Source organism: Rhodohalobacter sulfatireducens (assembly GCF_022012475.1).
In the GTDB taxonomy this organism is placed as follows: domain Bacteria; phylum Bacteroidota; class Rhodothermia; order Balneolales; family Balneolaceae; genus Rhodohalobacter; species Rhodohalobacter sulfatireducens.
On record NZ_JAKLWS010000004.1, the window covers coordinates 173,015 to 230,685 of the forward strand.

Annotated in this window: 53 protein-coding genes (1 of these 53 cut by a window edge); 12 read left to right on the forward strand and 41 right to left on the reverse strand. The window is 41.5% G+C overall.

What is annotated here, in order from left to right; all coding sequences use genetic code 11:
• Positions 1–59 precede the first annotated feature (59 nt).
• A complete protein-coding gene (locus L6773_RS05185) occupies positions 60–1,532 on the forward strand; it encodes an alpha-L-fucosidase (protein ID WP_237852794.1) in 1,473 nt (490 codons plus the stop codon).
• Between the two features lie 17 nt (positions 1,533–1,549).
• Here L6773_RS05185 and L6773_RS05190 read toward each other — a convergent pair whose 3' ends face one another.
• From L6773_RS05190 to L6773_RS05240, 11 genes are all read right to left on the reverse strand, one after another.
• Positions 1,550–2,440, reverse strand: a complete 891-nt coding sequence (locus tag L6773_RS05190) for a glycosyltransferase family 2 protein (RefSeq protein WP_237852795.1) — start codon at positions 2,438–2,440, stop codon at positions 1,550–1,552.
• Positions 2,437–3,660, reverse strand: a complete 1,224-nt coding sequence (locus L6773_RS05195; RefSeq protein ID WP_237852796.1) for a glycosyltransferase — start codon at positions 3,658–3,660, stop codon at positions 2,437–2,439. Before L6773_RS05195 ends, L6773_RS05190 begins: the two co-directional genes overlap by 4 nt.
• 26 nt (positions 3,661–3,686) lie before the next feature.
• Positions 3,687–4,418, reverse strand: a complete 732-nt coding sequence (locus L6773_RS05200; RefSeq protein WP_237852797.1) for a glycosyltransferase family 2 protein — start codon at positions 4,416–4,418, stop codon at positions 3,687–3,689.
• 305 nt (positions 4,419–4,723) lie between these two features.
• A complete protein-coding gene (trmB, locus tag L6773_RS05205; RefSeq protein WP_237852798.1) occupies positions 4,724–5,389 on the reverse strand; it encodes a tRNA (guanosine(46)-N7)-methyltransferase TrmB in 666 nt (221 codons plus the stop codon).
• A gap of 13 nt (positions 5,390–5,402) precedes the next feature.
• The gene (locus tag L6773_RS05210) at positions 5,403–5,981 is read right to left on the reverse strand and encodes a thioredoxin family protein (protein ID WP_237852799.1); all 579 of its coding nucleotides are present in this window, start codon (positions 5,979–5,981) and stop codon (positions 5,403–5,405) included.
• Positions 5,982–6,146: 165 nt separating this feature from the next.
• Positions 6,147–7,193 carry a PA0069 family radical SAM protein gene (locus L6773_RS05215; RefSeq protein ID WP_237852800.1) on the reverse strand — a complete coding sequence of 349 codons (1,047 nt, stop codon included), beginning with the start codon at positions 7,191–7,193 and terminating at the stop codon, positions 6,147–6,149.
• 97 nt (positions 7,194–7,290) lie between these two features.
• The gene (locus L6773_RS05220) at positions 7,291–9,576 is read right to left on the reverse strand and encodes a glycosyltransferase (RefSeq protein WP_237852801.1); all 2,286 of its coding nucleotides are present in this window, start codon (positions 9,574–9,576) and stop codon (positions 7,291–7,293) included.
• A 30-nt stretch (positions 9,577–9,606) separates the two neighbouring features.
• The gene (locus tag L6773_RS05225) at positions 9,607–9,765 is read right to left on the reverse strand and encodes a hypothetical protein (protein WP_237852802.1); all 159 of its coding nucleotides are present in this window, start codon (positions 9,763–9,765) and stop codon (positions 9,607–9,609) included.
• Positions 9,766–9,824: 59 nt separating this feature from the next.
• Positions 9,825–11,015, reverse strand: coding sequence for an aspartate aminotransferase family protein (locus tag L6773_RS05230; RefSeq protein WP_237852803.1), 1,191 nt, complete (start codon positions 11,013–11,015; stop codon positions 9,825–9,827).
• Between the two features lie 6 nt (positions 11,016–11,021).
• Positions 11,022–11,651, reverse strand: a complete 630-nt coding sequence (locus tag L6773_RS05235; RefSeq protein ID WP_237852804.1) for a thioredoxin family protein — start codon at positions 11,649–11,651, stop codon at positions 11,022–11,024.
• Positions 11,652–11,669: 18 nt separating this feature from the next.
• Positions 11,670–12,560 (reverse strand): UbiA family prenyltransferase, encoded by an 891-nt coding sequence (locus tag L6773_RS05240; protein ID WP_237852805.1) that lies wholly within the window; start codon positions 12,558–12,560, stop codon positions 11,670–11,672.
• Positions 12,561–12,740: 180 nt separating this feature from the next.
• Between L6773_RS05240 and L6773_RS05245 the strand changes: the two genes are divergently transcribed.
• Positions 12,741–13,640, forward strand: coding sequence for a 3-methyladenine DNA glycosylase (locus L6773_RS05245; RefSeq protein WP_237852806.1), 900 nt, complete (start codon positions 12,741–12,743; stop codon positions 13,638–13,640).
• 63 nt (positions 13,641–13,703) lie between these two features.
• Here L6773_RS05245 and L6773_RS05250 read toward each other — a convergent pair whose 3' ends face one another.
• Genes L6773_RS05250 through L6773_RS05260 form a run of 3 tightly spaced genes read right to left on the reverse strand, consistent with a single transcriptional unit; the run spans position 13,704 to position 15,410 of the window.
• Positions 13,704–13,940: a DUF2442 domain-containing protein gene (locus L6773_RS05250; RefSeq protein WP_237852807.1), complete on the reverse strand. Its 237-nt coding sequence runs from the start codon at positions 13,938–13,940 to the stop codon at positions 13,704–13,706.
• A complete protein-coding gene (locus L6773_RS05255; protein WP_237852808.1) occupies positions 13,918–14,157 on the reverse strand; it encodes a DUF4160 domain-containing protein in 240 nt (79 codons plus the stop codon). Before L6773_RS05255 ends, L6773_RS05250 begins: the two co-directional genes overlap by 23 nt.
• A gap of 47 nt (positions 14,158–14,204) precedes the next feature.
• Positions 14,205–15,410, reverse strand: coding sequence for an anhydro-N-acetylmuramic acid kinase (locus L6773_RS05260; protein ID WP_237852809.1), 1,206 nt, complete (start codon positions 15,408–15,410; stop codon positions 14,205–14,207).
• Positions 15,411–15,452: 42 nt separating this feature from the next.
• On the opposite strand from L6773_RS05260, the gene L6773_RS05265 reads away from it, so the two are divergent.
• Both L6773_RS05265 and L6773_RS05270 read left to right on the forward strand, forming a co-directional pair.
• Positions 15,453–15,704: a hypothetical protein gene (locus L6773_RS05265; RefSeq protein ID WP_237852810.1), complete on the forward strand. Its 252-nt coding sequence runs from the start codon at positions 15,453–15,455 to the stop codon at positions 15,702–15,704.
• A 111-nt stretch (positions 15,705–15,815) separates the two neighbouring features.
• Entirely contained in the window at positions 15,816–16,244 is a 429-nt protein-coding gene (locus L6773_RS05270; RefSeq protein ID WP_237852811.1) for a BP74-related protein, read from the forward strand.
• 40 nt (positions 16,245–16,284) lie between these two features.
• Here L6773_RS05270 and L6773_RS05275 read toward each other — a convergent pair whose 3' ends face one another.
• Complete coding sequence (locus L6773_RS05275) at positions 16,285–18,378, reverse strand: APC family permease (RefSeq protein WP_237852812.1); 2,094 nt, start codon at positions 18,376–18,378, stop codon at positions 16,285–16,287.
• A 120-nt stretch (positions 18,379–18,498) separates the two neighbouring features.
• Between L6773_RS05275 and L6773_RS05280 the strand changes: the two genes are divergently transcribed.
• The 7 genes from L6773_RS05280 to L6773_RS05310 all read left to right on the forward strand — a co-directional run bounded on the left by L6773_RS05280 (position 18,499) and on the right by L6773_RS05310 (position 22,949).
• On the forward strand, positions 18,499–19,335 hold the full coding sequence (locus tag L6773_RS05280; RefSeq protein WP_237852813.1) for an ABC transporter ATP-binding protein: 837 nt from the start codon (positions 18,499–18,501) through the stop codon (positions 19,333–19,335).
• Between the two features lie 7 nt (positions 19,336–19,342).
• Positions 19,343–20,116: a hypothetical protein gene (locus L6773_RS05285; protein ID WP_237852814.1), complete on the forward strand. Its 774-nt coding sequence runs from the start codon at positions 19,343–19,345 to the stop codon at positions 20,114–20,116.
• Positions 20,116–20,469 (forward strand): GntR family transcriptional regulator, encoded by a 354-nt coding sequence (locus L6773_RS05290; RefSeq protein WP_237852815.1) that lies wholly within the window; start codon positions 20,116–20,118, stop codon positions 20,467–20,469. Before L6773_RS05285 ends, L6773_RS05290 begins: the two co-directional genes overlap by 1 nt.
• An 87-nt stretch (positions 20,470–20,556) precedes the next feature.
• Positions 20,557–21,180 (forward strand): ABC transporter ATP-binding protein, encoded by a 624-nt coding sequence (locus L6773_RS05295; RefSeq protein WP_237852816.1) that lies wholly within the window; start codon positions 20,557–20,559, stop codon positions 21,178–21,180.
• Between the two features lies 1 nt (position 21,181).
• Positions 21,182–21,973, forward strand: a complete 792-nt coding sequence (locus tag L6773_RS05300; protein WP_237852817.1) for an ABC transporter permease — start codon at positions 21,182–21,184, stop codon at positions 21,971–21,973.
• Between the two features lie 85 nt (positions 21,974–22,058).
• Complete coding sequence (locus tag L6773_RS05305) at positions 22,059–22,505, forward strand: Xre family toxin-antitoxin system antitoxin (RefSeq protein ID WP_237852818.1); 447 nt, start codon at positions 22,059–22,061, stop codon at positions 22,503–22,505.
• A complete protein-coding gene (locus tag L6773_RS05310) occupies positions 22,506–22,949 on the forward strand; it encodes an RES family NAD+ phosphorylase (protein WP_237852819.1) in 444 nt (147 codons plus the stop codon).
• Between the two features lie 8 nt (positions 22,950–22,957).
• Here the strand turns inward: L6773_RS05310 and L6773_RS05315 are convergent, their stop codons facing one another.
• The 19 genes from L6773_RS05315 to L6773_RS05405 form a co-directional block, all read right to left on the reverse strand.
• On the reverse strand, positions 22,958–24,736 hold the full coding sequence (locus L6773_RS05315) for an SLC13 family permease (protein ID WP_237852820.1): 1,779 nt from the start codon (positions 24,734–24,736) through the stop codon (positions 22,958–22,960).
• A gap of 107 nt (positions 24,737–24,843) precedes the next feature.
• The gene (locus L6773_RS05320; protein ID WP_237852821.1) at positions 24,844–25,929 is read right to left on the reverse strand and encodes a hypothetical protein; all 1,086 of its coding nucleotides are present in this window, start codon (positions 25,927–25,929) and stop codon (positions 24,844–24,846) included.
• Positions 25,930–26,150: 221 nt separating this feature from the next.
• Positions 26,151–29,318 (reverse strand): S41 family peptidase, encoded by a 3,168-nt coding sequence (locus tag L6773_RS05325; protein ID WP_237852822.1) that lies wholly within the window; start codon positions 29,316–29,318, stop codon positions 26,151–26,153.
• 402 nt (positions 29,319–29,720) lie between these two features.
• On the reverse strand, positions 29,721–29,990 hold the full coding sequence (locus L6773_RS05330; RefSeq protein ID WP_237852823.1) for a hypothetical protein: 270 nt from the start codon (positions 29,988–29,990) through the stop codon (positions 29,721–29,723).
• Between the two features lie 153 nt (positions 29,991–30,143).
• Positions 30,144–33,002: a sensor histidine kinase gene (locus L6773_RS05335; protein ID WP_237852824.1), complete on the reverse strand. Its 2,859-nt coding sequence runs from the start codon at positions 33,000–33,002 to the stop codon at positions 30,144–30,146.
• Positions 33,003–33,014: 12 nt separating this feature from the next.
• The gene (locus L6773_RS05340; protein ID WP_237852825.1) at positions 33,015–33,278 is read right to left on the reverse strand and encodes a hypothetical protein; all 264 of its coding nucleotides are present in this window, start codon (positions 33,276–33,278) and stop codon (positions 33,015–33,017) included.
• A gap of 108 nt (positions 33,279–33,386) precedes the next feature.
• A complete protein-coding gene (locus L6773_RS05345) occupies positions 33,387–34,058 on the reverse strand; it encodes a response regulator transcription factor (protein ID WP_237852826.1) in 672 nt (223 codons plus the stop codon).
• A 309-nt stretch (positions 34,059–34,367) separates the two neighbouring features.
• On the reverse strand, positions 34,368–35,891 hold the full coding sequence (locus L6773_RS05350) for an InlB B-repeat-containing protein (RefSeq protein WP_237852827.1): 1,524 nt from the start codon (positions 35,889–35,891) through the stop codon (positions 34,368–34,370).
• Positions 35,892–35,906: 15 nt separating this feature from the next.
• Positions 35,907–36,893 (reverse strand): FISUMP domain-containing protein, encoded by a 987-nt coding sequence (locus L6773_RS05355; RefSeq protein WP_237852828.1) that lies wholly within the window; start codon positions 36,891–36,893, stop codon positions 35,907–35,909.
• A gap of 17 nt (positions 36,894–36,910) precedes the next feature.
• Complete coding sequence (locus L6773_RS05360; RefSeq protein ID WP_237852829.1) at positions 36,911–38,656, reverse strand: InlB B-repeat-containing protein; 1,746 nt, start codon at positions 38,654–38,656, stop codon at positions 36,911–36,913.
• A 248-nt stretch (positions 38,657–38,904) separates the two neighbouring features.
• Positions 38,905–41,769, reverse strand: a complete 2,865-nt coding sequence (locus L6773_RS05365) for a sensor histidine kinase (protein WP_237852830.1) — start codon at positions 41,767–41,769, stop codon at positions 38,905–38,907.
• A gap of 21 nt (positions 41,770–41,790) precedes the next feature.
• The gene (locus tag L6773_RS05370; protein ID WP_237852831.1) at positions 41,791–42,273 is read right to left on the reverse strand and encodes a hypothetical protein; all 483 of its coding nucleotides are present in this window, start codon (positions 42,271–42,273) and stop codon (positions 41,791–41,793) included.
• Between the two features lie 26 nt (positions 42,274–42,299).
• A complete protein-coding gene (locus L6773_RS05375; protein ID WP_237852832.1) occupies positions 42,300–42,956 on the reverse strand; it encodes a response regulator transcription factor in 657 nt (218 codons plus the stop codon).
• 237 nt (positions 42,957–43,193) lie between these two features.
• Positions 43,194–44,009 (reverse strand): heme ABC transporter ATP-binding protein, encoded by an 816-nt coding sequence (locus L6773_RS05380; protein ID WP_237852833.1) that lies wholly within the window; start codon positions 44,007–44,009, stop codon positions 43,194–43,196.
• Positions 44,010–44,086: 77 nt separating this feature from the next.
• On the reverse strand, positions 44,087–45,181 hold the full coding sequence (locus tag L6773_RS05385; protein ID WP_237852834.1) for a FecCD family ABC transporter permease: 1,095 nt from the start codon (positions 45,179–45,181) through the stop codon (positions 44,087–44,089).
• Between the two features lie 293 nt (positions 45,182–45,474).
• The gene (locus tag L6773_RS05390; RefSeq protein ID WP_237852835.1) at positions 45,475–46,449 is read right to left on the reverse strand and encodes a heme/hemin ABC transporter substrate-binding protein; all 975 of its coding nucleotides are present in this window, start codon (positions 46,447–46,449) and stop codon (positions 45,475–45,477) included.
• Between the two features lie 59 nt (positions 46,450–46,508).
• On the reverse strand, positions 46,509–47,582 hold the full coding sequence (locus L6773_RS05395) for a hemin-degrading factor (protein ID WP_237852836.1): 1,074 nt from the start codon (positions 47,580–47,582) through the stop codon (positions 46,509–46,511).
• A gap of 95 nt (positions 47,583–47,677) precedes the next feature.
• The gene (locus tag L6773_RS05400; protein ID WP_237852837.1) at positions 47,678–48,328 is read right to left on the reverse strand and encodes an HmuY family protein; all 651 of its coding nucleotides are present in this window, start codon (positions 48,326–48,328) and stop codon (positions 47,678–47,680) included.
• Positions 48,329–48,385: 57 nt separating this feature from the next.
• Positions 48,386–50,668 carry a TonB-dependent receptor gene (locus tag L6773_RS05405; RefSeq protein ID WP_237852838.1) on the reverse strand — a complete coding sequence of 761 codons (2,283 nt, stop codon included), beginning with the start codon at positions 50,666–50,668 and terminating at the stop codon, positions 48,386–48,388.
• Positions 50,669–50,849: 181 nt separating this feature from the next.
• On the opposite strand from L6773_RS05405, the gene L6773_RS05410 reads away from it, so the two are divergent.
• Positions 50,850–51,464 carry an IS1595 family transposase gene (locus tag L6773_RS05410; RefSeq protein WP_237852839.1) on the forward strand — a complete coding sequence of 205 codons (615 nt, stop codon included), beginning with the start codon at positions 50,850–50,852 and terminating at the stop codon, positions 51,462–51,464.
• A gap of 95 nt (positions 51,465–51,559) precedes the next feature.
• Here L6773_RS05410 and L6773_RS05415 read toward each other — a convergent pair whose 3' ends face one another.
• The 7 genes from L6773_RS05415 to L6773_RS05445 all read right to left on the reverse strand — a co-directional run.
• Complete coding sequence (locus L6773_RS05415; RefSeq protein WP_237852840.1) at positions 51,560–51,889, reverse strand: hypothetical protein; 330 nt, start codon at positions 51,887–51,889, stop codon at positions 51,560–51,562.
• Positions 51,876–52,325 (reverse strand): MerC domain-containing protein, encoded by a 450-nt coding sequence (locus L6773_RS05420; protein ID WP_237852841.1) that lies wholly within the window; start codon positions 52,323–52,325, stop codon positions 51,876–51,878. The genes L6773_RS05415 and L6773_RS05420 overlap by 14 nt, the downstream gene beginning before the upstream one ends.
• Positions 52,326–52,674: 349 nt before the next feature.
• Entirely contained in the window at positions 52,675–53,046 is a 372-nt protein-coding gene (locus L6773_RS05425) for a hypothetical protein (protein ID WP_237852842.1), read from the reverse strand.
• Between the two features lie 44 nt (positions 53,047–53,090).
• Positions 53,091–53,816 carry an SMC-Scp complex subunit ScpB gene (gene scpB, locus L6773_RS05430; RefSeq protein WP_237852843.1) on the reverse strand — a complete coding sequence of 242 codons (726 nt, stop codon included), beginning with the start codon at positions 53,814–53,816 and terminating at the stop codon, positions 53,091–53,093.
• Between the two features lie 79 nt (positions 53,817–53,895).
• Positions 53,896–55,047 carry a M14 family metallopeptidase gene (locus L6773_RS05435; RefSeq protein ID WP_237852844.1) on the reverse strand — a complete coding sequence of 384 codons (1,152 nt, stop codon included), beginning with the start codon at positions 55,045–55,047 and terminating at the stop codon, positions 53,896–53,898.
• Complete coding sequence (locus tag L6773_RS05440) at positions 55,034–56,935, reverse strand: CBS domain-containing protein (RefSeq protein WP_237852845.1); 1,902 nt, start codon at positions 56,933–56,935, stop codon at positions 55,034–55,036. The genes L6773_RS05435 and L6773_RS05440 overlap by 14 nt, the downstream gene beginning before the upstream one ends.
• Positions 56,936–56,949: 14 nt before the next feature.
• A protein-coding gene (locus tag L6773_RS05445; RefSeq protein WP_237852846.1) for a CBS domain-containing protein crosses the window boundary here: on the reverse strand, positions 56,950–57,671 show its 3' end. Its footprint extends 1,234 nt past the window's final position; 722 of the gene's 1,956 nt are visible here — the last part of the coding sequence; the start codon falls outside the window, past its right edge — the gene reads right to left on this strand; its stop codon occupies positions 56,950–56,952.

The window sequence follows — 57,671 nt, forward strand, 5'->3', positions numbered from 1 at the left end:
TTATACTATATCAATCCTAAATCTTTTATGTTTCAGCAGCTAAAAAACTCAACCATTTTATGATGATGAAGAAACCCCTTTTATCCACACTCTTTATTGCACTTCTCCTTGTTATCAACTCCTGTAGTTCGAATGTGAGTGAAGTTGCACCACCTGAACCTGTTCTTCCGGTTCCATCTGAAGCACAGATGGAATGGCACGAAATGGAATTACTGGCATTTGTGCATTTTACGACCAATACTTTTACAAATATGGAGTGGGGATATGGCGATGAAAGCCCATCTATTTTCAATCCAACCGAGATGGATGTTGACCAATGGATGACCACCCTGAGCGATGCGGGATTTGAAGGGGTGATTTTGACGGCTAAGCATCACGACGGATTTTGCCTGTGGCCAAGTGATTATACAGAGCACGATGTAGCAAACAGTCCGTATAAAGATGGCGAGGGTGATGTAGTCAAAGAAGTATCCGAATCCGCAAGAGAGCATGGGATGAAATTTGGAGTCTATCTTTCGCCCTGGGATCGAAACCGGGCTGATTACGCTGAGGCGTCTTATATCGATTATTACAGGAATCAGATTGAGGAAATTTTTACGAACTACGGCCCAATTTTTGAGATGTGGTTTGATGGTGCTAATGGTGGTGACGGCTATTATGGAGGCGCTGATGAAACCCGAACGATCGACCGGCAAACGTATTACGACTGGCCAACCACAATTGATTTTGTTCGCGACCTCCAACCTGAGCCACAGGTTCTTTTCTTCAGCGATGCCGGACCGGATATCCGATGGGTGGGAAATGAACATGGTTACGTCAATGAGACGAACTGGAATACAATCAACAACGATACCCTTTATGCCGGCAAATCTGGTATTAACGACCTGCTTGGCACCGGTTCAGAAGACGGCCAAAAATGGATCCCGGCCGAAGTAGATGTATCTATTCGTCCCGGCTGGTTTTATCATCCCGAAGAAGATTCACTCGTAAAAACTCCGGAAGATCTGTTCGATATCTATATGACGTCCGTTGGCCGTGGTTCCAACCTTTTACTGAATGTGCCTCCGGACAGGCGCGGACTGATTCATGAAAATGATGTAGAGTCACTTAGAGAGTGGAGACAGATGCTGGATGAGGCTTTCAGCACAAACCTGGCTGAAGGTGCAGAGGTCACTGCCGATTCGTACCGAGGCAGTCATGAAGATTATGCACCTTTCAATCTTACAGATGATGACAGTGAAACATATTGGGCTACAGATGATAACGTAGATACCGGCGAGCTTGAAATCACATTAGATGAACCCGCTGAAATCAAATATGTGGTTTTGCAGGAATATATTCGTTTGGGTCAGCGTGTTCGATCTTTCTCCGTTGATGTTTGGGAAGAGGGAGAATGGCAACCGGCAGCAGAGGGAACCACCGTCGGGTATAAACGCATCTTAGAGATCGATCCGGTTACAACTGATCGAATCCGCATTCAAATTGAGGATTCTCAGGCAAGCCCGGTTATCTCAAATGTTGAGCTTTATTAAAGGCAACAAATAATCAATCAGCTTGCCATTCCCAATTTATTCTTGATATAATTCTTAACGGCTTTTTTCTTTCTGCTATTAATAACCTCAACCCGGCCTTTGTCGAGATGGATATTCCATTTTTCCTCGAACCGTTTGATCGTTGTAATTGTCCCCTGCTTGTCCCATCGGAAGAAATGGAATCGAAAATCAGTTAATTTAAGCGGATATGGATATACGTAATGAATTACTGATTTTGGCTCAAGATAGATTGGTAATCCCGCCTCTTTAGCAATCAGGCAAATATCTACATGCTCACGAGTTGTAAGCAGTTCATCATCTAAAGGGCCATACTTGTCCAAGAAAGATTTACGAACCAAAACAGCATGAAATTCAATATTGTCTGTTTGAAATCTTTCAAGAGGTTCTTCAAGTTCAGAAACTTTCTTCATATGGTGATGCATATCGATAGAGAGTCTTTTTATTCCATCGGACTCGTCTACAACCATTTTTCCACCCGCCATATGAATTCTCTCTTCACCAACATCTCCTTCAAGGTAGAGCGGGCCAACTAATGCAGCAGAGGTTTCTTCGGCACATTTCACAAGTTCAGTTAACCAGTTTTTACGTACCAGAACGTCATTATCTAAAAATATCACGTACTCAGTATCTTCCGAAACTGCTTTAAAACCAACATTTCGAGCTTGATTAGGATGCAAGTAGTGATTGGTTCTGATATGTTTAAATCCCTTTTCTTTTGAATATCTCTCCAAAAATCTGTTTAGATACCCCGGTGATTTCCCGTCAACATATATTAAATCGAAATCATATGATGTGATATCATAGATGTTTTTCAGAGACTCGATTGAAAAGCTAAATCGTTCCCTGGGAACTACAACTATCGTTACTTTTGGATTATTCTTTTTCATCTTTCTGAATATTTTTGTGCCAACTTGATATACTCTCTTGAGATTATATCATTCCGTGATTCAATTTCATAATTATTTTCTACAAATTTACGACCCTTTTCTCCCATCTCAGCTCTTTGTGAAGGTGAGTTCACAAGTTGATCTAAAGCTTCTTTCATAGCTTTAATGTTTTTCTCAGGAATTAATAACCCGTTTTCCTTATGCTGCACCAATTCGGGAATACCTCCGTGACGGCTTGCAATTACCGGAAGCTCGCATGCCATAGCCTCTTTAAGAACATTGGGAACTGTATCTTCATCACCATTCTCTGCAACCACACTTGGACAGATCAAAATATCACTGGCCTGCACTTCAGAAACGATCTTTTCTTGGTTCACTGAAGCCTTTATTTTAATTTTGCTTATCAAATTATATGCTCTGACTTTATTCAAAAGCTCATTCTTTAAACTGCCTTCACCAATAATTGTATATGTTATCTCCTTATCAGGATTTTCATTGATGTACTCTGCCACCGCCTCAATACTATAGATAAATCCCTTCTTTTCTACCAGGCGACCTATACTTATAATACTAACTTTTGTTGATGATCGATTTTTATCAGTCGGAACAAACTGTTTTACATCAATTGCACTTGGGTGAACCAATATTTTTTCTACGGGACAGCCGAGTCGAATAAGTCTTTTTTTATAATACTCACAGACGGGCAGGAACAGGTCTCCTTTTTGAAACAGTTCACCATAGATAGAAGGATTTTCTTTTATCTCGCTGCTTAAATCTATGCCGTGAAAAGAAATTGCAATCGGTCCGTCAAGTATACCTAATTTCCTGGCCTGAACTGCTAAATTGCCATTCATCCCAAAAAAAGCATGAATCAGATCGTATTTTTTCCCTTCTTTGAATCTTGTAAGATTACGAATCTTCTTTTTACCGGGATAATTTTTCAAAAATCGAAATACGCCCGAATATTTGATGATCGAAAGCGGCGCTTGCAATCTTCGATAGATCTCTAACAAAGGAGTTGAAGCAGGTTTTGTTTCGTAGGATGTTTTATCATGTAGATTATAATCCAATACAGTCTGATGAACATATTCATCAGTCTCCCTCGGTTGACTCGCATAAATATCAACTGAATGACCTCTGTCAATTAACCCGGTAATCCTGTTCAATATAAACGTCTCAGAAAGGGCCGGAAAAGGGGTTACGATTGCCGCTATTTTCAATTGTTTTTTCAAATTCGATTCATGAGTTAACCGGTAAACATCAACCGAAATTTGGTGAATATTTTTCGGGCTAATACCTTGAGTTGTATGAGCGGATATCTATCCACTGGAAGTCCGGATTCAATCCAGCGGATCTGATCTTTCTTATATAATTCCCGGGGTACCTTCTTGCCAGTTTCTGCCTCCCATCTCTTAATTTTTTTCAAAAGCACCTTCGTATTTTCATAGAGGCTTATTTGATTATCTTTCCGATATTTTGAAAAAGTTTCCGAATAACTGTGATCAATATGATGAGCCATCCCTTCCGGCAGAATTTTGTAAGATACATCGTTGAAATAAAGCCGTAATCGCATCTCAGATGCATTTGTACCATACCCGGTTATAGCCTCATCGTATCCACCTACTTTCAGAAAATCTTTCTTTGATACTATAAGCAATCCCCCCAACCCTTTCACCTTGTTGTAAATATTATATCCTGTTATAAATGTACTTTCCTCCAACAACTTCTGGATCTTTTCTACAAAATTATCTGAAACAATTGTATCAGCATCCACAAAGCATAACCATTCGCAATCAAGCTTTTTTATTTCGGGGATGGCTGCATTTCGAGCTTTCGTTAAACAGAAATATTTTTCACCGGGAACCTCCACTACACTGCACTCGGGATAATTTTCTTTAACCCAGTCACCGGTTTTATCGGGACAGGAATAGTCAACAACAACTGTTTTGCTGGAGGGCTGTGATAGTATAACAGGCAAACTCTTTTTTATGTGAGCCAATCTGCCCATACTCGATGTAACGAAACAGACATTTTCAAGTAGCATTTCCCTTAAATCTAAAGCAACTATTAATCTATGACCGATAATTAACCAGACATTACAAAAAATGTGAATAACAAAATAATGTGATGTCTCAAATTTTGAATGTCGCAGTTTCTAAAGGAAAGCTAATTAAACTTCAATCATCTTAAATTTTTTTGCAAGTGGATTGAATGAAACCAGAAATTTCGGCTGTCTGAAAGCCCCATTTCCCAAGACCATAGGAATAAGAGATTATGCAATTCTCAGTTTAATCGAAATGCTACGTAATGAATTGTCTTACCGGCTTTCAAGTGCTTCTTTTCATAGAATGTTTTATGGGTAAGGAGTTTATCATCAGGTTCTTCTTTATAGATATCGTCTACTTTTTTACCAATCTGACAATCCTCCTCCTCAATCGTTTCAAGCGTAAAATTATACAGGAGGTCAGAATCTGTTTTCAGATGGATCAGCCCACCCGGTTTCAGCACATTCCGATAGATTTCAAGAAATTTCGTTGATGTGAGTCTCTGCTTGGATCGCGACCCCCTTGGATGTGGGTCAGGAAAAGTAATCCAGATTTCATCCACTTCCCCCGGCTCAAAATAATCCTCCAAGTGATCGATCAGCATACGAATAAACCGAACATTTCTTACTTGGTTATTTAAAGCATACGTGGCACCCTTCCAAATCCGGTTTCCCTTCAAATCAATGCCAATACAGTTCTTCCCGGGATTCTTTTCAGCAAGATAAATGGTGTACTCACCTTTTCCACAGGCCAATTCAAGAACAATGGGATTGTTGTTCCCAAAAATCTCCTTCTTCCATTTTCCTTTGGGCGGCGGCTCGTTCCCCTCAAAATCGGTGTACTCAAACACATTTTGATAGCGAGCGATATCTTTAAATCTCCGGAGCTTATTTTTATTGCCCATGAACTACAGAAGCTTAGCCATACCAGGCCGGTTCATTTCCTTTCTTCCATTTGATATTGCATCCCATACTCGGAATCTGTTTTTCGGGTGCAGGCTCCCCGGCCAAAAGACGATCGGTAGCATCTCTCAAATCTTCACCGGTTGGTTCGATATCGTTTTTAGGCCTCGCACTGTCGAATTGTCCGCGATAGTAGAGTTCCTGGTTTTCATCAAAGAGGAAAAGGTCGGGCGTGCAGGCTGCTTTGTAGGCATGAGCCGCTTCCTGTTCCTTATCAAAGAGGTAAGGAAATGGGTATCCAAATTCTTCCGCATCCTCTTTCATCTTATCAGGTGCGTCTTCCGGATAATTCTCAATATCATTTGAACTGATAGCTACAATTCCGACTCCTTTCGGCATGTAATCAGAAGCATACTCGACAAGATCTTCTTTGATCAGTTTTACATATGGGCAATGATTACAAATAAACATCACCAAAAAAGCTTTGTTTCTCTCAAAGGCTTCAGGAGTATAGGTTCTGCCCGACACTACATCGTGAAGTGTAAAGTCCGGGGCTTTTGTTCCAAGTTCCAGCATTGTTGATTCAACTGCCATAGTCTTATCTGTTATTTAAATTTTACGTTTGATATGATTAACAAAGTGCACACATATCTCATTCAAATCATGTAAAAATAAGAATTTTTCGGTGTGATGTAAGGTATACTCTGTTGCCGCAGAGGAACCGAAGTTAACCAATCCTTTTCTGTACTTCTGTGGGAATTAAAATAATCGCAATTGATCCGTTTCGGGCCTTCTGAAATGCTTTGTTTCTAACGGGCTGATATTCTTATTCAGGCCCAGCCGTTTTGCATGTATTTTCAAGAGTTGGCGAATCTGATCTCCAAACGGACCCTCAACCTGAAATCTCTCTCCCCATTCCGAGCGATTCAATTTTCCATCCTTCATATTTTTGATTCGATTGATCACTTTCTTTTTGCGGTCGGGTTGATGATCTTCGAGCCATTTCACAAACAGATCCTTCACAGCATAGGGCAAGCGTAACGGAACAACCGCCACAGAACCGGCTCCGGCTTCTGCAGATGCTTCCATGATAGGAACAAGCTCTTCATCTGTTAACCCGGGAATCAGGGGCGCAATATTCACATGAACCGGAATTCCGGCTTCAGTCAATTCCCGAACAGCCTTTAGTCTTCGATTGGGCCTCGATGTTCTTGGCTCCATCGTATCCGTAAGGCTTTTATCAAGCGATGTGATCGACAATACCACTTTTACCGCATTCTTTTCAGCAAGAGATAAGAGCAGATCAATATCACGCGTAACCTGGTAATTCTTCGTAATAATCACCAACGGATGATTACACTCAGCCAGCACTTCAATACATCCACGGGTAATGCGCAGCTTTTTTTCGATGGGTTGGTACGGATCAGTTACACCACTCATAATCAGTGTTTGTGGTTTCCAGCACTCCTGTGCCAATTTTTCGCGTAATAGCTTTGGAGCATCATACTTCACAACAATTTTGGATTCGAAATCCAGCCCGGGACTCATTCCAAGGTATTCGTGTGTGGGGCGAGCATAACAATAAACACATCCATGTTCGCATCCACGATAGGGATTCAAGCTTACATCAAAAGAGATATCCGGACTTTGATTTGTAGAGATGATTTCAGAAGTATGATCCGTCAGAAGTTGGGTGTCAGGTTTCTTGAACTTGCCGGTTTCCTCGTTTATATCATACTCCAGGTGAGTATCCTTGAATCTGTTTTTGGGGTTGTGTGCGCTCCCCCTGCCTTTGATTGGTTTCATATACTACACATGTTTTGTACATAATGTAATATCTGTTTATATCACTTTCAAATCCCTCTAATAAACCAACTCACCAATTACCGGACAGATATGAAATTTATGGTCCATAGTTCATTATTTTTTTCCGGGCGGCCAGAAATTGATCTATCACCTTTGACCATTTGAACTCTTCAGTCACATAATTATAACCCGATTCAGCCATTCTTGAAACCTCTACCCTTTTATGAAGTAGTATATCCAATGCACTGTTAAATTCTGACTGGGATCTTACAGCAAATCCTCCTTCTGAATTATTTACATGGTACTTTGTCACAGAGCAGTCTGCATGGACAATGACAGGTGTTTTTAGCGCCCAGGCTTCCATTATCACCAATGAAAAACTTTCAAACAGACTTGGTTGAACGAGGGCCAAAGAATCCCTGATTAGTTCTATCTTCATGTCTTCCTCTACCCAGCCAGCATATTCTACATAGGGAGAGGAAGTTAACTTTTCTATTTCAGGTTCATGACCTTCTCCCACAAAAAGAAGGGATACTTTATCGGAAGTAGTGTCATTGAATCCAGTAATCCAGCTTATTAAAGCACTAATATTTTTTTCTTGAACTATGCGGCCTATATATATCAATTGATTCTTTTGTTTTCTTGTGTGGGAAATCTGATTGTATTCCTTTTCTGCTAAGGAAACACCGACACCAATGGGAAAATATAAATCCGGAAGCATTCCCTGGAATGACTTTATACCAACTTCAATTTCTGGTGCAGAATTAATAATTGCACCTCTGGCACAAGAAAACATCCAACTCATGGCTTTATGATAGGCTGCCGGCTCGTTGTGAATAAAGGGATGAAGGATGGTTTTTTCAGGGGCGATAGATGCAAGTCTATGAGAAGAACCAGAGAAATAGTGGCATAAATGAATCGTAGAGTACTTTTTAGCATTTTCTCTAAGGGATTTCTCCATACCCTTTCCAGACAAAGCTGATTTTTTCCAGAGCCATCCCGTTAATAAACTGCCTTTGTTTTTCGCGACTTGTCTATGCATGATATTAAAAATAGGTTCCATTCGCTTGTTTGATGGGAATCTGACGATTTCAAACGGAGTTCCTTGGTCTTGTTGACCATCCAGATAGTGATTGTTACGATTAACAAGCGTCGAACTAGCAGTGGCCCAAACTTCAACGTTTATTCCTCTCTCACATAATTTCTCGGCTATAGTAAAGATTACTTTTTCAGCACCTGCCTGTATATTCTTAAAAAACCAGGGCATCACAAACAAGATTGGTTTCTTAGATAAATATTCAACATTTTCGGAAGAGTTGTAGTTTGCTGAGTGCTCTGGAAGAGTAGATTTTTTTTCGAATTTCTTCAGAAGTCGCATTAATCCTTCTGAATTTTCATACTGTAAAACCTCATTATCTCCCTGGAACTGATACCCGAGATTTGTTTTTCCATTAACGATGAGCGGCCTTCCTAATAATCGAGTTCGTGCTCCCACACCAGAACTTGATATTTTAAGATAAGGCAAAATCACACAGTCAGACGCAACAATCCAAGCATCAAATGCATCATCATCTACAAACTCTTCTATCAAATAAACACCTTCTGTTCTATGAGCTTGCGCGTAAAGCTCGTCGCGATATTTGGAGTATTTTGGATTAGTGGTCCTTAAGCTACCTACAATGTATAGTTCTGCATTTTTTTTACATTTTGCTTTTTCAAAAGCTTCTATTGCCAAATGAAATCCTTTGTGTTGCTGAAAAAATCCAATACAGAGAAAAATTTTCTTGCTTTGGTCCAACCCAAACATATTGCGTGCATCTCTCTGGCTACCTGTAAATCTGGATTGCATATACCGCTCATGAGGCAATACAGTTGCCCTCGTTCCCCAAAAACTCCCGAGTTTCTCTATAATTTTTTTCCTTTCAGGCTCGGTATGAAATATCATTTGATGAAATAAATGAAAAGGAATTGTCAGAAGAGATTCTGAAAGTTTAGATTTTCCGGTAAACAAACCTGTTTCATGAAAAATTATTCCACCCTCATTTCGCCCTTTCCATCCCAGAAAGTAAAATAAAAGAATTTGGCAGATGCGGGTGAAATATTTTCTCGGTAAGCTTCCTTGAGTGTTTGAATAGATAAATGTGGAAGTATAATGAACAAAAACAGCATCGAGTTTAAGCCAGAGAATATTCCAAATGGCCATCAGGATACTTTTATAATTGTTAAGATTTATTTTAATAGCTGCTGACGAAGTTTCATCTGGACTACACTGCAAGACAATGTTCCCCTTTGATTTTTCATACTTCACTTGTTCTGCAGCATATCTTCCAATGCCACACCGTGTAGGTGGAAATGATGAATAAATCAGTATTCTTTTTGCCATTTCTTATTCTTGTGGAAATCAAACCACCATTCATACTTCAACATCAGATCTTTTAAGCCGTTTCACAGCCTGCTTTACCGCATAGGGTATGATACAAGCGGATGCCACATTATACCGACGGGCTACATCACACCCCTCTTTCAACATCTGATTATTCATGATTGGGTGAAGAAGCGAATGATCGATCATTTTAGCGAACTATTCAACTTCGTTCAGGTTGTGGTTATTTGTTTGAATATGTTTAGTTGCTAGCTGAAATCTGCTATAGCTCGGATTATACTGTTTAGTGAGCTACGCAATAGATTTTCATCGATAATTAATGGCGGAGCGATTCGAATCAATGAGTTTGAGTGTAGGGTCCATCCCAAAATCAGCCCGTTTTCAAAACATCTGTTCACTACCTTTTCAGTGAGTACAGAGTCTCTTAATTGAAGTCCTAACATAGCTCCCCGTCCCCGAACTTCAACAATACCATCTCCCTTCAGGATCGATCGCACAATCTTTTCAATCTTCATTCCTTTCTCTGCAAAGTCATCACTTAGAAGAGTTTTCAAACTGGCATGAGCGGCTGCACAACTGACAGGATGCCCCCCAAATGTTGTAACGTGATTCAGCGGGGGGTCTTTCTTGAAAACCTCAAAGATTTCGGAGGATGAGACAAAAGCCCCCATCGGCATGCCGCCGGCCATCGCTTTTGCCAGGCAGATGATATCAGGAACGACATCATAATATTTAAAAGCGAACAGGCTTCCGGTTCGATAGAATCCGGTTTGGATTTCGTCGAAGATCAGAAGTGCCCCGGTTTCATCGCATCTTCTTCTGACTTTCTGAAGCCATTTTTTCTCCGCTGGAATGATACCTCCTTCTCCCTGGATCGGTTCCATAATAACGGCAGCGGTCTCCTCGTCAATCAGATCAAAAACTGCATCAGAGTTAAAATCAGAAAAATAGACATTGGGCAGAAGCGGTTGATAAGGATCTCGGTACACGTTTCGACCGGTCACACTCAGTGAACCATGCGTATCCCCGTGATAGCTGTTATGAAAAGCTACAAACTTACTGCGGCCGGTAAACTTTTTTGCAAGCTTCAGGGCTCCCTCAACGGACTCAGTTCCACTGTTTACAAAATAGACGCGATCCAGATTTGTAGGAAGTTGTTCACACAAAAGGTGTGCAAACTTACTTTGCGGGGACTGTATAAATTCACCATACACCATTACGTGCAGATGCTTTTCTAACTGTCCCTTGATGGCCTTAAGCACATTCGGATGTCGGTGCCCCAGGCTGCTGACTGCGATGCCTGAAATCAGGTCTGTGTATCTTTTTCCATCCGTTGTGTATATAAATGACCCCTCAGCCCTGTCAATCTCGAGCCCTATCGGTTCATCGCTTGTTTGTGCGACGTGTTTGTAAAACGATTGGCTCGATTCAGACATCATAAAAGATCATATCTTGTTTGCCCACTTTTCGATTAAGGGGATAAATTCATCCTGCACAGATTCAGATTTGTCATCTGCGTACCACTTGTGCAACTTTTCAGCTCTTTCTTGCGAGGTATATTCATGATTGTCCTTCATCTTCTTGAACAGGTATTGGGCCTCGTCGGGTCTTGGCCCCCATTCACCGAGAATTTCAAGCGTTTTGGAATCGAGGCAGATCAGTTTAGGTATTGACCTTGCTCTTCCATCCGTTAAAAACTGATCCATAATATCAAGATGTTCATCCCTTAAAATGTATCGAGTTTGGATCATTTTTGTTTGATCGGCCATTTTTTGGATTACCGGAATGACCTGAGCCGCATCTCCGCACCAACCTTCCGTTAAAATCAACCATGTTAGCGACCGATCCAGGCTTTCTAACTTATGAATCAGCTCCTCTTTCAGATCAATTTGTTTATCTAGTCTCCTCATTCTGTGCACATTCATCTTGGTGTAGTGCAGCATCGAGTCAGAATGATTTTCACCTGTGGTTTTATCCTGCTTGAGAAGTTTGTCGATCAAATCACGATATTCATCGTACGTAAAGGCATTCTCAATCGTGCCCCTGGTGATAATAGCTGTTTTTATGTCTGTCATGTTACTTCTTTATATTGCTTAAAAATAGTTTGATAATAAAGTTTCTCCTATCCACTCGTACCTGATGATATTCGCTGTCAACAGGAAAATTACGAATGAAAGTGAAGCAAAAAATTTAATATTCATCACTTTTTTATATTCCTTCTGATTTCCCTCTAATCCGGCTACAAAACTGTTTATGATAGCAAACGAAAGTAAACCTACAATGAAGAGTACGATCGCAGGTGTACTGTAGATTCTGAAAAAACCTATACACATCAGCACCAATCCAATAACGTATGCAGCCATAAAAAATCGTTGTACACCACTAAGGCCGAATTTCACAAAAAAAGTGATGTCACCTCTCTTCGAATCTTCATCCGCCTGGTATATTTGCGAAACAGGATACAAACTCAGCAGAATGAGTGATGCACCTATTCCACTAAACAAAATTGATGTTGAAAAAGCTCCACCCGCAGCCCAAAATCCGAGAAAGACAGAGTTCAAACCAGTACTTATTCCAATAGCGATGAGGCTTAAAATGGGTTCTCCTTTCCAGCGTGCATGTGGTGTTGAATAGAGCCAAAAAAGTAACAGACTGATTCCGTAAACAGTAAAATATACCCAACTAACAGTTATAGCCCATATCCATCCGGCAAGCATCAAAAACAAAGAAACCTTGTGCATCCAGGGAGTCATTTTTGGAGGATGTTTGAGTCCGCCGATGGGACCTTCATCTTTATCCCAAAAAGAATTAAATGCCGTTGCGCCCCCATAGAGAAGAACATGAACATTTAGAAACTGTAACCAAAACTGTGAGAATTGCATCTGATCTGCCAGCAATCCTCCCAAAAGATATCCCCCGGAAAGGATAAAAAACTGGTAATGCAAACGGAGATGGAGGATAAAATTTTTGATTTCCTGGATCATTGGCTCTATTTAAAAACCTGTCAGAGTCCTTCGGATCTGTCTGAGTTCGTATTACTTTTTTTAGGCTAATCAAACCATCGCAACTCTGGCAGTAGCTTGCGCACTCTTACAGGTTGCTTATGTTCACGAATCTTCAAAATTACATTTACATCCCAAACATAAGAATCATATTTTTAACAGATGCTAAAAGTTTTAGATAACATAACAACAAAGCGATCTGTTCTGGATGAACCTGATTGGACGGCAATGGCCTCCCGTCATGAAGAAAAATTATCTGCCGTCCTGGATCCTTATCTCGAAAAGCGTTCCCGCCAGCAGAAAGACCCTGTACTCGATTTCCTCTTTGAGTATTATGCATTTCGGCCCTCCCATCTAACGCGATGGTCTCCCGGAATTGGAATAACTCTGAAATACAGCGATAAATCTAAACTGCCTGAAATTTCTGAATTGAACGGTTCGGACGGTTTCGCTAAACTCAACCCGGCATTCTTCCCTCAAAAAAGAATTCGTTCGGCCAAGTGGACTCTCGAGCTACTCGAAAATAGTGCCGAACGAAAACCGATGTTTGGTTGCTTTGGCATGCATGAATGGGCAATGGTGTATCGGGCGGAGAACGTACGTCATCAACAGATCCCGCTACGGCTCTCGGATGATGAAATTGCCGAGTTTGTAGAATCGCGTCCTCTGGTATGCACCCATTTTGATGCGTTCCGATTTTTCACGAAGAAAGCTCGCCCGATGAACAAGCATGAACTGAGCCGGGAAACATTCCAGGATACAGAACAGCCCGGCTGCGTTCACACAAACATGGACCTCTATAAATGGGCGTTTAAACTTTATCCATGGATTTCGAGTGAGATTATCCGCGAAGCGTTTTTCAACGCATTAAAAACCCGGAAAGTGGATATGCAGGCGAGTCCCTATGATGCAACAGAGTTTGGACTGAAGCCGATCAAAATTGAGACTGAACCCGGAAGAAAAGAATATGTTGAACGCCAGATGGAGATTTATCAAAACTCACAACCGATTCGGCATAGACTGATTAAAGCGTATAAAGAAGTGATTCAAAGAGTGAGTTGATATTTAGACATGGAGACACGGAAACTCAAAGAAATATTTTTTGGCGAATCTCTTTGACGTTAATTAAGATAGAAGACCTTTTACTGAAATATCTTCATCCAATGACTCCCAGTGAATTCCGACTCCATTGCCAATCAAACGCCAATTTTTCTTTTCCTCTATTGAAGCGTCTCGCAGTTTTGGGAACCATTCAATCGGCACCGTTATCTCACGGCCATCTTCAAGAAATACTCTCATTGAATCTTCCGTAAACTCAAGATCTGTTGCCTTCACCAACTTATTTTTCACTAAAGTGCTCATTCCAACCTGATTCTATTTTTTGTTTATTTGCTTCAACTAATTTACTGATTTTATTCAATTCAGATGAATTATAACCAGTTGAATATGCAAGAGCTGTAGGATTCAACCAAAATTTACAATATCCATCACCACTTTCAACGTGTATATGAACAGGTTCATTTCCCTCATTACTGAAGAAAAAAAAGCGATAACCATCAATTCTTAGTACAGTTGGCATACAACAAACATGTAAAATTCTTATTAGCTCTGTTACTGTCAAATAACCTAATCAGGAAAGGAAACTTTCCCAAAATTCACTTTTTTACTCTCTTCATCTGATTCAAATTCAAATCCATTTCCGGCCAGCATCTCATTCGCTAAAACAGCAAAAATCACTGCCTCTTTCGAATCTGCTGAGATCCCTAAATCTTCAATCTCCCTTATATCCACTCGAGGCAACAGCTCTCCAATCCGATTCATGACATAGGGGTTGTGTGCTCCGCCACCACTTACATAAAGAGTAGCATTACGCTCTTTATCAATATACTTCTGAATATTCTCAGCGATTGTTATAGCAGATAACTCTGAAACAGTACGAACCAAATCTTCAGGCGGAACTTCATCGATTGAGAATTTTAAATTATCTGCCTTTTTGTGAAGCCATTCAAGATTAAAATATTCCGGACCTGTTGTTTTGGCCTTGCTCTCATCTAGCCAGGAATCTCTAAGCATTTCATCCAGAAGTTTTTCAATTATTCTTCCAGAAATGGCGATTTCACCATCTTTGTCATACGGTTTTTGGAAATAATGGAGTGTTAGCGCATCAATTAAAGTATTTCCCGGGCCCGTATCGGTTGTGAAAGATTTTTTGGTTGATTTGTTCGGCGGCAGAAAAGTGAAATTTCCAATACCTCCAATGTTCAACAATATTCGGGTCTCCGTTGGATGACTGAATAACATTTGATCCACCAATCCAGCCATCGGTGCACCTTCGCCACCGTGGGCTACATGTTTCTGCCGAAAATCGCTTATGGTCAGTATTTCTGTTCTAGTAGCAATTTGATCGCCATCTCCAATTTGAAGAGTGTTATTAACCTTATCTTTCCTCTCCTTCTGATCTCTTGCCGGGGAGTGGTAGATCGTTTGCCCATGGCTTGCGATACAGTCTACCTCGTTTGACTTTACGTTCCAATCGTCCAAGGCCTTCAAAATCATACTGCCATGCAGATGAGCCAATTTAGTATGCCAATAACTGACTTCTTTTAATTTTACATTCTCAACGGATGTGATCTTTTTCAGTTCATGGCGAATTTCCTCTGAGTATGGAATCGTCGTAAACTCAAGTAGATCGACTGAAGTACCTTCTCCACTTCCTGAAACTTTACATAGTGCGATATCGAGACCATCCAGTGAGGTGCCAGACATCAACCCGATAATTTTTCGGGACTTTTTTTCTGCCAGATCGGCTAATTTTTTTATCGATGGATTCATATTTTAACGCTTCATTGAAATCATATCTGAATCATACCAAAGATGCCTGAAGAAACCGAATCGGATTTCCAAGAATGGATTAAAGATGTTGAATATCTCGTTGAAACATTGCAGAAAAGCTTTAATTCGACCGATGCCAGCTATAATATCGACGAAATGAACGATACGCTTTATGTAGAGCTGGAAGGATTGGATGATTATACGGATGAGGAAATTGTTGAAATTGCCAGTCCGATTTTCGATATCATCGATCTTAATTTTGAGGATATCATTTTGCTCCCCTTAAATAATTAATTGATTTGCGGACTGTATTTATGACACTTTTGGCATTCAGGTGATAGAATATCAGCTATTGGCAACCGTTCAAAACTCTAAAATGAATGTCAATGCCAATGATCAATCAAGATGATTTCAACTCAAAATATATTCTATCTAACGGCAGTTTCACTCGTTCTAATTTTAACTGCGTGCGGTACTGAAAATGACAACAGCAGTCGGTTTTATCAATTCACACACGAGCACGAAGATGTGAACTATACATTTGTCGCAAAAACATCTGACTCTGAAGTGATAGTAAAATTGGAAGAGGAGCTTCAAAAACCGTTCAATGAACGAAATATGCATATCAACGGACCGATCGACCGCGGGACTGTAGATTACAACCCCAACTGGAGCTGGCATTTTGCAGAAAATGAATGGGACCTCGTTGAAATTTCAGCAGAGGTTTGCGACGGACGCCCCTCTTTTGTTGAGGAAGAACTCGATTACTGGGTGAACGATGTTGGGCGTTATTGTCCGTGGAGCTCAAGAGTTGAAAAAGAGGTGAGGCAATAATTCGCTTGTGAACCTAATTGCATACTAACATCACCGAATCTTATGACGACTTTTCATCTTTTAACACTACCAGGATCGGGCAATCCAGTTCTTCTTGAATTCCTTGGTGAATGGTTTTGAAGAAACTATCCCTTTCCAGATCATCCGGCTCACCTAATGCTACAACATCATCTTCACTTGCAAGTTCTGAAACAGCTTCGGCGATATCATCAACATCTACATCTTGGCTTCGAATAAGTTGTTCTGAAATTCCTGCATGTTTCAATTCAGTTACCATCTCTTGTTTTAACCGGGTTATGTCTTTTTCCTCCTCCGAACCTGATTCCCGGCTTGTCATCATGACCAACGATATTGGCAAGTCACTCGATTGAGCCAATGCTTTTAAGACGGATGCCAGGCGCCTGCTAATTTGATTTAATGAATAAATCGGAACCAAGAGACGGTTTACGGATTCAATAGGCCGCGCTGTTAATACAGCATGGCTGTGGTACTCATCTGAATACTGGTTGATTGTTTTTGCGAGATTTGGGGTAAAAACAAGTTCACTCTGCAGATCAATATCAAGATCTTTGAGATCCTGTAAAACGTTATCCAAATTTTCCTCTGCTTCATCTTCAAACTGTTCTCTTGACTGTTCCGGGCTTGTCTGTTCGGGAACCAACCTGTAACCCAAGACAAGTAATTTCAGGTTTTGAAAAGCCTTCAGAAGTGCTTTGGGAATGGCATTTGGATTCTCAACATCGACTGCTACGATAATTCTCGGTTGTTCAATTTGATAGGCTCTTCGAGCTGTTTCCGGAAGTGAAAATTCAATCTCATGCACAAAAAGTAAGTACCAAAGAATGGAGACCGCAAGAACACCAAATCCCAGGTAGATGGATAACGATTCCATAAATGCTATCAGACCAAAACTAAATATTGCTCCAAGTACCGGAACCACCCATTTTCCCATGGTTTCAAAATCGGCTTGATACCACCAGGGGCGATCATATTTTATCCGAATCAGCGTCACACAGATCATACCATAAACAATAAGATGTAGAAATGAAGCGACCTCGGCTAATATTTCAATTTTGCCCATCAATGTTAATCCTGTCATGGGAATTCCAACAACGATTAAAGCGATGTGAGGTGTTCCAAACCGGTCGTTAACATTACTAATCGGTCTCGGAATCATTTTATCTTTACTGAGTGCGTAAACTGCTCTTGATGAACTTAAAATTGAAGCGTTCGCACTCGACAATGTTGCCAGTAAGCCAGCGGTTAGAATTGCGAGAGCACCAATATTTCCCGTTAACTCTCTTGCCACACCTACCATAGCTGTCTCACCCATTTCGGCAAGTTCTTCATTTGGCAATGCACTTGTGCTCACGAATAATGCTGCTATATAAAGTAACATCACCACAATAACACTGCCTATCATTGCTCGAGGCAGGTTTTGGGTAGGGTTCTTTATCTCTCCTGCAACATTCGCAATTTGAACAAATCCCAGGTAGGAGGTAAAAATTAAAGCTGTAGTTGTTAGCACCGGCCAGTATCCTTTTGGAGCAAAGGTATCAGGCAGTGATGCTTCTCCAATCAAACCGGTCGCATCGAGTATGCCATATCCAAAAAGTAATACAAGTATGGCTGCTAATGATATGACAACCTGGTTTTGTAGCTTTCCGGCTCCCTCTGTCCCTAAAATATTAATGAATGTTAGTACAATTCCGATAGCGAAAGCGATGAGAACCATAGTGTCACCAAGATTCACGCCCATCTCCTGTAAAAGTTCAATCATGTATTGGGAAAATCCAGTCAGGTAAAAAGCACTAGCAAATACAAGCCCGATCCATTGCCCTATACCAACAACAAAACCTGCATTGGGTCCAAATATCCTTGACACATAATAATATGCTCCTCCATTTTCAGGCATGGCTGTTGCCAACTCGGAACTTGAAAAAGCTACAAGAAGTGCTATTCCTCCACCAATAAGAAATGAGAGAGTTGCCGCAGTTCCAGCCTGACCCGCAGCTAACCCTGGAAAAACAAATATACCGGCCCCGACCATCGTACCAATACCAATAGTTAATGCTTCACCTAATCCCAGGGTGCGTTCAAGTTTTCTATGCTTTTTCTCTGAACTGTCAGGCATATATAATCAAAACAAGATAAATCCAGATATCATTGAAACAATTTATTCATCTGGCCGTGTTGTAATCACACCTGTGTATTAGTATACTAATACTTTAAGATAACAATCACATATAGATCTATGGTTACTGTTGAAAAATTAACGTTTGCTTTTCAAAAAAATGAGCCCCTCTTCACAGGTTTGGATATGAGGCTTGAAGCAGGTAACACGTATGGGCTATTCGGCTTGAACGGCGCCGGAAAAACCACACTTCTCAATCAGCTTTCGGGAATGCTCTTCCCCCACAAAGGTTCCTGTACTGTACTTGGTGAAAATGTTAAAAAACGGCTTCCCAAGACCATGAGTGAAATTTATATCCTGCCTGAACAGTTTGATCTGCCCAAAATAGATGCAGAAATCTATGCAGAATTGCATGCACCTTTTTATCCTCGGTTCGATCACACCTATCTGTCGGAGATATTGAATGAATTCCAGGTTGACAGACAGAAAAACCTTACCGAACTATCATATGGTCAACGGAAAAAATTCCTGATCGCCTTTGCACTCTCCACTAATTCCAAATTAGTGCTGATGGATGAACCGACAAATGGGCTGGACATTCCATCCAAAAGCCAGTTTCGTAAAATTATGGCCGCTTCAGATCAATCAAATCGATGCTTTTTAATATCCACACACCAGGTTCGGGATCTCGACAGCATTATCGATCATGTTATTGTGCTGAATAATGGCAAAATCATTTTTCAGCAAAGTGTGATGGATATTTCAACAACTCTGAGTTTCGAGAAACTATCCGATGATAGTGACAAGATCGCCCTCTACAGCGAAGATGTTTTTGGAGGAAAAGCAGCAATTATATCTAAAAATAAAAGCTCAAAAGAGACCCAGATTGATCTTGAACTTCTATTCAACGGAATTATCCAGAAACAAGAACTTATCAATAACCAGTTTAAATCTTAATTGAATTATGAGTGCAACAAACGTAAATAATCAATTTTCATTTACCAGGTTTAAGTTCGTTTTAAAAAGGTATGTGGCCCTGAATCAAAGAACCTGGCTAATCGGTTTTCTCTGTGTTGCAGGATTTCTTTTAGCGATAGCCGTTCTACCTACGATATCAAATATGTTTAGTGTAGACAGGCCTGGATTTACTGCCGTTCGGGGCATTACACTTTCTCTTTATACATTGGGTGGTTTAATTCTGACGAGCATGATTTTCAACGAAGTTCACTCTTCAACGAAAGCATTCCAGTTTTTAACGCTACCCTCTACTACGTTTGAAAAATTGTCAGCTGCATGGTTCTCAGGAACCATTGTTTATACATTCGTATCCATTATCTCAGTTGTGGTTTTGAGTGTTGTAATTGAACTCGTTAAAGGAATAAATACCGGGCACTGGACACCTTTCAATGTGTTTAACCCATTCTCAGCAGATGTTTTATCGACCGTTCTCGGATTCTTTTTTTACCAGAGCATTTTCCTACTGGGGGCTGTCTATTTCAAAAAGAATAATTTCATCAAAACACTATTGGTTATCATTTTATTTGTGCTGGGAACACTCTTTTTCCTGAATATTGGTTTGTTGATTTTTGGACTTTCCCAGAACCAGGATTTTTTCGTCAATATTCAATTGGATGCTCAACAATGGATTACACCTCTGAAGTATATTATTGGTATCGGTCTAACCCTGTTCTTTTTATGGCTCAGCTACTTAAAACTTAAAAACAAACAGGTGGCCTGATGGATTTCACAGACAAAGAACCGATTTACAAACAGATATCAGACTATTTCTGTCAACAGATCCTCGAGAAAAAGTGGGCTCCTGATGACCGGGTTCCATCTGTCCGGGAGATCGCCGTCCAGATGGAGGTCAACCCCAACACTGCAATGCGTGCATTTCAGCTTCTGCAGGATGAAGATATATTGGTGAATAAACGTGGCATTGGCCATTTCATCGCAGAGGGAGCCTATCAAAAAACACTGGATCTCCAGCGCAGGGAATTTATCGAGAATGATCTTCCATATTTTTTCCAAAAAATGAATTTACTTGGTTTTAGCTGTAATGAGCTCGAAAAAATTTACAAAGAGTCATAAGTCTCTTTGAATCGTAGAATCAGATCAAAGATCTTTTTTGCCAATCACAAAAGCTTCTCTACCTTATTGGCAAAATAAAATGACTTTATGCTTCTCGAAGGCAAAAATATTGATTTTAAATACGGAAACGAGATTATTTTTAAGGATTTCTCCTTTGAATTAAATGAGGGTGAAAAGCTTGTTCTGAAAGGAGAATCCGGCAGTGGTAAGTCAACTCTTTTTCGCCTCATTTTAGGATTTGAACACCCCAATAATGGAGAATTCCTGTACAACGGCTCCATTCTCAAAAATGACACCTTGAAATCATTTCGGAAAGAAACTGCCTGGCTTCCTCAAGATCTAAATATCGGGAACGGATCTGTAAAAGAAGTAATAGAGTACCCATTTCAATTCAAGAGCAGTTCAGTGGAGAAACCGGACCCAGCTACAATTAAAAATCTTTTGATTGATTTGAGATTAGAGTCGAGCATTCTTGAGAAATCTTTTTCTGATCTGTCCACCGGTCAGCGGCAACGGATTGGAATTTTGATCTGCATCCTGATGAACAAACCTCTTATGCTTTTAGATGAACCAACCTCAGCTTTGGATCGGGAATCGAAAGTGAAACTTGCTGATTTGTTACTCAATTCAGACCGAACCATTTTATCAACTTCGCATGATCCGTTTTGGGTGGAACGGTGTGATCGAATTATTGAAATTCAACCAAATTGATATGGAAATTATTGAACTTAGTTGGTTTCAGCTTGCAATTGGTTTCCTCAGCCTATTGATTCCAGGTGCCATTTTGTGGTGGTTTAAGACAGGATTGAACCGAAAGATGGTTATAGCTACCATACGAATGACACTCCAGCTTTTGTTTGTTGGATATTATCTCGAATACATTTTTGAATACGATAATCCCTGGCTCAATCTTGCCTGGATTCTTGTAATGGTTGTCGTTGCCGATTTTGCGACCATTGACCGAAGTGATTTACGGCAAAAAGTCTCTTTAATCGTTCCTATTTTTGGTGCAACTTTCCTCGGTATTGTGATGATCGACTTCTTTTTCCTTGAAGTGGTTATCCAGCTTCGAACCATTTTAGAGGCCCAGTATGCGATACCAATTACAGGGATGGTTTTGGGAAATTGTCTTCGAAGTAACGTAATCGGTATCAACGATTTTTATTATAACCTGAAGGAAAACCAAGAGCGATACCAATTTTACCTCGCTTCCGGGGCTACACGTTCAGAAGCACTTTACCCTTTTTTCCAGCGTGCACTTCAAAAATCAGCCAATCCGACGTTGGCGTCTATGGCAACAATCGGACTTGTATCTCTGCCGGGAATGATGACCGGCCAGATATTGAGCGGAAGTTCACCAATGACAGCCATCCAGTATCAAATCATGATTATGCTGGCGATCTTTACCGGAACCATTCTCTCCGTATTCCTGGCCATCATTTTTAGTAATCGCTTTGTTTTCTTTGAGAATGATATGCCCGATCCATCTATTTACAAAGGCTAAATGAATTAGGGTATAGGGCATATATTGAATGTCTTTGAAAAATGTCTTATAATTACGGACAAATTTCTAATCATTTTACAATAAGATGGAAAACCAAGAGAATAACAACGAACAAGGTTTTGTCAGAGAGGTTGCCCTTAAATATGAAGTAAACGAAGAGAATCAGTTTAGTTTAGTTAATAAAGCGCAACTTGGTTTGCCGGCATCTGCTTTCTTTGATCTCCAGGAACTTACAGAGTTTTCCAACCAAGAACTTTCCGGTCTGCTTAATGTATCCTTCAAAACTATCCAACGCTACGAAAAAGAGGGGAAAAACTTAAGTGCGCAAAACAGTGAACAGTTACTAAAAATTATCGCGCTTTATCAAAAAGCAGAACATGTTTTTGGCTCACTCGAATCATTCAACCGTTGGCTTCGAAAACCTGCACCCGGGCTTGGTGGTCACACACCATTTTCACTTATGCATACCTCCGGAGGTATCGATTTGGTGCGAGAGGAGGTTATCCGCATTGAATTTGGCTCATTGGCATAGATGTTGGTTTTTCGAATTACCACAAAACGCTGGGCGGGGGTTTTAACTGCCTCGGGATATCCCGCCAGATGGAACTCCAAAGGTACACGCGTCATCTATACGGCATCTACTCGTGCACTTGCATGTCTCGAAAATCTTGTTCACCGATCCGGGGAAGGGCTCAATCAGCAGTTTAGAATCACAGAAATTTATATTCCTGATCATTTATCAATAGAACAGGTGAATCATAAGGATTTGCCTGTTGGATGGCATCAAATGGAGAGTTATCATCACTGTCAAAATATTGGAGATGGATGGGTTGATAATGCCGAATCACTACTTTTAGAAGTGCCGTCATCCATTATCAGAGATGAATCAAATATACTCATCAACCCACATCATCCTGAATTTTCAACCATAGAAGTGCAAAATATTACACCATTCTCATTTGATGAAAGATTATAGCAAACAGTCTAAAACGGCCAAATAATGGGAATGAATATAGTTGCCAAAATCCAAAAAATGACGTTAAGTGGAATCCCAATTTTTAAAAAATCTTTGATTGTGTAGTGACCCGGCCCATAGATCATGGTATTTGTTTGATACCCAAACGGGGTAATCAAACTAAGTGATGCTGCAAATGTAACGGCGTAGAGAAATGCTTCGGGATTCACATCGATGGTATTTGCAGCCTCAATTGCAATGGGTGCTAAAAGTGCAGCAGATGCATTGTTTGACATGACGGCGGTGATTAGTATCGTCAACAAAAAAAAGCCGGACATTAAAATTGTTGGACCAAAAGCGGCGAGCGAATCTACCATGCCTGAAGCCATGAGCTCTGCAGCGCCGGTTTTATCCATTGCAGTCCCTAATGGCAATACACCGGCAAGTAGCATAATTACCTTCCAGTTAATCGCTTCATAGGCTTCTTCCGTTCGAAGGCATCCCGTAACGATCATCAGAATTACACCAATCACTGCACTTACAACTATCGAGGTAAAACCCACAGCAGCCGTAAAAACCACACCGGCTAAAATTCCCAAAGCCCAAAATGTCTTCTCTTGGCGATACAGGATGGTTTGGATCTTTGAAACCAGTACAAAGGCAGGTTCATCTTCAAGTTCTGCAGTTCTCTCGGAGTTCATGCTCAGTAAGATTGAATCACCCCCCGAAAGTTCAATATCAGCTAAATCGTCGTGTTTTACCTCTCCCCTTTGCCGAATTGCCAGCGGAACGGCCCCGATATTTTCGTAAAAAGGGAAATCACCAAGCTTTGTTTTTACAAGTGATGATTCCGGTGCAATGACGGCCTCAACAATAGCATCCCGGCCGTGTTCAAGATCTTTATCCATCCATTCTCTTGATGGCAAAAGTGAAACATCTTCACTTTTCATCAATTTTTTCATCTCCTCCACATTTCCGCGAATCCTCAAAATATCTCCACCTTCAATCTTTATTTGATTTCTTTGTGCTGATGAATCTTCTTTCTGCTTAAATACACGAATTACATCCAAATCCATGTTTTTTGTTAAGTCTTCTTCATCCAGGTAGGTGCCGACAAGTGAGGAACCTTCGTTGATTCTAATATCCGTTAGATAATGCTGCATTTCGTACTGTTTAGTCAGCTCATCTTCTTTCCTTCGTTCCGGAATTATTTTAATGCCGATAGTGAAAAGAAACAGAAAACCGGACGCAATAAAAATGAGTCCCATCGGAGTCAGCTCAAACATACTGATGGCACTCATTCCTCTCTCCACAGCAATGGAACTCACAAGAATATTGGTTGATGTGCCAATAAGTGTTGTTGTTCCGCCAATCATACCGGCAAAAGAGAGCGGCATTAACATTCTCGAAGGACTCACTCCCACTTTTGATGCGATTCCCATAATTACGGGAATAAAGATGGCCACGGCTGCCGTATTATTGATGAAAGCTGAAATGATACAGATGAATAGAAGAAGGACGAAGAACCAATATTTAAAGCTTTCCTGCATCTTCTCTGAGAAAAAGTCACCGGCTGTGTTTAGAATACCGGTTCTCCTCATTCCTTCACTTAACACAAACATAGCTGCAACCGTAACGGTAGCCGGATTGCTGAACCCGGAGAGGCCCTGAGCGGGCGTTAGGATGCCTGACCCCAGCAGACACGCCATGATAATAATCGCGGTGACGTCGAATGTCACATAGTCTGTTACAAAGAGAAAAACAGCAACGATTAGTAGCAGAAAAACGAAAATAATTTCGAAGGTCATGCGGGTAAAAATTCGTAGAGTTCAAAATCAACTTCTACAAAAACAGAATTTAACTGCCTTTTATCAATAGATAATCTTCAGCGAAATTTGACACCAATGCACAGAGTTCAAATCTTTCCAAAAATCCACCAGCATGGAATAAATTGACCCGGTGATCCATGGCCTAATCTCTTCTGTTTATCTATTTTTAGATACTCATAATATCCTTTCTCTGCTTTCATTGAGTCAATAAAGGATGATATGTCTTGATATCTCTCCGTAGAAGTATAGACTTTAGTATTCATTACACGATCAAATGTTTTCATTGCTAAAGCAACACCACAACTATTCCTAAGGTGAGCTTCCGTTGTTACAATTCCACGAACGCCGTCGTGATGGCCGTAAGCCCCCGGGTAACCTTCAATTTTAAATACAGAGCTACTCATCAATTGGTCAAGTCGAGGTTTAATCTCTTGATTTATATATACTGGATCTACTAATAATTTTTCTGAAAGCTGCATGAGTGTAGTCATATGATTCGCATTCATCAGCGGATATGCTGTTTCGTCATATGATTCAAACGTATTTTTCACAAAGCCGATCAATTTTGGAAGCAGTTTATCAACATCTTCAGTCTGAAATTGACGATATTCTGCAAGTGCAAGCAGAAAATATAGATGATAGCTGTTTGGGTTTGATCGTAATTTTAACAGCATACTATCACTATCTTCCCAAAAAGAGCCTTTTTCAGGATCCCAAATTTCATTAAGATGCTCAAAAGTTCCCTTTGCTATTTCATCATATTTACCATCTCCCACAATACTTTCGTAAAGAGAAACTGTTCTTAACAATGACGCAGTTACAGGCGGATCTTCATAAAGGGCTGTATCCTCTCTTACTTCATCAGAAACCTGGAACTCCTGGCCATTCTCTCCAAGTGACATGGCCCAACCGCCCGAATTTAATTCTGTCCTTTTAAAGTGTTCAATCAGGTTAATTGCCGTATTCAGATAGGATTTCTTACCTGTTAAAGAATATGCATCAAGAATGACCCATGCAGATAACCCCCGGTACAATCTCCCCTCCGGCCCCCAGGGATTTTCTACTTCATATTCTCCGTCAGAGTTGTGATGATCCACTAAATAATCAACGGCATCGAGCGCATCTTCAAATCTATCTATATCAACACGGTTGGGTAGTGCTTCTACTTTCATAACTAGTTGGTTTTAAATTTTTTATTCATCTTCGTCGCAAAAGGCTGAGTCAATTTTACGATCAGAATATTTACAGCCGTAGCAATCTCCAATTTTTTGACTACAATAATGCAATCTATCATCTGAATACCTTTTTGATAGATACGATGATTGACATGGGAATTCAAACCTATTTAAACCTCGATTGTAAGGGTATCCCAGCCTAAAATTCAAAGGCAATCTTACTCATTCAACTCTTGTATAATATGTTCAAGAGCTCTTTGCAGCTGCGGATCTTCACCTGAAAGACGATCTTTGAAGGTATTTTTTACGTAGATATCGGGACTCACCCCCGTTTTTTCAAGGTTTTCGCCCTCAAACGTATAAACACCCCAGGATGGCAGGCGATAGAATGATCCGTCAACCAACCCCTTACCCGAGGTAAAAATGATCCATCGATAGGTTTCTGTACCGATTATTGTCCCCAAACCGAGTTCCTTAAATCCCTGTGCAGTAAGTTCGGCATCACTGAGAGACTGTTCATTCACGAGCAGTACAATCGGTTTTGCAGCCGGTGTAAAGTTAGATTGGGTCGTCAACTCCCCCTCGCGATACCCCCATTGCAGATAGGGGCATTGTGACAAAAACCGAAGAACCTCATCATGAACATTCCCACCGGTATTATAACGCAGGTCCAGTATTAGGGCATCGCGCTGTTCTCCTTCAGAAACCATTTCTTGTTTGAAATCCTGGAGTTCGCCACCACCCATATTTCTCATATGGACATAGGCAATTCGTTTGTCAGACTGTTCATCTACAATTTGTTGTCGCTGGTCAATCCACTCCTCGTAAATATCACTCCGAACTGAAGCATAGGAGGTCGGTTTTAATTTAACCTCAAATTCATCAGACCCCCGAAGAAATGTCAGAACTAATTCCTCATCCATCGATGGATTTGCAAAATAGGATTCACGGTTTTGAGATGGATCAACCTCGAGACCATTTACACCTATCAATTCATCTCCGGGCTGAATCTCTCCATCTGTTTGCCAAGCCGGTGATTGATCGACAATTCGTTCTACACTGTATGGATTTTCATCCTCAAACAGAATGCCGGTAGCCAGGGTTGAACTTCCATAATAAACATCTTCTTCATCCCCGGTTGAATAGAAACCAAGATGTGATGAGTTCAGCTCACCGACCATGTCGTTTAACAGCTCCCTTAAGTTGCTTCTTGTACGGACTTCCGGCAAAAACCGCTGATAGTACTGCCGAATAGATTCCCAGTTTTCCCCGTGAAAATCGCTGCTGTAAAAGTTTTCTTCCAGGTTTGCCCACATTTCATCAAACATTTGGTTGAATTCATCACGTAAATTTCGTTGAAATGTGTGATTAATTTCTACTTTTTCAACACTCCCGGATTCAATGTTCATGGTATGGATATCGCCGTTCAGGAGTAGCCAGTACGAATCATCCACATTCAATATTCCGCTTGAGCCCATCTGAGTTCCATCAATTTTTTCTGTCTTCGGCGATTCAAATGGTTCAAACACTGTTTTCCACCAACTGATTTCTCCCTCGTCGTGATTAGACCTGAAGAGTAGAAATGTTTTCTCATCTTTTTTAAAAACTTGTGGTGATGTTTGTGAACCAAACTGAGTGCCTACCTGCTCCCATCTGTCATTCAAGCCCTCTTCGCGGATGATTATCTCAATCGATTCTTCTTCCGATTCTTCGCCATTCTCATTATTGCTGTCAGCTTCATCTTCCTCAGTTTCTTCAAAAAGCTTGTCCACTTGCTCGGATCGAAAATCAGGTTCAATCAAATCCAGGGCAATTCGGTAGATATCGGGATTCTGCTGTCCGTAGGGATAACTTGGCTGAGTTCTGTTGGTCTGAAAGTATATATACTTTCCGTCGGGACTCCACACCGGGCTTGTCTCAGATACAAAAGTGTCTGTTATAGAAATTGTTGATTCATTCTCAATATCATAGATATACACATTTTGTTCGAAATTTCTGAACGCAGTATATACGATATAGTTATCATCCGGCGAGAATTGTGGATCTGATGAAAAAATATCCCAAATTTCGTCCTCAACAACAGTTTCACTCTCGTAGGAATCAAGATCCATTAACCGTACTTCACCCCTGCCGCTCAGATACACCGCTTGGGTCCGATCGCTGTTGAGAGAGATGGATCGATTATTTTGCATCTCATCTGTAAGCTGATTTTCACCCGTTGAACCATCGGCTGAAATAGTGTACAAATTTTGGTACCCGTCTTTGGTTTGATTGAACAAGATCGTTTTGTTGTCGCTCATCCAAAGTACTTCAAGTACACGTCCATTAACACTCGTTGGAAGTCGGCGTATGAACTTTCCTTCCGCATCCGAAATAAACAGCTCGCCCCTTGATGAAAATGCCAGTTTCTTTTTATCTGGCGAGACATCAAACGAAGTAATATTTCCTGATACCCGGAAATCCTGTTCTTTAGTCAGTGTTGAATTTCCGTAGACTGATATCGGAACTTTGTTTGATTCATCGTATTCCACATCATAGATCCATACCTGGTAATCCCTCTCAAAAACTACCTTTTCTCCGTTGGCACTAACATTTGGAAATTTGATGGATGAGGAAAATTCAGTCAATGCCTCTTTTACACCCATGTTGAATCGATAAAGATTATACTCTCCATTCAGTTCATCCGATACGAAATAAACGGTGCCGTTCTCATCAATGGTTGGCCACATATCTTTTCCGTCATACTCGGTAAGCAGATCATATTGTTCATTTGACGGATCAAAAACCTCTATTTGAGGTGCAAAAGCCCCGCGATAACGTTTCCTGTGATCCTGGTTTTTACTCTCCCAGGATGTATTAAAGTAGAAGGATCCGTTCGGATGGATGGCCAGGTTGTGGTCAGTATTGTGATAATGGTCAAATATTCTTGCCGGAGTTCCTCCCTCTATTGAGATTTTCCAGCTGCTAAATCTGTTTTCGCGGTTTGATGTAAAATAGATCGTTTCAGAATCCCATGACCAACCTTCTACTTCATCCGTTGATTGATGGAACGTCAGCTGTGTCACCTCCCCACCGTCAATCGGCATTACATACAGATCATAATTTCCGTATTGGTTAGAGGAAAAAGCAATCCAGCGTCCATCCGGAGAAACCGATGGCCGAGTCTCTATGCCATCCATAGCTGTTAATCTTGTTGCTGTTCCGCCATCCGCCGGCACTTTCCATAAATCAGTTTCATAGCTAAAAATTATGGTATCCGCATCAGGTGTTAACGATGGATGATGTGTGAAATGCGGTTCATTCTGAAAAGCCAATACTGCCGTAGAAAAGACAGTTAGGACAAAAGTTATGATTATCTGAAAATTCCGTCGGTTCGTGAAGAGCATAAATTAAAACAATTAGTTACGAATATTTAAGACTAGTAATTTACGAAATTACAAAAAGATAGGTTACCCGTACTAACTTAAAAAAAGAACGGCAGGCCTGCGCTCAATCAGGCCCGCCGTTTTGTCTCTCCGTGATCATATATGATCAACTAATTGAGTAAAAGTAGTTTTATTGGGTACTTTCAATTTTGCACCCAAAAAAAACCAACGTAGGAACTCAATCGAGAATATCTAACTCAACCTTCACTTTACAGGCACCTCCATGCCCGCTACACAACTTTGCCAGTTATGTAACAAAAAAGATTGAGTTTAGAAATATCCTCTGCGTTAAGCATACCTTTAATCCTCTCCAATCTCACTACATAGTCATGTAGTTTTCAATCAAAAAATGAACTCTTCTATTCATGGCAGCACCTTTGATGTTGAATCCCAGCTTATAGCCCGACCTACAGCCACCGATTCATCTGAATCAGGTTTATATTCGGCAGACTGATTCGCTATCAACCGACATGAATTTTTAACAATTTTGGATGTACTGTCTTGAAGATTAAACGACTGATTATTTTCCGTGGGCAAATTTGAAGAAGCTGTAATAGCCATAACCCCAAAGAATAGTGAAAGTAATATTTTAGCTGTTATGGGCTGAATTTTCTGCTTCAACAAATGCTTCATCCTTGTAGATTACCTGGTACTGACGATTTGAGTGTTCAACCTCTTTGCTCTTTATCAAAGATACTTTCACTTACTCTACCAATCACTACATAGATATGCAGTTTCTCATTGCTGCTTATAGTAAAATGGATTTATTTGATGAGCTATAATTAATCAGGCAATCGGAATATATATTTCCCAACGGGTACCCTTTCCGGTCTTTGTTTTAAGTGAATACTCTCCATTTAGTTGTTCAACCCTCTCCTTGATATTTTGCACACCATAACCGTCACTCCGAATCTCAGACGGTTCAAAACCTTTCCCATCATCTTCTATTCGGATATGAAGTTTCCCCGATTTCATACGAAAACAGATATCTACTTGATCGGCCTTGGAATGTCGGGCAATATTGGTGAGAATTTCCCGAAAAATCAGCCATATATTTTTTCGTTCCGTTATTGCGGGACGCCCTGAAAGTGTATCCCGAACTGAAAATTCATACTTGATATTTTGTGCATCCAGCATATCAGCCGCAAATCGTTTACATCTCAGGAATAGATTTTCCCAGTCATCATTTTCAGAATGAATAACCCATACAATATCACTGACTTTCTCTTTTGCCTCTCGGGATGATTTAGTAATCAGCGACAGGAATCGATTGTTCTCTTTCTCATCCAGTTTCTGAGAATTAATCGCATCCGCAAAAAAGTTTATACTGCTAAGTGTAGAGCTTAATTCATCATGAAGGTCCCTGGCAATCCCATCTCGAATCCGTTGCTCTCTCAGTATAGTGTTCAATCGAATTCGATAACCGCCATAAATAATACCACCTGTGATTAAAAGATACCCAATATATGCCCAGATGGTTCGATACCAGGGCGGCAGAACGGTAAATGTAAATGAGTCGATAGCGCCCGCCTGTTCATATACATTACGTCCCTGAACCTGGAAAGTATAGGTTCCCTCAGGAATAAAAGTGTAGTCTTTTTGAGTTTCATCCGACCAGTCACTCCACTCCTCTTCATAACCTTTTAAGCGTACGCGGTACGTATTTTCTTCCGGTTCGATATAGCTGGCAGCAGCGTAATTAAATCGCAATTCATTATTCTCAAAGGAGAACACAGGAGTTTCAGACAACTCACCGTATCCACCATAAACCAACGAATCATTCGGCATGGAAACGGCCGTAATATTGGTGTTAAAATCGTGTTTGTATGTCCAATTGGGATCGGATAGATGAAACAACCCCTCGCCCCCAAACCAGGCAGTTCCGTCAGGGTTGCAATGGATATTTTCGATCGAGTTATCAGCACCAATCAACCGATACGGAATCTCTGTAATTTCCCAGGAATTTTCCTTCCGAACCGCTCTTTTCGTTAGGAAGTTGTTTCGAAACCAAATTTCATCCGGTGAACACTGTTCGAATTGAAAGACCTGCGTCGAGTTCAACCCGGGGTCATTGAATGAAGAATCAGGCTGAAAAGAATCGGACTTTGGGTCGTACACAAACAAACCACTGTCTGTTCCCAACCTTATCTTATTGTCAATCAGTGCTACATGCCGTATCGGGAGTTCTTCGTTTTCAAAATCAGGAATGTATGTCTCTAATGTATTGCTGTTCAATGATTTTCGAATCACTTCATTTTGATAGGTAACAGCCCAGATCTCATCTCCATCCACATAAAAATCCCGAAATTCCGATGATTCACTTCTAAGAACTTCATCGATCTCTGCCGAATCTCCTTGTATTACTATTTTGTCTATGGAGTGTGATTGTGAGCCAAAAAATGCATCCTCAAAAGCAGCAGACGGCTCGAGTTTCGAATAGTTTCCATCGCTGTAGAGGTTTACAAGTTCATTGTCCCCTAACCTCAAAAGACCCGGTGGATAAGATACAAACAGAGATCCATTCAGGTTGATAGCATCATAAACAGTCTGATCGATACCCGGATATTTTTGAATTTCATTTCCGGGTTCAAAGAAAAATAATCCGTTTTGAGAACCAACATAGATCGTGTCTCCCAGCGATTCAATAAATGATACGATCCCGTTAAACCCATTTTGCTCGGGAATCACAGAGACAGGATTATTAACCAACACCTTTATCATTCCATCAACAGAGGTAGCCCAGAGTGTCCCTTCCCGGTCTACATAAATTTCGTAAATCACATTTGTTGGCAGGCCGGTATCCTCGATTATGGTTTTCTTAAGTGATCCATCTGTTCCAACAATCAAAATTCCGCCATTTAAAAATGCCAAAGCTATTTCATTTTCATTGATAAATGTTGCCCTATATAAAGAATGTTCCCTCAAATAGTCATCCACTTCTGATGGTTGATCCGTAAACGTTTCCCCATCGTACTTCACGAATCCCCGATTTCGAAAAATCAACAGTTGATTGCCGGCATAAGGCAGAATCGACACCAGGCGATCCTCAATAAACGCTTCAGTGCCGGGAATATCTTCCCACCGGTTACTTTCAATACGCTGAATTCCGCTATTTTCCCTCTGTACCCAAATTTTGTTACCCACTGTAAATATGCCTCTGAGCCGATCCTGGCTCTCCAAAACCCGAATGGTATCCTCTTCTAAAATATAGATGGCATCGGAAGTGCGGTGATATAACCTGTTTTGAAATTCCACCATCTGCCATACATCGCCAAATGAGTGTTTCGTTGAATCGATCTGATCTTTAAGCGAATGCAGTGTAAAAGAGTGAAGTGAATCGCTCACAAAATGTCCGAAATCACCAACACCGCCCCAGTGGATGTTGGAATTAAAAGAATACAACGAGCGAATAGCACCTGTTCCCGGCACTCTGTCCCATCTCCAGTTGACTCCATCAAACTGATCTGTTCCCTCTCCCTGGCTTCCAAAATAAAGATATCCCGAGCTGTCTTGAGCAATGGACCAGTGCTGGGGATGTGAATCGATCGTTTCTGCATCGTAATGGTGGATTAAAGGCATACTCTGTCCCCAAACCAATAAAGGCAGAGATGCATAAAGAAATACTGAACTTATCCACTTAGCCATGAAGAAAAGGTTTTACAAATCCTCTTCTTCCTCTTCTGCTTCGCCAACCTCTACTTCAACCCTTTCCTCTCCATTTCCACCATCATCAACAACTGATTGAACTCGAATATAGACAGGCTTATTCGTTTTCGATATAAATGTCATATCGAGCAAATTCTCGTTTGTGAGCTTTTTTATAGAGTGTGGAGAAACAGATTCAGGTTTTTTCTTTGTTTTATCTTTGATGATGAGTTTGGAATCTGTCTTATTTGCTACAGCCTCAACCGTTGGATTCATAATGTGAACTTACTTTTTTATTAGATAGTCTTCATTCCCGAATAGTACTCTTGTTCAAGGGTACCATTTTTTTGGTACTTCAAAAAAAATAATTGCAGAGCATTACAATTATGACTCAGCCATCTTAATAAGCCCGTTCGCCAGGCCTTTGGCTACTGCTTCCGCTTTACTGTTGACCTGCAGCTTGCGGTAAATATTACGAATGTGGTACCCAACACCATCCACGGAGAGGTAAATCTCCTCTGCGATAGCTGAATAGGAGTTACCTTCTGCTAACAATCGCAATACCTCTTGCTCTCGGTCGGTCAAATCCAGTTTTTCTTTTTTCTTAGGCTGAGTTTGCATAGAAGCAATTACTTTTCGGGCAATGATTGGCGACATTGGAGAACCACCCTCATAAGCATCTTTCACTGCCTGGATCAGTTCATCCGGACCCACTTTTTTGATGAGGTACCCTATCGCCCCGTTTTGCAGAGCCTCAAAGATGTGCTGGGAATCTTCCATCACAGAGATCATGATAATGGATAAGCTCGGATTGATCTCTAAAAACTTCTCAACGCCTTCCGTACCCATAATGCCGGGAAGCTGAATGTCTAACAGGATGATATCACACCATTCAATGTCATCGGACTCGAGTGCTGATTCACAATCCCGAAACACACTTTTCACAACAATTTGAGAATCACTGTCGAGGATCGTCTCCCACCCCTCACGGATATATTGATTATCCTCTACAATGACGACGCGTATGAGTTCCGATTCCTGTCCGTTTTCTTCCATCCGCTTTTTTATTTAAAAATGGCTATGATTCAGAAGCCAATCACTACATGGTTATGTAGTTTTTTGTAGATCATTCAACCGTGAATAGATTTCAATTTAAAAGACTTTCGAAGACTTTCTAAGCTTCTTCAGGACTCGATTCGCACAAATTGATCAAACGCTATAGTAGTATCACAGACTTCGGAAGTCTCATGATGGGTAGTTTTAGTTAACCGAAAATGGGGTAGGATGCAAATTGCAGATAGATTTTGGTAAAAAAATTTAACTCTCGACGATATTTTTTCACAACTCACCTAATTTCGTAATTCTTTATCTCGGTAAGTATCTAAGAAATTCACCATACACACCCACCGCATATACCGTTTGACTGTCAATGATTTGAATTTGTGCTGTGATTACAGAATCGTCGCCATTTATTACATTTTGGCGACTCCATGAAGCTCCACCATTTGTGGTCATAAATATTCCCTGGTTAGCTCCAATCCACCCTAGGCTTGAGTTGATAAATTGCATATCAAAACTCCCACCAAACTGTGATAAATCCGTTTGTAAACTCCAGTTTTTGCCACCATCATTGGTTTTATACATTCCATTCCTATTAAAACCCCATCCAGTTGAACTGTTTACAAAGTCAACGAGATAATAGCTTTCTGAAGCTTGCTTCCAATTAATCCCTGCATTCTCAGATCTAAAAGTTTGAGGTGCACCAGGAACCCATAACGTACTCGGTCCTGACTCTTCAACTTCACCCAGTGTAACCCAGCCATCTGGGTGATTTTCACCAAACAATTCTATCTCTTCCCAGTTTTGTCCGCCATTGATTGATCTCAATAAAAGTCCATCATTTTCTGTTTCTTTCAGATCCTCATCATCATAACCCGATACGAATATTTTGTTTTGGTTCAATGCAGTTATATAACAAGCACACGAACGATCAACCGTGTATTGTTCTCTCCAGGTTTGACCTCCATTGTCTGTATAAAAAATAACTCCACTATTAAAATGATCTGTGTCAGCATTTCCGCCTCCAACAGCCCAGCCAATATTCTTATCAACAAACATTATATCTGTAAATTGCCATTCTTTATTTGTAAACTGATGATTCCAGCCATAACCTCCATTATCGGTGTGATAAATTGAATATTCATTCTCTCCGGCATCGGGATTAATTGTCGTTATCCAGCCTTCATTTTTATTTAGGAAAAATGATGACGTTACATGTTCAGTTACTGAATTTTCGATAACCCACTTACCACTTCCTGAGACAAACACAGCATCCGCATTCACCTCATCCTCAAACGATACCTCCACCGGATTTTCCGTGCCATTAACATCTCCTTCCCAGCTTACAAATTGCCAGCCATCCTCAGGTGTGGCTGTGAGTCGGACCCGGCGATCCGCGTGTTTCATTTTTCCATTCTCATCCAGTATTTCTACATCCACATCTCCTTCTCCCTCAATTTCCACTTTAACATCCTCGTGCTGAAAAATAGCTGTGACTGATATATTATTTGAAATTGAGATACTTTTTGGATTATCAGCTCCCTCGACACCCCCTTCCCAACGTATAAACTCCCACTGCTCGGCAGGAACGGCCATCAGTTCTACCATAGAACCTTCTGCATATTCGGTTAATTTTGAACTCAATTGGGATTCTTTGACTTCACCCTGACCTTTGATCTCTACGGAAAGTGAATGGGTTTCCTCTTCCGAAACAGATGAAGAGGAATCGGGTGAACAGGAGAGAATCAAACATGCAAGAATACACACAAGTACGATACAAGTTGCATTTTTCTGTAGAAGATGATTTGATCTGTTTTTCAATTGACTCATCTGCCCTCCTTGATCTTAATCCCTGACACATCTGACCGACATACCTGTAGCTTTTGATAAACCCTCTTCGGTATTCCACACACTGCGCCAAAACCAATTATAAATATATAAACTGGCTCGGTACATAGGATTTATATCCACATCTTCCGTGTAAGGATCGTCAATCTCATCCTGTAACCAAATCCAAGAAGTTTCGCCAAATGTTACGAACCCATTCAAATCACGTAAACCTGATGGAAGAGCAGAAAATCCAGTTTCGTTTGTGGCTCCTTCATTGGGCTGATGCCATATGTTAATAGCTTTAATTTTTCCACCAACATTCTCATCTTCTCCCCGAAATCCCTGAAAGCTGTATGCTTCTTCTTCCGGCATCCCCAGGAACATCTCCATCTCGATCCAGTCCTTATCGGTAGAGACGTGCCATCCATCGGGGCAGATATTTCGGGGATCATCCACGGCGTACCAGTTATAAAGCTTGCCGTGGAGGTTATTATGGATCTCATCGTTATCATAATAGCTCCAGGCACCGGTGGTCAGGTTATCCCACTCTTGTTGATTGGTGACGTTGGGAATTTCATCTCCGTTAGCATACCGGCTGGTTCGCAGGTTCTGCGCCATCCACTCCTGATCCCCAATGATCACTGTTTCATAGCCGTTCCCATCGATGTCGGTAACACCTTCCTCAAAGTTTGCCACCAGGTTTTTATCACTGTCCATAATCACCAGCGTTTCCGGAAGCGAACCGGATTGGTCGCCCGACCATTTTGAAAATACCCAGTCCTTATTGTTTTTTGCGACCACTTCCACTCGCTCACCCTCCTCAAATTGACCTTCTGCAGGTGTTACACTTCCCGCTTCTTCAGGAACTACGGAAATGGTAAGTGTATACATTTCAGGTGTAGATGAGGAAGTATCAGAGGAACATGAAAAACCCCAAATACCCATGGCTGTAATAACTATGAGTACCATACAGAGTTCACTATATTTCAATGGTTGTCCCATATTTCTTTATTTAAATATTATTCCTGTGAATAACGTAGTATTGAGCCGCCTACCGAAACCCAACCCGTTTGACTGTCAACAAAGTTGAATGAGCCAACGCCATCCGAAACGCTCACTGGATTGCCATTATCGTATACCTGCTGCTCATTCCAGGTCTCTCCACCATCTGTAGTTTGTTGAATTGTTCCGTTGTCAGTACCCATCCATCCGAGTTCAGAATTAACAAAATAGATGTATGCAAAACCTGATATTGACCTCTGCTCACTCCAACTTTGACCACCATTCGTTGTTTTAAATATCTGACTTCTCACATCCGGATGGTTCGAAAAATCAAATTTTACTCCCCAACCGATGCTACCGTTTACAAAGTTAATCCTACTGAAAGAATGATCTGAGACAATACTCCAGCTGTTACCGCCATTGCCGGTTTTATACAGTCCATTCATTCCCGTCATCCAGCCGTTGTCATCTCCAGAAAAATCCACATCCAAATGCATTTCAGGATCATCCGAAACAGATTGTTGTGTCCAGGAACTGCCTCCGTTGTTTGAACTGATGATCACTCCGTGTTCTCCCAATTCAGGTTTATTAATATCCACTTCGCCAACCACAATAATGGTATTCGAATTTACAAGCTCTAAAGAGTATGCAATCGCGTCTTCAAAATAGTATTGTTCACTCCAACTTTGTCCGCCATTGCTTGTGTGCAAAATTTTTCCATACCAATTAACTTCTTCACCGAACGGATAAGCCCCTATTAAAGCCCAGCCATTATTTTCATCTGCAAATTCAAGATCATAAAAGAACTCTCTGACATTCCCGGCTTTATACTGCTCCGACCAGGTTTGCCCGCCATCGTTTGTATGAAATATTGATCCGGATTCTTCAAACGGTATATCAGACGTGGATAACCATCCAGTATTCTGATTCGTAAAATGTACTGAGCTTATTGGCCTGTTGGTCACTCTGCCCTGCAGAATCCATCTTCCCTCATCCGAAACAAATACCGCATCTACGGTCATCTCTTCGTCGAAGGTGGTTTCGATGGGGTTTTCTGAACCGGTCAGGTCACCCTCCCAGCTTACAAATTTCCAGCCTTCTTGAGGTGTAGCGGTAAGCCGAACACGCCTTGATGCTGATTTTCGTTTCCCGGTTTCTTCATCAATGTACTCCACTTGTACATCCCCTTCACCCTCAACAATTACGTTCACCACCTTTTCAAACATTGCAGTAACACTTACCGGTGAATTGATCGTAACTGTCTCCGGATTTTCCTGACCTGAAAGAGACTCATCCCAACCGGTAAATTCCCAACCGCCTGCGGGTACGGCTGTCAACTCCACAACAGACTCCGCCGGGTAATCGGTAGATTTTGCATTCACCAACCGCTCTTCAACTGTTCCCTCTCCTTCGATGTTTACAGTCAGTGCATACTCTTTTTTCTCGAACAGGGCGCTCAAGGATTTATCATCATCCATCATAATGGTGGCGGGATTGGTTGATCCCGAATAGTCACCGCCCCAGCCGGTAAATACCCAATGCTCATTAGCTGAAGCACTAACCTGTACTTCCGTGCCTTTATCATATTCACCCTGGTCCGGGGAAACTGAACCCGCCTCTGCCGGTGATACGTTTGTGGTTAAGGTATAAACGGGGGTGTTTTCAGTGGAGCAGGAGCTCACAGCAATAAGCGAGGCCCCAAGAATAAATAACCATGCAGGCAATTTTATTACAGTCGATATTCTGTTCTTTCTCCTTTTCATAATCGTGTGGTTTTGTTATCAGCCAACTTTCGTACTGAAGTGTAATTTTGTGGAACTACACTTGCACTACATGAATGTGTACCAGAGAGAAGAGGAGAATTATAGAATCTTCTTTGCAATAGTTTTTTGTCAACCGAACTATTCATTGGCAATCACTTAAATGAAAAGAAGTGGCTTATAAGAACTATAATGCAAAAGTACCACCATATGAACGCTTCACGAAGCTGCGCACACTTGAAGGTTCTTACTTACCCAACCGGCAGATCAATCATCCAGCGCGTTCCCTCTCCGGGCATACTTTCAAGGGTGCACTTGGCTTTTAACTGCTGAGCTCTCTCTTTGATATTTTGAACACCGTACCCATCCTCACGGGTATTTTCAGGGTCAAAGCCTTTGCCGTTGTCTTCGATATGGATGTGCAGTTTCTCGAATTCCATCGTGAAGCGAATATCTACCTGATTGGGCTCAGCGTGACGGGCAATATTGGTGAGAATCTCCCTGAAAATCAGCCAGATATTTTTCTTTTGATTGATGCTGGGTTTTCCCGTAAATAATCCCTTGATATCAAATGAATGTTGAATATTCCTTGCATCCAGGATATCCGAAGCGAACCGTTTACATCTCATCAGAAGGTTGTCCCAGTCGTCATTTTCAGTATGGATCACCCAGACGATATCACTGATTTTCTCTTTCGCCTCGAGGGATGATTTTTTGATCAGAGAGAGATACCGGTTCTCTTTTTGAGTTTCCGTTTTCGGGGAATCCATCGCATTGGCAAAGAAACTGATACTGCTTAGAGTTGAGCTCAGTTCATCGTGGAGATCGCGTGCGATTCCATCGCGGATTCGCTGCTCTTTCAGGATGGAGTTGAGCCGGATTTTGTGGCCTGTATAGACCACTCCACCTGCAAGACACAAATAAGCAAGATAGGCCCAAATCGTACGATACCAGGGAGGAAGAACGGTAAACGTATATGAATCGATGCTGCCCGTTTTGTAATAGACATTTCGTCCCTGTACTTCAAACGTATAAGTCCCTTCCGGGATGAAGGTGAAATCTTTCTGCGGCTCATCCGACCAACTGCTCCACTCATCCTCATACCCTCGCAGGCGGGTTCTGTACTGGTTCGCCTCCGGTTCGATATAACTGGCGGCCGCGTAGGTAAATCGAAGTTCATTCTCCCCAAAATCCAACTCCTTTATTTCTGACGGATCGCCATATCCACCATAGATCAGAGAATCATTTCTGACCAGTACGCCCGTGATATTGGTATTAAAATCGTATTCGTAGGACCATTCCGGATCTGTTAAATGGTAGAGTTTCGTTGAACTCCCAAACCATACCGAACCTTCATCATCACAAAAAATAGTTTCAACTCCCTCATCCAAACCTCTCGCTATGGTCCTGTAAGGATTTGTAAGAGTTCGCCAATTTCCATTCTCTCGCACTGCTCTCTTTATTTTCCGGTGATTACGAAACCAAACATCATTTTCGGAACACTGCCGGAACCGGAATACCTCTTCATTTTGGATTTCAGGATCGTTGAAGGTGCTATCAGAAACAAATTCATCACTTGATTCATCGTACAAAAAGAGTCCCTCGTCTGTACCCATCCGAATTTTACCCGCAATCCGACCGATCCTGTTCAGTCTAGATTCCTCTGAAATGGAAACTCTGTAGCTCGATAATTGAATTCCATCTAAATTGAACAGGTGAACCGTATTATCGGCAGCCAATATCCATAACCTCTGACGATCTTTAACGGCGTGGATTATCTCTGAATTTATTTCAAGAAGTGGCTCACTGCTTATGGAATTATTATTAACATTCAGTTTGTCAATCTTACGTTCAGATACCCCCAAAATAAGATCCGACTGCCAAGAATCGGTTATGAACGTTCTGTAACTACTTCCCGATAGTTTTAACGCCTCGCCGGCAGTGTGACTGTAAACTCCGGAGCCGGTTGTTAGAATGAATGTATCATCGAGAATGATTCCGTCATATACCCTGCCATTAATAGACTCATTTTGAATTAAATTACCGGATTCGCCAAAAGTAAGCAGTCCTTCGGTTGTACCGAAAGCAGTCTGTTCGTTAAATGAAGTGATAAAAAGCGGAATACCGGTTAAGCCTCTACTCTCATCCCAAACTTTCAGAGGATTATTTACCAGAACTTTAGCGATCCCGTTACCTGAGGTCGCCCAAAGTGTCTCTTCACGGTCCAGGTAGACGTTATAAACCATGTTTGTAGGCAGACCATCCTCTTCACGAAATATTTGAACAAGTTCACCCTGTTGATTGATAACAACAACTCCACCATCGAGGGTCGTTACGGCTATTTCAGTTTCATTGATTTGAGCTGCCCTGAACACCCGATTCGCAATAATGTATTCTGATGATTCTGTTTCAATGGGTTCAAATGCTTCTCCATTAAAGCGAACAATCCCCTTCTTTCTTGAAAAAAACAGGTGACCAATTTGAGTGGATATGACATCATATATCGCATCATCATTAAAAAAATTATGATCAGGAAGCGGCCTTAGATGATCACCCTCGAGATAATACAGTTCCCCATTTTCTTTCTGAACCAGTACCTGGTCCTCAAATTCAAATATTCCCATAAACTGTTCCTCGGGAAACAGGACCTCTATGGTATCCCCTCTTGATATATAAATGCCATTCGAATTCCTGTGATAGATCTCTCCATCCACTTCAATCATTTGCCACAGGTACGAAAAATTCTGGTATGCACTGTCAATCCGCGAGCGATGGCTAAGAGGCGTAAATTGGTTCAGGCTATCACTCTTGATAATCCCTAAATCCCCGTTTCCTCCCCAATAAATGTTATTTTGATGCTCTGCAAACATCAGAACGGCACTTCCTTTCGGAGCATGCTTTACCGGGTGCCACTTCTCGCCATCAAAACTCAACAACCCCGTACTGTTCCCAAAAAAAAGAATGCCGGAACTGTCCTGCATGGCCGACCAGTTCTGGCGAAAGTAGTTATGGGTTTCGGGGTCATATGACTCAACTTGTGCCATACCCTTCTCAAATATTCCAAAGAATAAACAAAGAGAAAAGAGCAGGGTTAGGTTTGAGCGGTGCCTGGACATTTTTAACGGTTCAGTTATAAATCAGCCATTGCCACCGGGATCATCAGGATGAATGATAGTTGGATCTTTATGGATTTCTTGAATATCAGGACAGTGAGGACGATCATCATATAAATGATAATGAATCACGACCCTGTATTTATAACCATCTAATCGATTATTTCTAAGCTTATTAACTTCTACATGATGCAGTTCGCGACATTTGCCATTAAGATCACTCAGCTTTCGATATTTCCCAGGATGTACCTTAATTCCCTCTACTCCATTTAGTTCAGGCACTTTCTTTGTGTAAATGTAGACTTTAAATTCCGTTGCACTTAAATCGCAAGGCTCAATTTTAATTTCCTTTTTTCCTGATCTTCCATTTTGTCGCTTGCTTACAACTGTACCTGGTAAACCCTCATCACTAGGTTTATCTATTGATCTGAATGTTAGCCACTTATCATCAATCTTAAATGCGATTAAAGCTTCTACATCTATATTTAATTCACTAGTTATTTCCATCTTCTGAAATTTTTAAAAGTTAAGCTTCAAGTTATATTTATCAATCCATTCTTAATCCCCTTCGCCACGGCGGCAGCTTTGCTGTTCACTTGTAGTTTCCGGTAGATATTTCGAATGTGGTATCCCACTCCGTCTACGGTCAGATCCAGCTCTTTACCGATGGCGGAGTACGAATGCCCGTTTGCTAATAGATCCAGCACTTCCGTTTCGCGGTCGTTAATCTCCAGTTTTTTTGCTTTTGGTGATAACTGCAGGGACGAAATCACCTTTCGTGCAATCATGGGAGACATGGGGGAGCCGCCTTCATAGGCATCTTTTACAGCCTGTACCAGCTCCTCCGGTTCGATCTTTTTAATCATGTAGCCGACCGCACCATTGCGCAACGCTTCAAAAATATGCTCCGAGTCCTCCATGATCGTAATCATGACAATGGCCAGGCCCGGGTTGATCTCTAAAAACTTTTCAACCCCTTCCGTCCCCAAAATTCCCGGCAGTTGAATATCCAGCAGAATAATGTCGCACCACTTAATATCTTCTGATTGAAGGGCTGATTCACAATCCCGAAATGTTCTCTTAACTACGATGTCGGGATCATCATCGAGGGTCATGGTCCAGCCCTCGCGAATATATTGGTTATCCTCTACTATAATGACCCGAATCAGTTTTGCTATGTCGTTACTCATGCTCTTTTTTATCTTTTCGCTCAAAGTGAGAATCCGGCCAAGCAATCGCACTACATAATCAAGTACTCCATTTAAATACTTGAATTTGCTGATTAAAACAAGAAATGAGTAAAGAATTAGAGAAGTTAAAGGGCCTAGGCCCAAAGACTTCCGAAGTCTTTCAGATCATTATTAAGATTAAAAACCTTCAAAACTGTCAATAAGGAAAGCCGGAGAGACAGAGACTTCGGAAGTTTTTTACACAGCACTTAAAAACGATTTCTCCTCTTTCTTGGCAGCAATTACAAGCGGACATTGATAGTGCGGATGCTGCATAATATGCACCGGGCAGTCAAATGCCATCTCGATAATTTCGGGTTTGAAGACATCGTTTGGAGTTCCGAGTGCAAACGTTCTTCCATCTTTCATAATGTTGATCTCATCTGCGTATTGGGCGGCAAGATTCAGATCGTGCAAAATCATCAAAACGGCTACATTTTTTCGGGATAGGCACTTTACCAAATGCATAATCGTGTGCTGGTTGGATAGATCGAGGCTTGATAGTGGTTCATCCAACATTAGGCAGCAAGAACTATTTTCTTCGATCCGATCCCACAACTGGGCCAGCATTCGGGCAAATTGAACACGCTGTTTTTCTCCGCCTGAAAGGGTTGGGAAACTGCGATCCATAAGGTGATCGACGCCCACCTGTTTCATACACTCTCTCGAAATTTTTTGATCCCTTGGTGTTTCAAAACCGTGTGTATGGGGCGTTCGGCCCATTAATACCACTTCAAGAGCGGTGAATGAAAAAGCAAGAGTAGCGTTTTGCATCATCACCGCACGTTTTTGGGCAAGATGCTGATACTGAATGGACTCCAATCTTCTGCCTTCAACAAAAATCTCTCCAGAGGTTTTTTTCATGTCCCCGGTAAGTGTCTTTAAAAACGTGGATTTTCCTGCACCGTTTTTCCCGAGAATAACAGAAAATTTTCCGGGTGTGATATTCATAGAGACATCCCGAACCAGTTTTTTATCGCCGATTTGAACGGTAATATTTTTTGCTTCAATCATATTTTTGTGTGTTGTTTTTGGTCAGTTGTCTGTTGTTAAAAACAACTAACCACTAACAACTATCAACCAACTCAGCATCATAAATACCCTCCGAATTCTTTGTTTCTTAAAAGCAGCCAGAGAAAAAACGGAGCGCCTATGGAGGCTGTAATCACACCAATTGGCAGTTCTGCGGGGGAGACAATCGTTCGTGCTAAAAGATCGGAACTAAGCAGCAGTAAACCACCGAGTATTGCCGAGCCCGGTATTAAAAACCGGTGATCGGGGCCGATCCAGAGTCGCAGAATATGTGGAACTACGAGGCCTATAAACCCAATCATTCCACTTACGGAAACCGCTGCTCCCACGGCTAACCCTACAAATACGACAATCATCTTTTTTAATCTTTCGACCTTTACACCCAAGTGTCGAGCTTCGGATTCACCAAGAAGAATTGCATTCAATCCTCTCGACAACCTCGGCAGAAATATGATAGCCGCAAGTATAAACGGGAGAACAACCCAGACGGAACTCCACATGGCACCACCGAGACTCCCGAGCGTCCAAAATGTGAGGTCACGCAGCTGATCGTCATTTGACAAAAAGATCATAAATCCAAGGATGGCACCCGCCATGGCATTAATGGCAATCCCCGCCAGCAGCATTGTAGCAACATTTGTTTTCCCGTTTGTTGTTGAAAGCCGGTACACTACAACGGTAGCCGATATGCCACCCACAAAAGCAGCAATGGGAAGAAGTGCTGATCCCAGGAATTCAATGAGTGGAGAAGTGATGGTACTCAGAATCACTATAGCGATTGCTGTGGTCAGTGCAGCTCCGCTCGAAACACCAATCAGCCCTGGATCCGCAAGTGGATTTCTGAATAAACCCTGCATCGCCGCACCTGAAATAGCGAGTGCCGCCCCTACCATAACGGCAAGAAAAACCCGGGGAAGACGAATATTTATTAAGATCGCCTGTTGTACAGCCTCGTACGACCCGTTTGTTGAAATTCCAACCTGATCAAGAACAATAGCCAAAACCTGGATCGGCGATATCGAAACTGCACCAATCCCTACGGATATCACAATCATCCAGATCAATAACAAGGACAACCCGGATAGCACCCATACGGAGAGGCGAAATCGCGGAGCCGATTTCCAGATTGTAAGATATTGAGTTACTGTGCTCATTTTATATTGGATGGGAATTGATTAATGTAAAATCTCCCCTTGAAGGAAGTCCGCGATTTGTCGCGTGAGGGGTGTTCATCGACCGAGACCTGGCCATCCCCCTGAATCAACTTTGTTGATTCTTTCCCCCCTCGAAGGGGGATTTTATCATACTATGTCTGTTACAGGTTTATTGATCATCATCTTTTTTCGCCCTCTCCCCATCGCCCCTCTCCCGCGGGAGAGTGGTTGGGGTGAGGAACCTTCAAGATTTGCATCACATCTCAAATTGAACTTGCATGAAAACAAACGCTTCAAGGACCTTCGGACGCTTGAAGGTTCTCCGTTAGTTCAACTCCCGGATAAAACTTTGCTATTAAATCCAGGACCGCTTCTCCAACTCGCGGACCAAAATTGAGAAGATATGCGCCATCCATAGAATAGATCCTCTCTTTTTTTGCCGCTTTTGTCAGACTGACTCCGGGAGTCTGCAAGACTCCCTCTTTGCCGCCAACACTTTGGATTCCGGAATTCATCATCAAAATCACATCCGGATTTGCTTCAACCACTGCTTCGGCCGTAAGCGGTTTGTATCCTTCAAATGAATTGAAAGCATTTTCACCACCTGCCAGCTCAATCATGGTTTTGGCGGATGTTCCATTTCCTGCAACCATAAGCATATTGGCACCGCGGGCGTAGATAAAAAGAACGGTTGGTTTCTCAGCAACGCGACTTCTCGCATTGGCTGCAATATCCAGGTCAGCTTTCATATTTTGTATTAACTGCTCGGCTGCTTCTTCATTTTCAAATATCTGTCCCAGCTGGCGGGTTCGCTCAAATGCAGCTTGAACGGTTTCATCAGCAGTTAGTTTTAGCAGTGGAATACCGGCCCCGCGAACCTGGTTTACGACAGTCGGCGGTCCGGCGGCTGCACTTGCCAGTATCACACTTGGTGAAACAGACAGAAGTCCCTCTGCCGACAGATTTCGTGTAAATGGGACTTTGGTAAGATTTTCAGTTTCTCCGGGAAACGTACTCGACTCATCCACGGCAATAAGATGGTCTTCAGCACCGATAGCATAAATCGTCTCCGTTATCGCACTTCCGATCGAAACCACTCGAGATAGATCATCAATTGTCACTTCTACACCATCCGAGCCTGTGTACGTTTGTTGTGCGTTTGCCGGCAGAATTGTTGCAAATAACATAATAAGAAGAGCAAAAGCCTTTATAACGAACCCGTCGGACGGAAAGAATTTCCACTCGGTTGTCGATTTCACAAAATTCATATCTAATTTTGTAGCTTCTCCACAAAATTCGACAGGCGATGATTTTATTTTAAATTTCATCATACTCCAACCTCCATAAGCTTGAGTTGATTAGTAATTTCTCTCCAGGGCTCAAGCTCGGGTTTACCGGGCTTTCGGGCACCAAAAAATGTAGCAATTGCATTGTGCTCTTCATCATATATTTCAAGCGCTGTGACAATACCATCCTCTGTTGGTTTCTCAACAATCCAAGATTCTGCGATATGATCCTCCCGCAGGTGCAGGTTAAAATCGGGATCAAGAACATTCAGCCAATGATCCATCACTTTGATCCGATTAACCGGTCCGCTGTGAATTTGAATCATCCCGGGGCTGCTGACAAACACCATTATCGGCACTTCATTTTCAGACGACAATTCTAACATTTTTCGAGTAGCATTATTTGAAATTTTCCATGTAAATCTACCTTCAGCTAATCGTAATGCATCTGTTCTGCCAGCTTTGAACGTCCGAAGGAGCGGAAAAAAGTCGTGCGTATCCTTTAACTCCGACCATTTTTGAAGAAACTCATCAGTATCGATCTCATCTATCGAAACCGTTTTTTTCTCTTTAATGGAATCTTTGACCCGGATCTCATTTGTTTGATCATCAGACCTGAATTTTTCCACAAGCTTGTTGTATTTGCCAACTCGTTCTTCATCCATCAGGTATATCTTGTGGACCGCTGTCCCGGCTTCATCAAAAAATTGTAAGCTGTTGAGAGTGCCCCTGGGATTTTCAACCGGAACGGCAAATCCAAAACTCCATCGATTATGAAAAACCCGGAGATCGATGTTTTCATCCAGAACCAATCCTGCATGGCCTTCAAATGAGATATTTTGATAGGTCCCATGCTTCTCGTGAACGGCCGATTCATTTCGCGTCAAAGCCATCACTTTACCCAGGGTTTCCACTTCTTTGATGATTCCTTCCCAGTCTTCAGTCAAACGAACAACAGTTTCACCATCACAAATACAAGCCACTAATTCAGATTCAGAAACGCCAAGCTCATCAGCTGCATTTTTTGTTCGCAATTTTGGGTTTTCCGCTTTTAGCTGATGCCATTGTTCTTTTAATTCACTGCCTTTTGAAATATCCTCAAGAGTTGTATTCATCGGTTTGTTGATTATTAATTAATAAATAGAACCTGCTTTTTTACTTCCGGAATTGTGGGTGTAACAGAGCAGAATTGAATTTGTATTTCGTTCAACTATTGCAAATCTCGTAATCCTTCTTCAAGTTGAATTACATAGTCAAATGTGTAGAAGGGGGATGCGGGTCTTCTTTGAAGGTTTGCAAATGCTTCTGTTGAAGTATCCGGATTCCCTTTGTAGTAAGAGATAATGTCGAACTTCACATAGTGATTACCATCAGCTGTCCGGAGAACATACGTTTCATTCTCATTCGGAAAAACAGCACGCATCGGTTCGTTCATTCCAGTGTACGTGTACCAATCAGCCATGGCCAATGTCTCACCATCTGCTTCGTAACCTTCCGACGGGGCAATCGTTACCTGGTCAAAAGCAACATCAAGTCGAACCAAGCCGGCTTCACCCGGTCCACTGATTCCTGAGTTTAAGATAATCTCTGTGCCACGGAACCCAACGTCCCAGCTTGTAGAAGCTGAATCAGCGATGTCAACTGTCTGACCCGATCTGAAGCTGAAGAGAACAAATCGTGCATCTGGATTATCCCGCAAAGATGGTGCATGAAGATCCATTACCGTTTCTGCCTGTATCTCTGATTGCAGTTCTTCAGGTCCGTTTCCGCTATCGCTGCATGAACTAAAGAAAAATAAACTTACCAATGCCAAGAGTGGCAGAAAAGTTATTGTTTTGTTGGATATGTAATGTTCAATCATTTGAATGTTAACTTATTTGGTATTAGTGATTTGATGTTGATTTTTTCTTAAAATCTTTTAGAACCTAGCAGACGCCTCCATATACCAAATGCGTCCGGGAAGATTTGGGGTATTAATGTTTCTGTGATTGAAAAGATTATCTACTCCAAGCTGGAGATTATAATCCTTAAAGAGTTCTTTGGACACGGACATATTCCAAACCATGTGTGAGGGTTCAAATTCGCTGCTGTTTACAAACCCGTTTCCATTGCTGTCGTAAAGCCCATATTCTCCCCGATACATTCCGCGAATGGTTCCTCCCCATCCGGCGGCATTGTCATAGAAAAGTTTCACGTTGCCGGAGTGTCTGGACCGGTTGAACATCGGCTCATAGGATGAAAAGGTGCGTGTTACAATTTCTCCCTGGTTATCTTGAACGGTTCGTTCTTCTTCAAATAAGCGCTTGGCATCAAGGAATTGATACCCGACTGATGCCTGAATATTTGAATTCACTGTCCATCTCAGTTCGGTTTCGATTCCCTGCGTATATACATCATGCAGGTTGAAGTAGGAGAATACAGACTGACCGTTGGTTTTTCGGGCGATTGGAGCTGTTTCAATCAGGTCCTTTACATTATTTCTGAACAGATTAACGCGCCATCGGATTCTGTCGGTCAGATCAACATCTGCACCCAAATTGGCAGCCCATGAAGACTCGGCTTTGATCTCCTCCAAACTTGTAATCGGGATTAATACCTGATCGATATTTCCCTCGTTTTGAAGTCGCTCAATTCCCTCACGAACCGTACTTGATCCGAATACACTGTAACCCGCGGTTGAGTTATTAAAATTCAGGAAAAGCTGACGAAATTCGGGCGCTTTGAACCCTCTTCCGATGGAGCCGCGCAATTGAATACGGTCAGTATGATTGTAGCGTGCAGAAAATTTTGGGCTGATTTGTGAGCTGTATTCACTGTGTCCATCAAACCGAAAACCACCGGTAACTTCCAACTTTTGCGATGGAATCCAGCTATGCTGCAGGTACACAAAATTGGTAATGAAATCCGGCTGACCTGGATATCGCTCCGCATCGAGGTCTTCTAAAACCAATCCCGTCCCAAAAACTGAATGGTGCTGATCAGTCAAGCGATAGGTCACCTGAAGTTCCGGCTTGTTGTAATATTGATTGAATTCTGTGTATTCATACGTTTCACCGGAATCCCGAAACTCTAAATCGGATACTGTTTTATAAAAACTTGTCATCCAACCGAGTTCCACGTTCAAACGGTCGAAAAGCGTGTATATAAACCTCGGATTGGCTACAAAATCTTCCTGTGATGCATCAGAGTTCAAGATTTGCTGGTCGCCCTCCGAAGAGGAAATAGAACTGAGATTATTCTGAGTTTCTGTAAAATATCTCGCTGATGCATCGAATTTCAACCTGTCTGAAAGTCCAAACTCCGTATTATAACTGAACGTGTAGTTAGAAAACTCAGGTACAGTTTGGGAAATGGAATTCGGATTCAGGCTATAGCCTGCAGAACTATTTCTGTTGACAAATAGCTTATTATTCCAACGATCTCTCTTAATACTGAGGTCAGCACTCAGATCAAGATTACTATTCTCGCCATACCGTGTTGTGAAAGCTGCCGAAACCGGCTCAACGGAATTTTCTGTAATGATATTAATAACACCGGCCAGTGCATCACTGCCCCATAGTGCAGATGAGGGACCTTTTACAATCTCAATCTGTTTCACATTTCTTACTGAAATTCTCGACAGGTCCAGAGTTCCTGCCGTTCGTCCAATTACCGGATTACCGTCAATCATGATGAGAGTATAATCGGATGCAAAACCCTGTACCTGGATGCCGGAACCGTGGTCATTCACAATCTGTAAACCTGTCTGCTCCCCCAAAATGTCATCCAGTCTAACACTTCCTGAATTTTGAATCTGGCGACCGGTCACTACAGTAACAGGAATGGTGACTTCTTCTATATCACGACGAGTTCGGGTGGCAGTAACAACAACTGTTTCAGATTCATATACATAGTCTTTCATTTCTACAGTGAGTACACTGTTATCTAATTCATTGAGTTTTAATTTTATCTTTTTGGGTTCATAGCCTACTCTTGACGCTACCAGTGTAACTAACCCATTTGAGCCAAGGTCGCCATTAAGATCAATTTGAAATGACCCGTCACCTCCTGTAATAATAGTTTGGCCGAATTCTTCAGCCAGAAGATGAACATCTTCAATGGGTTGCTTACTGCTGTCTACTACAATTCCCCGGATTACCTGGGCATCCGCACTTTTTGAAAAGATGATCATCAAAAAACTGATGAGACAAAATGAACGCATAAACTTTCTGTTGCGATTGAGCTAAACTGTTTTTAAATAGTTGGCTAAGTTTATTTAGACTTAATCTAAACAAAAAGTATTATTCACTAGGTTGATGAAAAAAGTTATGGGTTACAACAACTTCAAAAATTGGGCATGACTATTTCGTAAAACTGAAAATGCACTAAGTATATATTTATCAATGAAAAATAAGTATGTAAATCGTTCAAAAATTAGTGAAGCAAAATTCAGGCAGTTAATTCGATATTTCTCACTCGATTTAACGGCTATTCAAATAACTGAGTTAATCGGGTTGAACAGGAACACAGTAAACCGATACTTAACGGAAATTCGGAAAAAAATTCTTACCTATTCTAGTGCCATCTCGCCACTGACGGAAGTAAATATTTCTTGCCTTGATACCTCAAATTTTGATTCCCTTTGTGTTCTAATTCGTGAAATGGACGGGCAAATTTATACAGAAACGATCCCTAAAGAGGTGGCTTGGAACCCCGATAACACACTAAAAAATGAAGATCTCCAAAAGACTGGTTACGATTTAGTTATCGATTTTGAAACCGGTAAGCAATTCTTTTTAAAGGAAAATAGCATAGGTAGTGAAAACCACCAACGAATGAAAATAAATCGAATTGAGAGTTTTTGGGGAAATGCCAAATCTAGGTTAGCTAAATTTAAAGGTATGCACTCATCAACACTCAAATACCACGTCAAGGAATGTGAATTTCGGTTTAACAACCGTAACAAAGATCTGTATCAACTACTACTAAAAATCCTGCGGAATGACCCATTGTTTTAGTCAAGACCGACTCCGTTCTTCGACAAATTTTTTTTGAAATCATGACTACCAAAGACACTGAGCTGTAATAAAACTGATACCCGGATAGAAATATATTACGCCTTCTCAACACAGGAAGGACACTCGACCCACTCCTCACTTGGTATATGCTGAATAGCTTTTGGACTATTCCCCCTCTCAAAAACCGGTTTAAACAGAACCTTTCCTTCGTCTTGTTCCGTGCCGCAAGTATGGCAATTCACGTGGTGATTAACCCGAAGAGGGGTGTATCCGGTAATAACCCATCCATCGTGACCCTGGTGAGAAGCAAGGCTCTCCAGCGCGGCTCGAACCGTCTGTGATTTGTTGCCATCATAAAACTTCTCAGCGAGTTCCCCAAGAAGATCTACAGTAGAATTGTCGAGTGTAAAATTAAGACGTTTCATGATATTTATGCATTTCCTCTTCTGTACTGGGATGATGATTATGCTTATCTATATTGCATGTTTGATGGTGCCTGTAGTTGAACCAATGACCGGCAATTAAAGCGAAACTTCCCGCAACCGTAAACACTGTTTCAAAAAGAAGCCCGATCCAGTAATGGCCGAAACTCCACCCGATCAGTAACAATATTAAGCCACCTGTTAAGAGGCCGGTAATTTTTTTATCGAAATGACTTCTGCGAGAAGCATAATAAACAGTGGGTAAAATCAGCATGATAAAAACGGGGTGCATCCAGTCATGCATAATCGTTGTAAACTCCCACAAAGGAAGAATGGCAATTAACACGGGAACCAAAAGGCAATGAATAGCGCAAATTCCAGAGATTCCTATCCCGAGTTTATCCCATAGAATGGAAGCAGCAAAACTTTTTTCTGACAAAATATTAAACAAATTCATTTTGAGTGTGTATAAAAATACACACTATTTACACACTAATCAAAGAAATTTGTTGCACCAATAAATTTAGTCCGCCAGAACCGGGAAGCTATAAAATTAAATCTCATCTCCAAGCTCTGTTCTGAAATGGTTAATCAGGCTGCTCCGCTATCCCTTCTTGACTGCAAAAACTAATAAAAGCGAATCGGCAAGTCTCGATACGTTAAACTGCTCACTCAAATCGATATCACATGGGTAATTTAACGGCTCAGGCGAGCCGTTTTACATTTGAAATTTGAACCCGCCTGATCTCTCGGAGTGGCCAGACGGGTATTCGAATGGATAAATTTTGTTATTCCTTCGTAGCAGAAAATGGCAGCATGCCTTCCGGCGTTCGAACTGTACCGGACATCTCATCTTCTTCAAGTGTGCAAACTGTGGTAACCAAGCCGCCATCAACATATGCTTTGAAGGTTACCGTATCTGCTTCAACAGTCACGGAACTCAAAGAGATTACACGGCCCGATTCAAAAACTATTTTACCGGAGTATTCTTCATCTTCTCCCTGTTCAAATACAATTTGACCTTTGCTGTATTGGGGTGCTGTTTGTTCAACTTGATAGTTCCATGCGCCGGTGAGTTCATCGGTTACCTGCATACTGCCGATTAACGTCAGCGAACACAGAGCGATTGCGAATAGTATAAAAGCGTGCTTTTTCATCATCGTTTATTTTTGGTTCATGTTGTATTGGTAGAAATTAAATACCTTCAGGATTCGGGCTCCTCTTTTGAATCGTCTTCCTCTTTCCCGTTTTCGTTCTTTTCATCCATCTCTTCTGCAAAATCTTCAAACAGTTCCCTTGCCTCTTCATCTTCAAGCTCCATCTGCCGTTCCATCAGCAAGCGGCGATGTTCAGCCATGTCATCATCTTTTAAAATTTCGTCAATCTCTCGCGGTTTTGGAAGTTCATCGACAGAATTAATACCAAAATGTTTCAAAAAATATGTAGTCGTTTTGTAGAGCAATGGTTTCCCGGGTGAATCTGCTCGACCAGAAACTTTAACCAACATTTTCTCCAACAGCTGCCGAAGAATATATCCTGAATCCACGCCCCGAATTCCATCCACTTCCGGTTTGGTAATCGGTTGCCGGTAGGCTACAATGGCCAGTGTTTCGATAGCGGGTTGAGACAATTTTCGATAAGCGTTCTCATGTTGAAAAATACTAAGCCACGGGTGATACCTCGGCTGAGTGATAAACGTATAACCACCCCCTGTTTCTTCAATACGGAAAGACAGATCGTTCTCCTCAAACCGGGTATTCAACTGATCCACAATTTTTTGAATGACTTTCTGATCCAACTCCAGCTCTTCCTCACTCTCTTTTATGATGTCCGATAACTTTTCCCATGATATCGGTTCGGGACTGGAAAAAATGAGAGCCTCAATCACTGAGGTAAGCCGGGTTCCATCTACAAATCGGTAATCTAACATTCAGGTTTAAAAACTGACTTAAATTTACTTTTTAATTCATCGCCCCGAAGCGTCGGGGTCATCCGATGACTCAGCACCACTAACGCCGGTAACATATTAACGTATTTTCATCTTTTTGCGTAACCCGGTATCCCAACAGGTGAAAAATATCTTTAACCAGGAAACGTGCTGTATTGGTATCGACCTCAAAACTATTATCACTTAATTTGCTTACACCCGGCAGATATTTCAGCAAATCGTGAAAAAAGCTTTGCCGTAAAACACCCGAGAGTGTCAGCCAGAATTGTGGCACCTCGCGGACGATTAAGAATCCATCATGTCCAACTTTCTGGTATAATGGCATAAAGATTCGGCCCGATACAGGGGCTTTAATCAATTGATCATTTTCATAGGCCAGCGGGGTCTCTTTTTCCACCTGATTAAAATTTTTAAATCCTGATATCATCTCAAACTTTTTTGGGTCTTCAACGATTTTATGGTGGATCACTTCGTAATAGGTATCGGGAACACCGTTGCTGTTTCTTAAAATATCCTCATTTAGCAAAACCTTCTTTTCGGTTAGCCTGTGAAGCCCTAAACGATGTAGGACCAGCCATATAAATGCCTGGCATCTTTCCACTGATTCTATTGCCCGGTGTGCCCCCGCCTCAAACCCAATGGCTTTAAATCCCAGGTTGTTGATGTAGCTTAGAAGTGTTCCCTTTATATTCTCTTCAATCCCTAAAATTTGAGGTACCGGGAACTCACGTGCCAGGTTTCTGTTCGGCAGGGTGTCGTTCAAAAGGATAAAAGCACAGCTTTGCGAGGATGTGGTATGCAGGTCAATAAATATAAACTCACTGGCAGACCCTGAATGCTTCTCAATGATATGATCGATCGCTTTTTTAATTTCCAGGCTTTCGACGTACTCAACCGGTCGGTTTTCTGCTTTTCGTATAGAAAAATCCTGGTTTGTATTAAACCTCTCCCATAATCGATTCAGGTCGGTATCAAGAAAACGTACACCTAGCTTTACTGCTTCAATATTCCCGGTTATTGCATAGGCAGAACCGTTTATCTCATGACCTGAAAGTTGTTGAGCAACATGATCTACTGCATGAATACCTGCCGGCTCATTCCCGTGGATGCCCACAAAAAAAACGATTACAGGCCCCTCTTGATACCCAGTTTTCGCCCATCGTATCCGCTTAATTTTTTTTGGCTCTTTGTTTTTTGTTTTAGTCTTTTGCATCCGAGTGTTTCTTCATCTTATTCCAGATATCCTGTGTATCCTTATCTGTAATAATTCCTACGAGCACATCTTTTTCAACTACAGGAAGACAGCTGATATTCTTATCAATCATCAACAGCATGGCATATTTTATATCTTCATTCGGGCCTATGGTAATGGGATCCTTCTCCATCACATCAGACGCCGTGGCAAGGCCATCTTTTTCTGGATTGTTAAGATAATGAACCAAGCGATTTTTTGTAATGATTCCTTTCAATTTTCCGCGGCTGTCCTCTACAGGAAGATGGTTAATATCTCTCCAATCCATAACTTTTAAAACCAACTCTGCAATATCATTTTCTGTGACGGTAACAAGATTGGTCGTCATAATATTACTAACCAGATCATATTGTATTTCAAAATCTGCGCCCTCACTCTCACCGGCTAATTCCCACTCGTGAACCGGTTTATCAGAAGATCTGCGATTATGCATGATAGCGGTGAGTGCTACCGTGGCTTCGTCTCGTTCCATCGTTTTCCGAAGGTTTCGGTAGCTGTCTACAATCCATCGTGAACCGGTTGCATAATTTTCTGCACGGGCCTCAATAATATCCAGATTTTTATCAATATCCTTCTTATCTACTCCCTTCTTCTCGAGGCCTTCGCGAGCCATTGGAATGAGCATCTCCAGAATGAGCCTCCTGGCCGACATCAATTTACCATCCCATATCATTCCGCTTTGGATTCCCCACATAGCGGCTTTGTAGAAATTTTCCTTTACCTCGTCAAAATTAATGCGATTCCAAATATTCCGATACTTGTCAGGCAGGTTACTCATCAACCCAACCCAGAAGGCAAAATCTGCTATTTCATCCTCTACAGTAGGTCCGGACGGCAGGTATCGGTTTTCAATCCGAAGATGAGGAGTGCCATCCAAAACCCCGTAACAGGGACGGTTCCATTTATAAATGGTACCGTTATGAAGCTGCAGAGCTTTTAGCTTTGGGATTTCACCGTTATTCAGGGTTTCAAGTGAATCACTCTCAATGTCCGTCAAAAATAATAATGTATGCCGGGCAATATCATTCTTATATACATCCGATACGCTTCGGATCCAGCGATTTCCGAACGTTACGCGTTGTTCCCTTTCTCTCAGATGATATCCCTTACCACGCGTATCAATACTCTGTTGAAAAAGAGGAATTCGCGTTTCTGCCCATAACTGTTTACCAAAAAGAAGCGGGGAATTGCACGCCACCGAAAGTACGGGACCGGAAAGCATCTGAGCCCAATTGTACATGTCTGTAAAGTCATCCGGTTCAACCTGGTAGTGGCATTGAAAACTGGTATTGCAGGCTTCAAACAGAATATTACTGTGAGTAAGTATTAATTCATCTACGCCGGTAATGTTCAACTCAAACTCTCCACCTCTCAATTCAGAAATAATATTTGCCAACGCTTCATAACGCTTTTTGGGTGTCATGTACTCAAGTTGTACAGCTCTGAAATCGATCGATGGCAAGATACCTGTTAGTATAATGGTTTCTTCCAGGGTATTGGCTGCATCTTCAGCTTTATTCAGGAGAGTTTTAAGTTGTGCTTCTACCCGGCTAAAACAATCACCACTTAACTCTATTGGATCGAGATTAAACTCAAGATTATATTTGGCAAGCTCGGGGGTTAAATGGGGGTCATCCACCTTCTCTAAAATTGTCAAAGCATTCATGGAGGGTTTGAAATACTTGTCAACCAGGCAAAACTCCTGTTCCGCACCAATACGGGTCACCCCCGATTCTATCTGCTTATTTTGAAGCATCTGGTCAATTGCCTCAACATCGTGTAACAGATGCTTAAGGAATAACTTCCGTGATTCCGGATCTTTTGCAATTGATAGTTTCTGCTCACCCATATTCGCTGCCTACCTCATTCATTGCTTAATTTCTCGGAATCTGTCTTATTCTTATCCTCATCGCTGTGTAAACGTCTTAACAATCTTGATGTGATAATCATATAATTTTGTTCCGTTATAATACCCACAAGCCGATTATTTTTCACTACAGGAAGACACCCAATTCGCTGACTGTCCATAATATCAATCGCCTCTAAAATGGATGCTTCCGGATGGATCGTAATTGGATTTTTAATCATGATCTTCTCCACCGATTTGCTGGTATCGCCTTTATTGTGAATAATATCGTTAAACTCCCTGAATACCATACGCATGGTTATAAGCCCGACAAGGTGTTTACTGTCGTCCTCCACGGGCACATAACGAATTCTTCGCCATTCAAATAAATTAGCCACCAACTCTATAATATCATCTTTTTGAACGGTAAACAGGTCGGTGGTCATAAACTCTTCTACCAGGAGGCTTGACGGCTGCCACATCTCCATATCGTCGAGCTTTGCCAAGCCCCATTTATGCGCCGGCTCACCCTTTTTTTGATTTTTGATCATCGCATTCACAACGGCTGACAACGCCTGCTCCCGGCTAATATCTTTCGTGAGAGAGTTGTAAGATTTCACCATCCAGTAACTACCGGTTTGAGCCGCATCAGTTCTCTCTTTAATAATATCCAGATAACTGGTCGCATCCCCGTCATCTACACCTGCTTTTTCCAAACCTTTTTTAGCGAGAGGAAGCA

Coding starts and splice junctions, on each gene's coding strand:
- L6773_RS05230 (WP_237852803.1), bottom strand. CDS start 11,015: ATGATGTCTGAATCGAGCCAATCGTTTTACAAACACGTCGCACAAACA.
- L6773_RS05330 (WP_237852823.1), bottom strand. CDS start 29,990: ATGAAGCATTTGTTGAAGCAGAAAATTCAGCCCATAACAGCTAAAATA.
- L6773_RS05410 (WP_237852839.1), top strand. CDS start 50,850: ATGAAAAATAAGTATGTAAATCGTTCAAAAATTAGTGAAGCAAAATTC.
- L6773_RS05185 (WP_237852794.1), top strand. CDS start 60: ATGATGATGAAGAAACCCCTTTTATCCACACTCTTTATTGCACTTCTC.
- L6773_RS05380 (WP_237852833.1), bottom strand. CDS start 44,009: ATGATTGAAGCAAAAAATATTACCGTTCAAATCGGCGATAAAAAACTG.
- L6773_RS05365 (WP_237852830.1), bottom strand. CDS start 41,769: ATGTCCAGGCACCGCTCAAACCTAACCCTGCTCTTTTCTCTTTGTTTA.
- L6773_RS05370 (WP_237852831.1), bottom strand. CDS start 42,273: ATGGAAATAACTAGTGAATTAAATATAGATGTAGAAGCTTTAATCGCA.
- L6773_RS05210 (WP_237852799.1), bottom strand. CDS start 5,981: ATGGCAGTTGAATCAACAATGCTGGAACTTGGAACAAAAGCCCCGGAC.
- L6773_RS05435 (WP_237852844.1), bottom strand. CDS start 55,047: ATGCAAAAGACTAAAACAAAAAACAAAGAGCCAAAAAAAATTAAGCGG.
- L6773_RS05395 (WP_237852836.1), bottom strand. CDS start 47,582: ATGAATACAACTCTTGAGGATATTTCAAAAGGCAGTGAATTAAAAGAA.
- L6773_RS05290 (WP_237852815.1), top strand. CDS start 20,116: ATGGATTTCACAGACAAAGAACCGATTTACAAACAGATATCAGACTAT.
- L6773_RS05355 (WP_237852828.1), bottom strand. CDS start 36,893: ATGGGACAACCATTGAAATATAGTGAACTCTGTATGGTACTCATAGTT.
- trmB (WP_237852798.1), bottom strand. CDS start 5,389: ATGGGCAATAAAAATAAGCTCCGGAGATTTAAAGATATCGCTCGCTAT.
- L6773_RS05310 (WP_237852819.1), top strand. CDS start 22,506: ATGTTGGTTTTTCGAATTACCACAAAACGCTGGGCGGGGGTTTTAACT.
- L6773_RS05240 (WP_237852805.1), bottom strand. CDS start 12,560: ATGATCCAGGAAATCAAAAATTTTATCCTCCATCTCCGTTTGCATTAC.
- L6773_RS05405 (WP_237852838.1), bottom strand. CDS start 50,668: ATGCGTTCATTTTGTCTCATCAGTTTTTTGATGATCATCTTTTCAAAA.
- L6773_RS05280 (WP_237852813.1), top strand. CDS start 18,499: ATGGTTACTGTTGAAAAATTAACGTTTGCTTTTCAAAAAAATGAGCCC.
- L6773_RS05350 (WP_237852827.1), bottom strand. CDS start 35,891: ATGAGTCAATTGAAAAACAGATCAAATCATCTTCTACAGAAAAATGCA.
- L6773_RS05250 (WP_237852807.1), bottom strand. CDS start 13,940: ATGAGCACTTTAGTGAAAAATAAGTTGGTGAAGGCAACAGATCTTGAG.
- L6773_RS05235 (WP_237852804.1), bottom strand. CDS start 11,651: ATGACAGACATAAAAACAGCTATTATCACCAGGGGCACGATTGAGAAT.
- L6773_RS05225 (WP_237852802.1), bottom strand. CDS start 9,765: ATGATCGATCATTCGCTTCTTCACCCAATCATGAATAATCAGATGTTG.
- L6773_RS05360 (WP_237852829.1), bottom strand. CDS start 38,656: ATGAAAAGGAGAAAGAACAGAATATCGACTGTAATAAAATTGCCTGCA.
- L6773_RS05340 (WP_237852825.1), bottom strand. CDS start 33,278: ATGAATCCAACGGTTGAGGCTGTAGCAAATAAGACAGATTCCAAACTC.
- L6773_RS05335 (WP_237852824.1), bottom strand. CDS start 33,002: ATGGCTAAGTGGATAAGTTCAGTATTTCTTTATGCATCTCTGCCTTTA.
- L6773_RS05425 (WP_237852842.1), bottom strand. CDS start 53,046: ATGATGAAAAAGCACGCTTTTATACTATTCGCAATCGCTCTGTGTTCG.
- L6773_RS05220 (WP_237852801.1), bottom strand. CDS start 9,576: ATGGCAAAAAGAATACTGATTTATTCATCATTTCCACCTACACGGTGT.
- L6773_RS05440 (WP_237852845.1), bottom strand. CDS start 56,935: ATGGGTGAGCAGAAACTATCAATTGCAAAAGATCCGGAATCACGGAAG.
- L6773_RS05390 (WP_237852835.1), bottom strand. CDS start 46,449: ATGAATTTTGTGAAATCGACAACCGAGTGGAAATTCTTTCCGTCCGAC.
- L6773_RS05305 (WP_237852818.1), top strand. CDS start 22,059: ATGGAAAACCAAGAGAATAACAACGAACAAGGTTTTGTCAGAGAGGTT.
- L6773_RS05285 (WP_237852814.1), top strand. CDS start 19,343: ATGAGTGCAACAAACGTAAATAATCAATTTTCATTTACCAGGTTTAAG.
- L6773_RS05400 (WP_237852837.1), bottom strand. CDS start 48,328: ATGATTGAACATTACATATCCAACAAAACAATAACTTTTCTGCCACTC.
- L6773_RS05190 (WP_237852795.1), bottom strand. CDS start 2,440: ATGAAAAAGAATAATCCAAAAGTAACGATAGTTGTAGTTCCCAGGGAA.
- L6773_RS05345 (WP_237852826.1), bottom strand. CDS start 34,058: ATGGAAGAAAACGGACAGGAATCGGAACTCATACGCGTCGTCATTGTA.
- L6773_RS05245 (WP_237852806.1), top strand. CDS start 12,741: ATGCTAAAAGTTTTAGATAACATAACAACAAAGCGATCTGTTCTGGAT.
- L6773_RS05415 (WP_237852840.1), bottom strand. CDS start 51,889: ATGAAACGTCTTAATTTTACACTCGACAATTCTACTGTAGATCTTCTT.
- L6773_RS05270 (WP_237852811.1), top strand. CDS start 15,816: ATGATTTCAACTCAAAATATATTCTATCTAACGGCAGTTTCACTCGTT.
- L6773_RS05320 (WP_237852821.1), bottom strand. CDS start 25,929: ATGAAAGTAGAAGCACTACCCAACCGTGTTGATATAGATAGATTTGAA.
- L6773_RS05325 (WP_237852822.1), bottom strand. CDS start 29,318: ATGCTCTTCACGAACCGACGGAATTTTCAGATAATCATAACTTTTGTC.
- L6773_RS05275 (WP_237852812.1), bottom strand. CDS start 18,378: ATGCCTGACAGTTCAGAGAAAAAGCATAGAAAACTTGAACGCACCCTG.
- L6773_RS05315 (WP_237852820.1), bottom strand. CDS start 24,736: ATGACCTTCGAAATTATTTTCGTTTTTCTGCTACTAATCGTTGCTGTT.
- L6773_RS05215 (WP_237852800.1), bottom strand. CDS start 7,193: ATGAAACCAATCAAAGGCAGGGGGAGCGCACACAACCCCAAAAACAGA.
- L6773_RS05385 (WP_237852834.1), bottom strand. CDS start 45,181: ATGAGCACAGTAACTCAATATCTTACAATCTGGAAATCGGCTCCGCGA.
- scpB (WP_237852843.1), bottom strand. CDS start 53,816: ATGTTAGATTACCGATTTGTAGATGGAACCCGGCTTACCTCAGTGATT.
- L6773_RS05260 (WP_237852809.1), bottom strand. CDS start 15,410: ATGAATCCATCGATAAAAAAATTAGCCGATCTGGCAGAAAAAAAGTCC.
- L6773_RS05375 (WP_237852832.1), bottom strand. CDS start 42,956: ATGAGTAACGACATAGCAAAACTGATTCGGGTCATTATAGTAGAGGAT.
- L6773_RS05295 (WP_237852816.1), top strand. CDS start 20,557: ATGCTTCTCGAAGGCAAAAATATTGATTTTAAATACGGAAACGAGATT.
- L6773_RS05255 (WP_237852808.1), bottom strand. CDS start 14,157: ATGCCAACTGTACTAAGAATTGATGGTTATCGCTTTTTTTTCTTCAGT.
- L6773_RS05265 (WP_237852810.1), top strand. CDS start 15,453: ATGCCTGAAGAAACCGAATCGGATTTCCAAGAATGGATTAAAGATGTT.
- L6773_RS05300 (WP_237852817.1), top strand. CDS start 21,182: ATGGAAATTATTGAACTTAGTTGGTTTCAGCTTGCAATTGGTTTCCTC.